51 protein-coding genes and 7 pseudogenes (2 of these 58 cut by a window edge) are annotated in these 55,892 nt (G+C 70.1%); 34 read left to right on the forward strand and 24 right to left on the reverse strand.

Features of this window, described 5'->3' with window-relative positions:
- From GWK25_RS00780 to GWK25_RS43120, 5 genes and pseudogenes are all read left to right on the forward strand, one after another.
- Positions 1-173, forward strand: the 3' portion of a protein-coding gene (locus GWK25_RS00780) for a DUF5994 family protein (protein WP_251828634.1). It extends 421 nt beyond the left edge of the window; only the last 173 of its 594 coding nucleotides appear in the window; its start codon lies beyond the left edge, outside the window; it ends in the stop codon at positions 171-173.
- A gap of 307 nt (positions 174-480) precedes the next feature.
- Positions 481-915: pseudogene (locus GWK25_RS00785) on the forward strand (DUF5994 family protein); the annotation flags it as partial.
- Positions 916-991: 76 nt separating this feature from the next.
- The gene (locus GWK25_RS00790; RefSeq protein ID WP_251828635.1) at positions 992-1,354 is read left to right on the forward strand and encodes a hypothetical protein; all 363 of its coding nucleotides are present in this window, start codon (positions 992-994) and stop codon (positions 1,352-1,354) included.
- 130 nt (positions 1,355-1,484) lie between these two features.
- Entirely contained in the window at positions 1,485-1,889 is a 405-nt protein-coding gene (locus GWK25_RS00795; RefSeq protein WP_215447881.1) for a DUF5994 family protein, read from the forward strand.
- Between the two features lie 9 nt (positions 1,890-1,898).
- Positions 1,899-2,186 carry a DUF5994 family protein gene (locus tag GWK25_RS43120; RefSeq protein WP_308404465.1) on the forward strand — a complete coding sequence of 96 codons (288 nt, stop codon included), beginning with the start codon at positions 1,899-1,901 and terminating at the stop codon, positions 2,184-2,186.
- Between the two features lie 570 nt (positions 2,187-2,756).
- On the opposite strand, the gene GWK25_RS00800 is transcribed toward GWK25_RS43120, so the two are convergent.
- Positions 2,757-4,034, reverse strand: coding sequence for a M23 family metallopeptidase (locus tag GWK25_RS00800; RefSeq protein ID WP_251828636.1), 1,278 nt, complete (start codon positions 4,032-4,034; stop codon positions 2,757-2,759).
- 517 nt (positions 4,035-4,551) lie between these two features.
- Here GWK25_RS00800 and GWK25_RS00805 point away from each other — a divergent pair.
- Positions 4,552-5,256, forward strand: a pseudogene (locus GWK25_RS00805) (tyrosine-type recombinase/integrase); the annotation flags it as partial.
- 400 nt (positions 5,257-5,656) lie between these two features.
- Here GWK25_RS00805 and GWK25_RS00810 read toward each other — a convergent pair.
- Entirely contained in the window at positions 5,657-6,079 is a 423-nt protein-coding gene (locus GWK25_RS00810) for a PIN domain nuclease (RefSeq protein ID WP_215447883.1), read from the reverse strand.
- A complete protein-coding gene (locus GWK25_RS00815; protein ID WP_215447885.1) occupies positions 6,076-6,291 on the reverse strand; it encodes a type II toxin-antitoxin system VapB family antitoxin in 216 nt (71 codons plus the stop codon). The genes GWK25_RS00810 and GWK25_RS00815 overlap by 4 nt, the downstream gene beginning before the upstream one ends.
- Before the next feature lie 156 nt (positions 6,292-6,447).
- Here GWK25_RS00815 and GWK25_RS00820 point away from each other — a divergent pair, with 156 nt between their 5' ends.
- Positions 6,448-6,756, forward strand: coding sequence for a hypothetical protein (locus tag GWK25_RS00820; RefSeq protein WP_215447887.1), 309 nt, complete (start codon positions 6,448-6,450; stop codon positions 6,754-6,756).
- 106 nt (positions 6,757-6,862) lie between these two features.
- On the opposite strand, the pseudogene GWK25_RS00825 reads toward GWK25_RS00820, so the two are convergent.
- Positions 6,863-7,135 (reverse strand): annotated as a pseudogene (locus GWK25_RS00825) (transposase family protein); the annotation flags it as partial.
- Between the two features lie 566 nt (positions 7,136-7,701).
- Positions 7,702-9,264: a serine hydrolase gene (locus GWK25_RS00830; protein WP_215447888.1), complete on the reverse strand. Its 1,563-nt coding sequence runs from the start codon at positions 9,262-9,264 to the stop codon at positions 7,702-7,704.
- Positions 9,265-9,372: 108 nt separating this feature from the next.
- Here GWK25_RS00830 and GWK25_RS00835 point away from each other — a divergent pair, with 108 nt between their 5' ends.
- The 3 genes and pseudogenes from GWK25_RS00835 to GWK25_RS00850 all read left to right on the forward strand — a co-directional run.
- Complete coding sequence (locus GWK25_RS00835) at positions 9,373-10,593, forward strand: sensor histidine kinase (RefSeq protein WP_215447889.1); 1,221 nt, start codon at positions 9,373-9,375, stop codon at positions 10,591-10,593.
- Complete coding sequence (locus tag GWK25_RS00840) at positions 10,584-11,231, forward strand: response regulator transcription factor (protein WP_215447890.1); 648 nt, start codon at positions 10,584-10,586, stop codon at positions 11,229-11,231. The genes GWK25_RS00835 and GWK25_RS00840 overlap by 10 nt, the downstream gene beginning before the upstream one ends.
- An 820-nt stretch (positions 11,232-12,051) precedes the next feature.
- Positions 12,052-12,351: pseudogene (locus GWK25_RS00850) on the forward strand (YdcF family protein); the annotation flags it as partial.
- An 806-nt stretch (positions 12,352-13,157) separates the two neighbouring features.
- Here the strand turns inward: GWK25_RS00850 and GWK25_RS00855 are convergent.
- A pseudogene (locus GWK25_RS00855) lies at positions 13,158-13,994 on the reverse strand (DUF418 domain-containing protein); the annotation flags it as partial.
- A 596-nt stretch (positions 13,995-14,590) separates the two neighbouring features.
- On the opposite strand from GWK25_RS00855, the gene GWK25_RS00860 reads away from it, so the two are divergent.
- From GWK25_RS00860 to GWK25_RS00900, 9 genes are all read left to right on the forward strand, one after another.
- Positions 14,591-15,568, forward strand: a complete 978-nt coding sequence (locus tag GWK25_RS00860) for an ABC transporter substrate-binding protein (RefSeq protein ID WP_215447891.1) — start codon at positions 14,591-14,593, stop codon at positions 15,566-15,568.
- A gap of 116 nt (positions 15,569-15,684) precedes the next feature.
- On the forward strand, positions 15,685-16,437 hold the full coding sequence (locus GWK25_RS00865) for an ABC transporter permease (protein ID WP_215457118.1): 753 nt from the start codon (positions 15,685-15,687) through the stop codon (positions 16,435-16,437).
- Between the two features lie 4 nt (positions 16,438-16,441).
- Positions 16,442-17,233 carry an ABC transporter permease gene (locus GWK25_RS00870; protein WP_215447892.1) on the forward strand — a complete coding sequence of 264 codons (792 nt, stop codon included), beginning with the start codon at positions 16,442-16,444 and terminating at the stop codon, positions 17,231-17,233.
- Between the two features lie 13 nt (positions 17,234-17,246).
- A complete protein-coding gene (locus GWK25_RS00875) occupies positions 17,247-18,080 on the forward strand; it encodes an ABC transporter ATP-binding protein (protein ID WP_215447893.1) in 834 nt (277 codons plus the stop codon).
- 142 nt (positions 18,081-18,222) lie between these two features.
- Positions 18,223-19,116 carry an alpha/beta hydrolase gene (locus GWK25_RS00880; RefSeq protein ID WP_215447894.1) on the forward strand — a complete coding sequence of 298 codons (894 nt, stop codon included), beginning with the start codon at positions 18,223-18,225 and terminating at the stop codon, positions 19,114-19,116.
- 201 nt (positions 19,117-19,317) lie between these two features.
- Positions 19,318-20,958, forward strand: coding sequence for an IclR family transcriptional regulator C-terminal domain-containing protein (locus GWK25_RS00885; RefSeq protein WP_215447896.1), 1,641 nt, complete (start codon positions 19,318-19,320; stop codon positions 20,956-20,958).
- A 473-nt stretch (positions 20,959-21,431) separates the two neighbouring features.
- Positions 21,432-22,364, forward strand: a complete 933-nt coding sequence (locus tag GWK25_RS00890) for an alpha/beta hydrolase (protein ID WP_308404142.1) — start codon at positions 21,432-21,434, stop codon at positions 22,362-22,364.
- A gap of 79 nt (positions 22,365-22,443) precedes the next feature.
- Positions 22,444-23,217, forward strand: a complete 774-nt coding sequence (locus GWK25_RS00895) for a helix-turn-helix transcriptional regulator (RefSeq protein WP_308404143.1) — start codon at positions 22,444-22,446, stop codon at positions 23,215-23,217.
- A gap of 101 nt (positions 23,218-23,318) precedes the next feature.
- A complete protein-coding gene (locus tag GWK25_RS00900) occupies positions 23,319-23,492 on the forward strand; it encodes a DUF397 domain-containing protein (RefSeq protein ID WP_181362152.1) in 174 nt (57 codons plus the stop codon).
- Between the two features lie 118 nt (positions 23,493-23,610).
- Here GWK25_RS00900 and GWK25_RS00905 read toward each other — a convergent pair whose 3' ends face one another.
- Positions 23,611-23,937 carry a hypothetical protein gene (locus GWK25_RS00905; protein ID WP_251828638.1) on the reverse strand — a complete coding sequence of 109 codons (327 nt, stop codon included), beginning with the start codon at positions 23,935-23,937 and terminating at the stop codon, positions 23,611-23,613.
- Between the two features lie 242 nt (positions 23,938-24,179).
- Here GWK25_RS00905 and GWK25_RS00910 point away from each other — a divergent pair, with 242 nt between their 5' ends.
- Positions 24,180-24,389 (forward strand): hypothetical protein, encoded by a 210-nt coding sequence (locus tag GWK25_RS00910; RefSeq protein WP_215447900.1) that lies wholly within the window; start codon positions 24,180-24,182, stop codon positions 24,387-24,389.
- A 1,400-nt stretch (positions 24,390-25,789) separates the two neighbouring features.
- Positions 25,790-26,230: pseudogene (locus tag GWK25_RS00915) on the forward strand (CBS domain-containing protein); the annotation flags it as partial.
- A gap of 95 nt (positions 26,231-26,325) precedes the next feature.
- On the opposite strand, the gene GWK25_RS00920 reads toward GWK25_RS00915, so the two are convergent.
- Positions 26,326-26,529: a hypothetical protein gene (locus GWK25_RS00920; RefSeq protein ID WP_215447904.1), complete on the reverse strand. Its 204-nt coding sequence runs from the start codon at positions 26,527-26,529 to the stop codon at positions 26,326-26,328.
- Between the two features lie 23 nt (positions 26,530-26,552).
- Here GWK25_RS00920 and GWK25_RS00925 point away from each other — a divergent pair.
- A pseudogene (locus GWK25_RS00925) lies at positions 26,553-27,466 on the forward strand (AMP-binding protein); the annotation flags it as partial.
- Positions 27,467-27,557: 91 nt separating this feature from the next.
- The gene (locus tag GWK25_RS00930; RefSeq protein WP_215447906.1) at positions 27,558-28,781 is read left to right on the forward strand and encodes an alpha/beta fold hydrolase; all 1,224 of its coding nucleotides are present in this window, start codon (positions 27,558-27,560) and stop codon (positions 28,779-28,781) included.
- Between the two features lie 461 nt (positions 28,782-29,242).
- On the opposite strand, the gene GWK25_RS00935 is transcribed toward GWK25_RS00930, so the two are convergent.
- Positions 29,243-29,707, reverse strand: coding sequence for a hypothetical protein (locus GWK25_RS00935; protein WP_215447908.1), 465 nt, complete (start codon positions 29,705-29,707; stop codon positions 29,243-29,245).
- Positions 29,708-30,452: 745 nt separating this feature from the next.
- Positions 30,453-31,685 carry an alpha/beta fold hydrolase gene (locus tag GWK25_RS00940; RefSeq protein ID WP_215447910.1) on the reverse strand — a complete coding sequence of 411 codons (1,233 nt, stop codon included), beginning with the start codon at positions 31,683-31,685 and terminating at the stop codon, positions 30,453-30,455.
- Positions 31,686-31,906: 221 nt separating this feature from the next.
- On the opposite strand from GWK25_RS00940, the gene GWK25_RS00945 reads away from it, so the two are divergent.
- The gene (locus GWK25_RS00945; RefSeq protein WP_215447912.1) at positions 31,907-32,497 is read left to right on the forward strand and encodes a DM13 domain-containing protein; all 591 of its coding nucleotides are present in this window, start codon (positions 31,907-31,909) and stop codon (positions 32,495-32,497) included.
- Between the two features lie 241 nt (positions 32,498-32,738).
- On the opposite strand, the gene GWK25_RS00950 is transcribed toward GWK25_RS00945, so the two are convergent.
- The gene (locus tag GWK25_RS00950) at positions 32,739-33,572 is read right to left on the reverse strand and encodes an SDR family NAD(P)-dependent oxidoreductase (protein WP_215447914.1); all 834 of its coding nucleotides are present in this window, start codon (positions 33,570-33,572) and stop codon (positions 32,739-32,741) included.
- A gap of 404 nt (positions 33,573-33,976) precedes the next feature.
- Here GWK25_RS00950 and GWK25_RS00955 point away from each other — a divergent pair, with 404 nt between their 5' ends.
- On the forward strand, positions 33,977-35,248 hold the full coding sequence (locus GWK25_RS00955) for a glycosyltransferase (RefSeq protein ID WP_308404145.1): 1,272 nt from the start codon (positions 33,977-33,979) through the stop codon (positions 35,246-35,248).
- A 31-nt stretch (positions 35,249-35,279) separates the two neighbouring features.
- Here GWK25_RS00955 and GWK25_RS00960 read toward each other — a convergent pair whose 3' ends face one another.
- The 6 genes from GWK25_RS00960 to GWK25_RS00985 form a co-directional block, all read right to left on the reverse strand.
- On the reverse strand, positions 35,280-36,161 hold the full coding sequence (locus GWK25_RS00960; RefSeq protein WP_215447918.1) for a DMT family transporter: 882 nt from the start codon (positions 36,159-36,161) through the stop codon (positions 35,280-35,282).
- 52 nt (positions 36,162-36,213) lie between these two features.
- On the reverse strand, positions 36,214-37,692 hold the full coding sequence (gene hpnR / locus GWK25_RS00965; protein WP_215447920.1) for a hopanoid C-3 methylase HpnR: 1,479 nt from the start codon (positions 37,690-37,692) through the stop codon (positions 36,214-36,216).
- Between the two features lie 402 nt (positions 37,693-38,094).
- Positions 38,095-38,535 carry a PRC-barrel domain-containing protein gene (locus GWK25_RS00970; protein WP_251828639.1) on the reverse strand — a complete coding sequence of 147 codons (441 nt, stop codon included), beginning with the start codon at positions 38,533-38,535 and terminating at the stop codon, positions 38,095-38,097.
- A 3-nt stretch (positions 38,536-38,538) separates the two neighbouring features.
- A complete protein-coding gene (locus GWK25_RS00975) occupies positions 38,539-39,108 on the reverse strand; it encodes a PRC-barrel domain-containing protein (RefSeq protein ID WP_215447922.1) in 570 nt (189 codons plus the stop codon).
- Positions 39,105-39,251, reverse strand: coding sequence for a hypothetical protein (locus GWK25_RS00980; protein ID WP_215447924.1), 147 nt, complete (start codon positions 39,249-39,251; stop codon positions 39,105-39,107). Before GWK25_RS00980 ends, GWK25_RS00975 begins: the two co-directional genes overlap by 4 nt.
- Before the next feature lie 122 nt (positions 39,252-39,373).
- Positions 39,374-39,940: a retropepsin-like aspartic protease gene (locus tag GWK25_RS00985; protein WP_215447926.1), complete on the reverse strand. Its 567-nt coding sequence runs from the start codon at positions 39,938-39,940 to the stop codon at positions 39,374-39,376.
- 113 nt (positions 39,941-40,053) lie between these two features.
- On the opposite strand from GWK25_RS00985, the gene GWK25_RS00990 reads away from it, so the two are divergent.
- From GWK25_RS00990 to GWK25_RS01005, 4 genes are all read left to right on the forward strand, one after another.
- The gene (locus GWK25_RS00990; protein WP_251828640.1) at positions 40,054-40,419 is read left to right on the forward strand and encodes a hypothetical protein; all 366 of its coding nucleotides are present in this window, start codon (positions 40,054-40,056) and stop codon (positions 40,417-40,419) included.
- A gap of 114 nt (positions 40,420-40,533) precedes the next feature.
- Positions 40,534-41,679, forward strand: coding sequence for a site-2 protease family protein (locus tag GWK25_RS00995; protein WP_215447928.1), 1,146 nt, complete (start codon positions 40,534-40,536; stop codon positions 41,677-41,679).
- 820 nt (positions 41,680-42,499) lie between these two features.
- Positions 42,500-43,459, forward strand: coding sequence for a DNA-directed RNA polymerase subunit alpha (locus tag GWK25_RS01000; protein ID WP_215447931.1), 960 nt, complete (start codon positions 42,500-42,502; stop codon positions 43,457-43,459).
- A 481-nt stretch (positions 43,460-43,940) separates the two neighbouring features.
- On the forward strand, positions 43,941-44,162 hold the full coding sequence (locus GWK25_RS01005) for a DUF2180 family protein (RefSeq protein ID WP_215447934.1): 222 nt from the start codon (positions 43,941-43,943) through the stop codon (positions 44,160-44,162).
- Positions 44,163-44,521: 359 nt separating this feature from the next.
- On the opposite strand, the gene GWK25_RS01010 is transcribed toward GWK25_RS01005, so the two are convergent.
- The gene (locus GWK25_RS01010) at positions 44,522-45,502 is read right to left on the reverse strand and encodes a TerC family protein (RefSeq protein ID WP_215447937.1); all 981 of its coding nucleotides are present in this window, start codon (positions 45,500-45,502) and stop codon (positions 44,522-44,524) included.
- Between the two features lie 186 nt (positions 45,503-45,688).
- Between GWK25_RS01010 and GWK25_RS43125 the strand changes: the two genes are divergently transcribed.
- On the forward strand, positions 45,689-46,435 hold the full coding sequence (locus GWK25_RS43125; RefSeq protein ID WP_251828641.1) for a DUF3040 domain-containing protein: 747 nt from the start codon (positions 45,689-45,691) through the stop codon (positions 46,433-46,435).
- Between the two features lie 73 nt (positions 46,436-46,508).
- On the opposite strand, the gene GWK25_RS01020 is transcribed toward GWK25_RS43125, so the two are convergent.
- From GWK25_RS01020 to GWK25_RS01040, 5 genes are all read right to left on the reverse strand, one after another.
- Positions 46,509-47,099, reverse strand: coding sequence for a copper resistance protein CopC (locus tag GWK25_RS01020; protein WP_215447940.1), 591 nt, complete (start codon positions 47,097-47,099; stop codon positions 46,509-46,511).
- On the reverse strand, positions 47,078-47,740 hold the full coding sequence (locus GWK25_RS01025) for a superoxide dismutase family protein (protein WP_215447943.1): 663 nt from the start codon (positions 47,738-47,740) through the stop codon (positions 47,078-47,080). The genes GWK25_RS01020 and GWK25_RS01025 overlap by 22 nt, the downstream gene beginning before the upstream one ends.
- Positions 47,741-47,850: 110 nt before the next feature.
- A complete protein-coding gene (locus GWK25_RS01030; protein ID WP_251828642.1) occupies positions 47,851-48,666 on the reverse strand; it encodes a hypothetical protein in 816 nt (271 codons plus the stop codon).
- 118 nt (positions 48,667-48,784) lie between these two features.
- A complete protein-coding gene (locus GWK25_RS01035) occupies positions 48,785-50,710 on the reverse strand; it encodes a copper resistance protein CopC (RefSeq protein ID WP_215447946.1) in 1,926 nt (641 codons plus the stop codon).
- The gene (locus GWK25_RS01040) at positions 50,707-51,234 is read right to left on the reverse strand and encodes a hypothetical protein (protein WP_215447948.1); all 528 of its coding nucleotides are present in this window, start codon (positions 51,232-51,234) and stop codon (positions 50,707-50,709) included. The genes GWK25_RS01035 and GWK25_RS01040 overlap by 4 nt, the downstream gene beginning before the upstream one ends.
- Positions 51,235-51,539: 305 nt before the next feature.
- Here GWK25_RS01040 and GWK25_RS01045 point away from each other — a divergent pair, with 305 nt between their 5' ends.
- On the forward strand, positions 51,540-52,757 hold the full coding sequence (locus GWK25_RS01045) for a lactonase family protein (protein WP_251828643.1): 1,218 nt from the start codon (positions 51,540-51,542) through the stop codon (positions 52,755-52,757).
- A 138-nt stretch (positions 52,758-52,895) separates the two neighbouring features.
- Here the strand turns inward: GWK25_RS01045 and GWK25_RS01050 are convergent, their stop codons facing one another.
- Entirely contained in the window at positions 52,896-53,399 is a 504-nt protein-coding gene (locus GWK25_RS01050) for a nitroreductase family deazaflavin-dependent oxidoreductase (protein ID WP_215447950.1), read from the reverse strand.
- A gap of 189 nt (positions 53,400-53,588) precedes the next feature.
- On the opposite strand from GWK25_RS01050, the gene GWK25_RS01055 reads away from it, so the two are divergent.
- The 3 genes from GWK25_RS01055 to GWK25_RS01065 all read left to right on the forward strand — a co-directional run.
- Complete coding sequence (locus GWK25_RS01055) at positions 53,589-54,680, forward strand: PP2C family protein-serine/threonine phosphatase (protein WP_215447951.1); 1,092 nt, start codon at positions 53,589-53,591, stop codon at positions 54,678-54,680.
- A gap of 80 nt (positions 54,681-54,760) precedes the next feature.
- The gene (locus GWK25_RS01060) at positions 54,761-55,297 is read left to right on the forward strand and encodes a MarR family winged helix-turn-helix transcriptional regulator (protein ID WP_215447952.1); all 537 of its coding nucleotides are present in this window, start codon (positions 54,761-54,763) and stop codon (positions 55,295-55,297) included.
- A 187-nt stretch (positions 55,298-55,484) separates the two neighbouring features.
- Positions 55,485-55,892, forward strand: partial view of a hypothetical protein gene (locus tag GWK25_RS01065; protein WP_308404147.1) — the 5' portion only. The gene runs 273 nt beyond the window's last position; only the first 408 of its 681 coding nucleotides appear in the window; its start codon is at positions 55,485-55,487; the stop codon falls past the right edge of the window.

Below are 55,892 nucleotides of genomic sequence, written 5' to 3' on the forward strand. Positions count from 1 at the left end.
CCGGCAGCGGGAGGCGGGCCGAGCAGATCCTCATCGACACGGGCACCGGACGAACGGACCCGAGCACTGCACAAGCCCACGGGGGCGCGGTGATGAGCCCCGGTGAACAGTCCCCGGATGAACGACCCGGCGATGAAGAGCCGGGCGGGCCCCACCAGTCGCCCGCAGGGTGATCTTCACCGTGTTCGTGGCCCCAGGGACAGTCATTCGGGGGGTTCCTGGCCCCAGGGACAGTCATTCGGGGGGTTCCTGGCCCCAGGGACGGTCATTCGGGGGGTTCGGGAATTCGGGAAGCGGCCTCCAGGACCGGGTCTCCCGTACGGGGCCGGGCTCCGTCCGAGCCGTGGTCCGTGCGGCCCGTCCGAGGAGTACGCTCGAAGGCACCGAGGATATTTCGCACACCGGCTTTCAGGCTCGTGTCGTTTTCGGCGATCGAATACACCGGGCCGGTCGTGGCCGGCCCGGGGCAGGGTCCGCGTCATGACCGTGACCATTTCCCACCCGCCGACAGCCGAAGCCGCTGACCGTTTCTCCTCGACGTCGCTCCGTCTGTCGTTGGCTCCCGTCGGTCCCGCACCGGCCTTGCTGGACGGGGCGTGGTGGCCCCGTTCCCGCGATCTCGGGGCGGAACTCCTCTCGCTGACGGCCGCATTGGACGCTGTGTGGGGGCGGATCACCCGGGTGACGGTGAACCCCGTCCACTGGCCGGTCGTCCCGCGCAAGGTGCGCGTGGCGGGGCACGTGGTGAAAGTGGGCTGGTTCCGGTCCGAGCAGGACCCGCACGAACTGCTGTTGCTCTCCTACCACGTGGGCCGTTGGAACCTCCTGGTGATCCCCCCCCCGCAGACGCCCGCCGCATCGGCCGCCCGGCTGATGGCCGCCGCGAGTGACCCCATGGGCATGTCGACCGCGAGCGTCACGGGCGCCATGACCGTGATGCCGCCGCCATGACCGCGGCGATGCCGCGCCGGCAGATGGGAAGGTGAGAACCGTGGAGACGTTCCTGACCGTGGTCGTGATCATCGCAGTGATCGCCTTCGGCGCGCTCCTCATCCATCAGCTCAACTCACAGCACGGCGACCGTATCGCCGCCTTCCCCTACGGCCGCTCCAGGAAGCCTGTCGCGGGGCCGTCACCGTCGGCTCCGCGGAAGGCCCGTGTCCGGGCGGGGACGACCGGCACGGGCCGTCAGCGTGACGCCGGACGTGGACGGCTCCGCCACCGCCTCCGGCGTCGGACCCATGAGGACGCTGTGAGCACCCGCCCTGACCCCCGGCACAGGGCGCACCCCCGCGGTGTCGCGGACCGGGACCCCGAAGCGCACGCCCAGGAAGGGGACGGTTCACGCGGCTAGGTGTACGAGGTGCGCTGGCCCACGCGGCTGGGTGTACGACGTGCGCTGGCCCACGCCGGAGCGTGTCGCGGCTTGGCGCGCCTGACGTCAACCACCCATCCGCGCACGGCAGTCGACAGGAGCACCGCCCATGACCACCGCACTGCAACCCCCACTTCCTCCTCAACCCGTCCTGCGCCTGCGCCTGGCACCCCACGGCGGCCTGCCCCGGGCCGTCGACGGAGCGTGGTGGCCGCGTTCCTACGACCTCCTGGTCGAACTCCCGCTTCTGCTCGCCGGGTTGCCACGGGAGTGGGGTCACGTCACCAGCGTCACCGTCAACGGGGCGGCCTGGCCCGTGACGGCCGGCCGGATGTTCGTGTCCAACCAGGTCGTACGACTGTGCAGGACCCTGGCCGCGTCCGCCCCGCCCACCGTCGTCCTGCTCGCCCCCGGCCGGGGGCGCTGGGACCTGCTGGTCGTGCCCCCGGACACGACCGAGGAGGCCGCCGAACCGCTCATGGCGGCCGCGGCGGGCACCCCTGCGGGAGGCTGACTCACCGCGCTGACCGAGCTGCTGGGCCCGGTCACACGGCTCGGCCTGGACGCGAGCGCCTCGGAGGAACCACCGACGCGGCCGGCTGTCGACGACCGCGCCGTCCGGATCGACTCCTTCCCGGGCGGTGCCCACACCGTCCTCGTCACCCGGGGCGGGGCGGAACGCCTTTCCCTCCTCGTGGTCCCGCCGCACGCGACGCCCGAGGCGGCACGCGCCGCGACGGCCGGATCGGTACGCGCGGACAACGTCACCCGGGCCGCACAGATCCTCACCGACACCGGCACCGGGACGTGAAAGCGGTCAGCCCCGGCGGTCTCGCACTCATCTGCTGGCGGTGACTGTGCGCTCTGGCGAGCGATGCCCTGGGCTAGCCAGCCGCCGCCAGTCGGTTGAGAACTTTGGAGCTCTGGTCGGACCCGTGGCAAGTACCCGCTGTTCCCCGTGGTTCCCGCAGGATCCGGCACGCGAATGGCACGACCCGTTCGCCCCTGAGAACCCTGGACGGAAGCTCGGTCTTCGAGATGTGCGCCTCAGCCGACGACAGTAAGCCACGACGGCGGGTGCGTCGGCGGATCAGGCGCGCGTGTGTCTCGCTGTACCCCACCCGCCTCGGCCGCGCTGTCCGAAGTGAGAGTCATACCGGTTGGCGGCGTGCGGTGCGTCGACAGGCCGGTGCCCCGGCCTCCGCGGTGGACTTGCGGAGGCCGGGGCACCGGTGGGTGGGATGCGGTGGTGGTGGGTGTCCCCATGAGGAACTGACCGCGTCCCGGACAAATGGGACAGGGAGGGCGGCAGCGCCTGGTCACACCCTCGACCGACGGGTGCTTCACGCTGCGCCCGGCCGTCGGCCCGACCGGCGTCCGGTCAGAACTCCAGCACCTCGCGGTCGAGCGGATACCGCGCACGGTGACGGCCGTCGTGCGGCGAGGGCGTGATCGGCAGGACGCCGGTCGGCTGCAGGCCCAGGTTGTCGTCCCAGATCCGGGGTTCGACCTGCCCGACGACGCGGAACTGCCGGAAGGTGAACGGCGGGCTGTCGGTCGGGAAGAACTCGGCTGTGGTCATCACTTGGAAGTGCAGGTGCGGCGTGGTCGAGTTGCCGCTGTTGCCGATCAGCCCGAGGACCTGGCCGGGTTCGACCCGGTCGCCCTCCCGGACCCTGAGCGAGCCGGGTGTCAGGTGGGCGTAGAGCAGATAGCGGCCCGGCGCGACTTCCACGGTGACGTGGTTGCCGACGGTGTCCTCGATCGGCGGAGTGGGCGGTGTGACGGGCGGCGTTTGGTCCGGGAGTCCGTCCTGGACCTCCACCACTCTGCCGCCGGCCGAGGCCACGACCGGCTGACGGTAGCTCAGGTAGCTGGTGAGCCGTGCGGGGTCGCCCTCCCAGGTCTGCCCCTGCTCGCCGACCCGGTACCAGTCGATCGCGAAGCGCTGCGGCACATAGAAGCGGCCGTTGATCGGGGCGAGGCCGCGCCGGTGGTGGGTGTTGCCGCAGCACGACTCGCTGGAGTACCAGGTGCCGGGACGGACCGGCGGGCTCAGGTTCAACGGCGGAGTGCGGGCGATCCGGGTGGCCTGCACCGTCTCCTCGAAGGCGGCGGAGGGGCCGGAGGGGGGCAGGACGGCACCCGAGAGCCGGTGCTCGAGGACCTTGGGCACCCGCTGACCACGCTCGAGGATCAGGTCGAGCCAGATGATCCACTGCTGGGAGCCCTGGATGACGGTCGGCGTCGGTCCCGGAGGCGCCGGGGTGTACCCGTCTGCACCCGGCAGCGGGTCACCCACCGGATTGGCGGCATCGGCCAGCGCCTGCCCGCTCAGGGAGCCGACGACCCGGTGCGTGTGGGCGTCGCGGACGTCGACACGGTCGAGCCGCAACGGCGTGCTGCTGGGCAGGGAACTCGTGGTGAGCAGTTCGTACGAGATGTGCGTCTTGCCGTCCGTGGCGACGAACGGCGTCGGTTTGGTCAGCACCGCCGCCGTCAACGGCGTGAACTCTGCGCCGGGCGCCGGAGTGGCCGCGCCGGTTCCGTGTCCTTGTCCCGCTGAGGCCACCAGCATGCCGGCCGCGAGCACGGCAGCGGCGAGCCCGCGAAGTAGCGGGCGGCGGCCAGTGCGGTTACGAGGGTCGCGCTCTGCCATTGCGCTCTTTCGTTCGTCGGATCCGGGGCCGTGAAGGACGCCGGCACGCCCCGCGCCGAGACGCAGGCCCATGTAATCCGTCGGCACACCGCTCCGGGCGGAGGGCGCCGGAGTCAGGTGCCGAACTGCACCCGTCCAGCCGCACCGACCACCGAGTTCTCGCCTCACGGCCGCTTCGCGACGCTGCACGTACGGTCAACGAGGTCCGGAAAATGTCGAACGGTGGGACCCTTCGACAACGTGCCCGGTGCAGCACTGGCGGAGGATACGAGATTCGACCTCGTGAGGGGTTGCCCCCCAACATGCTTTCCACCTGTGGTGGTGGGGTCTTGGGCGTCGTTCGGGGCCGTTCCCCTGGGTTCATGGGCGGATGACCACTGGCGTGGGGACGGCTCCGGGTCTCGCCTGAACGACCGTGAGCGGGGCTGAATGAGACGGAAACTGAGACGGCCGCGTTCCTCCGCAGCACCGGAGACGGCCCGTGGCCGGCTGCCGAAGTCACCGTCATTCGTGAAGCCGCTCCCCGTGCCGGATCAAGGGCGCGGGGAAGGAGAGAGCGGCGGAGCGCCGCATCGCCACCGTCGCCCAGGGCGACGCCCTCGCCGAAGCGGTAGGGATGCGGTGGCGACTCATGGTCCACTTCGGCGCGTACGGTCCGCTGCGGCCGGAGGGGCTGGCCGGCCTCCGCCGCCGGGACGTCGACCTCGACAACCTGCGCGTTCGCGTCCGCCTCGCCGAGCCGGAGCGGATGAACGGCCGACGCGTCCAGGGCGACACCACATCCGAGGCGGGCACCAGGACTGTGATTCTTCCCGCGTTCCTCCGCCGGGAGCTCCGCTGGCACCTGGATAGCTACGCCGAGCCAGGCCTGGACGGGCTGATCTTCGCCGGGGAGAAGGGTGCTCCCTTTCGGCGCAGTTCCTTCGGACGGAAGTGGCGGCGGGCGCGGGAGGCCGTAGGGATGCCCGAGGGCTTCCGGTTCTACGACCTCCGGCACACCGGGCACACGCTCTCCACGGGCTCCGGTGCCACGCTCAAAGACACCATGGTTCGCGCCGGGCAGTCCTCGGAGAAGGCCGCGCTGATCTACCAGCCCTCCGACGACGAGCGGCAGGAGGTGGTGGCCGCCGGGCTGGATGCGACCGTGCGGAAGGCGCGCGCTGCCACCCGGGACAGGGGGCTCGACGAGCCTTCTGGCACGAATCCGGCACGCGGCGAGTGATCACAGCGGACAGCAAAAAGGCCCGGGTCTCTGACCTGGGCCTTAGCCATGGAGCGGGTGACGAGAATCGAACTCGCGCTCTCAGCTTGGGAAGCGACGGCGCCTGGCCGGGCCGTATGGCTCTGACGTGGGCAGATGGCTCTTGCTCGGGCGGTCGTGCGCGTCGGATCGAACCGCCGTTGACCGTGGTTGTCCGCTCCTACGGGCACGCTATGGGCACGGAGCGCGAGGCCCGGTGGGGAGGAGTGCCTGCTTGGACGGACACGGTGTTGAGCTGGGGCTCGGTCGGACGTCCAGTCGGAAACGTCTTCGCGCGTGCACAGAGCTTGGAGGAAACTCGTTTTACGCTGCAAGGTCAATGGTCGCGGCTTCCCCGGAACGGCCGGTGCTCGCCCTTGGTTCATTTGCCAGCTTCGGGTCCGTACCACTGGAGCGCCTGGCCGGTGACGGCGGCGATACACTCGAAGTCCCGGTCGCGGTGCAGCAGAGTGAGCCCCTGCAACTCGGCCGTGGCGGCCACCACCAGGTCGACGGCCCCGGCGCTGCGGTGCTGTCCGCGCTGGGTGAGGACCTCTTGGACCCGCCAGGCGCGGTCGTAGGCGCGATCGTCGACCGGCACCCAGCCGAAGATCAGGCGCATGTCCTCGATGCCTTGTGCGCGGTCGGCGGCGGAACGTGCGCTGTAGAAGAATTCCAGCTCGGTGATGGGGCAGGTGGCGATGAGCCCGGCGGCTGTTGCCTGGTCCCAGCCGTACCGCTCGGCGTCGCCTCGCAGCATGCGGGCGAGTGCGCTGGTGTCGATCAGGTATTGCGCGGCGTTCACCGGCGGTAGTTCCCCTTGTCCTCGAAGAGGTCGAGGTCGAACGCGCCCTCGGCCGCCGAGGCCCGCAGGCGAGTGAGCGCCAGGGCCCGCCGACGGTTCTCCAGGACCTCGCGCAGTGCGGTGTTCACGGTCTCCTTCTTGGTGCTGGTGCCGAGGGCCTTGGCCACGTCCGCGACCAGCTGGTCGTCAAGGTCGATCACGGTTCGACTCATCGATGGCACCTCCATGGATATCAACAGTGCCATCTATTATATCTGGCCCATGAGCTCTTGTGAGCAGGTCCGGACGGTGGTCCGGGTGGGTAGGTACATCGTGAGGAGGTCGCCGTCGAAGACGGCTCTGCCGGAGACGTCGGCGACGGGACAGCCATGCTGACCCTCAACCCCTCCGACCGCTCCTACGCCGCCGAACTCTCCGCCGCGCACAGCCTGGTACGCGACCCCGCCTCCGCGGGCATGCGTGATGTGAAGGTCACCGAGGCCACAGGGCTGGGACAGGGAGCCTTCAGCGAGAGCGCCCAGGTGGTGCAGCCGAAGCAGAACGTCGCCTCCGTGGGTGTGGCGCGCGGCTTCCAGGACGTGGGTGCCCTCGCCGACACCAGCGGCAGGGCGCAGGGCGACGAACGTCTGGTGCCCCTGGCCCGGAGGATCACCCCCGGCTCCCCGGCTGACGGCTGACCCCGCCGTCGATCACTCCGGACCCGGCGTCCGAACAGGGCAAGGCCCTTTGAGCACCGACACGAGTCGTCGCACCGACCAGTCCCAGGTCACTCAATGAGGGTTTTCAGCGGTGCCGCTCCAGGGTGAGGACGGCCTTGGCGATTGACGTCATGCGGGTTGGGCTGCATCGGGCTCTGCGGAGGATTCGCCAGGATTTGAGGCGGGCGATTCCTCGTTCGACGGGTGCACGAGCGGCGGACAGCGCCCGGTTGACCGTCCGCTCGGTCGAGGTGAGTTCGCCTTGGGGCGGTCGGCGTTCGGGGGTGGTGACCCACTCGCCCGCGCCGATGTAGGCCATGTCGGCGAGGACCGGGACGCCTTGGCGCTCGCAGATCCTTTCGAGCAGCACTCCCGTCCTCGCGGGTGCCGTCCTCGCGGGTGCCGGTCTCGCGGTCGCGGCGGTCGGTGCCGCCGCGGTCTACCTCGCGCGCAGGCGCCGCACGAATGAGGAGAGCTGACGAGCAGTCAGTGGACCCCACTCAAGCAGAGCAGGCCGGCGCAGTGCCGCGGGGGCCTGCTCTGCTTGGCTACGGAGGGCCGGGGTGCACACCCCTCAGCTCCCCGGGGACTGTGCCCCCGCGAACTCACTTACGCGGAGCTTTGGTTGCTGACGGAGGTGGACCGCGTGAACAGACGTGCCGCTGAGGTGACGCGGTGCGCGCCTTCGCGACGTCTCTCGGCCGTCCGTGACTTCGCCGCCTCGGAAGCCGTCGAGTACCTCCTGGTCGAGGTGAGCCGCCAGCAGTTTGCTCTGTACGTCGGCGCCGTCATCAGACGTCCTTGATGACAGGTGACGACCTCGACGGTGAGGCCCTTCTCGGCGGCCGTCTCCGGGTTCGGCCTCGGTGTGCGCGCTGCTCCGAGCCGTGTGGCTGCCCGGTCTGCCTTCCCCTCCTGGCGCTGTCAGCCAGGCTGGGTGGTCTGGTACTCGTGCCCTGCACCGAGTGCTCCGTGCCGGGCGCGACGGCCACGGCGGTGCCGAAGCAGAGCAAGGGCCCGTGCGGTGACGACCGCGGTGGAGGCAAGGGCGCCGACGCCCGCACAGACGACGAGGGCGGGCCAGGCGTAGGCGGTCTGAGCAAGGGTTCCGGAGCGGTTCATCAGCAGGCCCAGGAGTGAGGCGAGTTGGGTCAGGAAGAGGACCGGAAGGGCATGGGGCAGCAGCCGCAGTGCCACTCTCCACCACCGTCGCCGTGCGGTGTGCCGTGCCCAGCGCCGAGCACGAAGCACGCCGCGGATGCCGAGGCCCGTCGCCAGCAGGGTGACGGCCGCCAGAACCCGGTCGGCCGTCATCGAGAAGGGCTTGGCCACCTCGGGGTTCCTGCCCCGGGCCAGCTCGACGAGACCCTGCGCGATCTGGGGGGCGTCGTCTCCGGAAAGCAGGCCGGTGTTGGTGACGACCGCGATGCCGACCTTGCTGTCAGGCAGCAGAATCGCGATCGAGTTGTGGGTCAGGAGCTGGCCCGTGTGCTGGATCTCCTCGGGCTTGTTGCCGCGTCCGTCGTCGTCTCGGATCGCCCGCCAGCCCATCGCGTAGTCGCTGTCCTTCGGCGCATTCGGCGGGGTGTGCGTGAGCTCGATGGTCTGCGCGGTGGCGATACGACGGCCATCGGCGGACACGCCCTGATTGTTCTGGGTGATCAGCCACTGGGAGAAGTCGTCGGCGGTGGTGACGACGCCGTGGCCGCCCGCGGTGAACCAGCGAGGGTGGGGACGGGAGAACGTCCTGCCGTAGGCGCGGACGTGGCCACGGGCCTGGTCGGGCATCTCTGTGGTGGTGTTGACGGAGGCGGTACGCGTCATGCGCAGCGGTTTGAAGAGTTTGGCGGACATGTAGTCGGCGAAGGGCCGACCGCTCACGACCTCGACCAGACGGGCCGCAACGAAGTAGTTGGGGTTGTGGTAGCCGTACTTGGTGCCCGGCGCGGAGGCGAGGTGCGCTTCGCGCATCGAGGCGATCGCCTTCTCAAGGGTGTGCGGTTGGGCACGGGTCAGGTCCGGGTAGGCGGAATCGGCCATGCCGGAGGTCTGGGTCAGCACCTGTCGGACGGTGATCTCCTCGGCGCGCCGGTCGGCCATGCCGAACTCCGGCAGGTAGCGGCGCACGGGCTGATCGAGGTCGACCTTGCCCGCCTCCACCAGTTGCATGACGGCGAGAGCGGTCATGGACTTCGACAGAGATGCCACGGGCAGGCGCGTTCGCGGTGTCATGGTCTGGCCGGACGCGGTGTGCCCGTACCCCGCGGTGTGCACGACCCGGTCGCCCTTGGTCACGGCGACCACGGCGCCCGGCAGGCGGGTCTGCTCCAGGTAGTCGTCCACGAAACGGTCGATCGAGGCCGGATCCAAGGTGGCGGTGGACTGCGCGACCGAGGAGCCCGGCACGGCGGCCACAGCGACACCGAGCGCGGATACGAGGACAGCGAGTCTGCGACGGGGGCCGGTGCGGAGGGTGATCAGCTTCATGGACCCAGTGCACCGGTCCGTCCCCCGCCGACGCACTGGCGTGCACGGGAGTCCCAAGGTAGTGCCGGCACTACCGCTTCAAGATCCTGGACTCGCTACGGTCGCAGGATGCGACATCGAACCGCCTGGCAGGCGCTCGGCCAGAACCCGCTGAAGGTACTCGGCTCCAGCTGGCCCTGGAGGTCCTTCGCCTACCTGCTGTCCGGCGTCGTCTTCGGTGCCGTCACCAGCACCGTTCTGGTGGTCGCGCTGGTCGCGGGGCTCGTCTCGCTGGTCGTACTGGTGGGGGCGGTGATCCTGCTCGGTGTCGCGTTGTCCGGCGTCGTCGTCACACGCTTCGAACGGTGGCGCCTGCGGCTGGTGGACCTGGACCCGGTGCCGGACCCGCACCGGTCGGCTGAGCGCGCGGGACTCGTCGGATGGCTGCGGACCCGGCTGCGGGAGCCGGCGACCTGGCGCGAGCTCGGCTTCACGGCGGTTTCCGTAACCGCTCTGTGGTGGATGGATCTCCTCGTTCTGGGCTTCGCCCTGGTCGTCCCCGTACTGGTGATGATGTCGCCACTGGATGATCCCGGCGCCTGGCCACTGGTGTTCGTCGGCCTCTGCCTGCTCTCCGCCGCGCCGTACACCATCACCGCATGGGCCGGCGCCAGGGCGGCGGTCACGCGTCTCATGCTGGCGCCGCGCGACAGCGAACTCGGCCGCCGGCTCACCGACGTGCGGGCCTCGAGAGCCCGGCTGGTCGATGCCTTCGACGCGGAACGCCGCCGTATCGAGCGGGACCTGCACGACGGGGCGCAGCAGCGGTTGGTCTCCCTGAACGTGATGCTCGGCCTGGCCCGCCTCGACGCCGAGCCGGACTCCGCACTGGCCGGGCAACTCGACAAGGCTCAGGAGCAAGTCGCGCTCGCCGTCGACGAGTTGCGTGAGCTCAGTCGTGGTGTGCACCCGAAGGCCCTCACCGATCACGGCCTGGCCGCGGCGGTCGAGAACCTCGCGGCCCGCTCGGTTCTGCCGGTAACGGTCGACATCAGCCTGCCCCGCCGTATGCCCGTCTCCGCGGAGACCACGGCGTACTTCGTGATCGCCGAAGCCCTGGCCAATGCCATCAAGCACAGTGAGGCGATGCGAGTGGAGGTACACGCCCGCCTGCACACCGACGTGCTCACGCTGTCCGTCGGCGACAACGGCATCGGCGGCGCCACCCCGGAGGGCGGTACCGGACTGACCGGCCTGGCCGACCGCGTCGCCGCCGCGGACGGCCGATTCCGGATCTCCAGCCCGCAGGGCGGGCCTACCCTGCTGCATGTGGAGCTGCCATGCCGCTGACCGTCGTAGTCGCCGAGGACTCCCCGCTGATGCGGGACGGCCTCGTCGGGGTGCTCACACGCTTCGGCCACCAGGTACTCGCCGCCGTGGCCGACGCGGACACCCTGATCACCGCCGTTCGGGACCACCGTCCCGACATCGTCGTCACCGACGTCCGCATGCCACCGGACAACACCGACGACGGCTTGCGCGCCGCCGTCGCCCTGCGGCAGGAGCGCCCCACGCTGCCGGTCCTGGTCCTCAGCCAGTACATCGAGCAGTCCTACGCGACCCACCTGCTCGACCTGGGCAGTGACACCGGGATCGGCTACCTCCTCAAGGACCGGGTCAGCGCCGTCAGCGAGTTCGTCGACGCTGTCGCACAGGTCGCCGCGGGCGCGACGGTCGTGGACCCCGAAGTGGTCCGCCAACTCCTCAACCGCCGCCACGACCCCCTGCAGCGTCTCACCCCACGGGAGCGAGAGGTGCTTGCGCTGATGGCCGAGGGCCGTACCAACAACGAGATCGCCCGCGAGCTGTACGTCACCGAAGCAGCGGTGAACAAGCACGTCAGCAACATCCTGCAGAAACTGGAACTCCACCTCGACGGCGAGGGACACCGCCGCGTCCTCGCCGTTCTCACCTACCTTCGTGCATGATCACGGGTCGAGCCGGGGTGCCTGGTTGCTGGAGCGGTTGTGCCTGCGGTCGCCTCTGGGCTCTGGGTTGCATCGGCGCCACTGCGCGCCACCCGGCGTCACACTGCCGCGGCACCGAGGACGGTCGACCAGGCAACGGAGTTCCGGGGTTCGAGCGAGCCGTCCCCCGACTTCGTGTTGATCGACGGGCACGTGGCTCCTCCAACCCCTTCGCTTGGAGGAGCCACCGCCCAGATCCGAGCCCGATGCGTCGGCTCACGCAACCTCGTGGCCCGGGTCCCGTGCGGCGGCCGAGGCGACACTTCCGGTGCGCCTTGTCCGGGATGGAGGCAAGGGTGCGGCACAGGCTGCCCGGCCACCAGAACCAGCGGCCTGGGCCCGAAGAGCAGGTTCTAGGCGCCGAGGGCTGCGAAGTATGACAGCACGACCATGACTGGCAGGAATGGGGAGATCAAGGCTCGTAGCAGGATGATCAGGACACGCAGGACGAGGGACACGCTCGGGACGGCCGTAGTCAGGTTGCGGTCGTCGGCCCGCTGAGTGTCGAGGGCCTGCCTGCGCGGTGGTGCCGCCGGCCAGGGCGTTCGCGCCGTCGACCTGATGGACGGCCGCACGCAGGTCCTCGATCGTGTCCTCCGCCGCCTGGCTGTCGGGTGCATCCTTCAACACCACAGCGAGGTTGGTGAGTTCAGACTTCCCGTTCGCCTCGACTCTGCCCAACCGCTGGCTGGGGCGTCACGCCCCCCACGGACTCGACGACAAGGGCCTGTAGCTGTACGGCCGTTCGCTCGTGCTCATCGGCGACCTGCCGCGGGATCAGGTCGAGTCGCTGCTGCTGATCTCCAAGCCGCACATGGAGCGCCGCTCGTACGCGACCTGCCGCAACCTGTGACCCGAGGCCGACGTCGCCTGCGCCTCCGAGCCGCTGAAACTGGACGACTACATCGACTCCATCGGAGACGAGAAGCTCGTCGTGGACATGCTCGTCGGTGACCTGCAGCGGGTGATCGAGTATCCAAAGCCGGGCCTCGCCCTCGAGCAGGATGTACCGGGGGACGTCCATGACGCGTATGAGCGCCTTCTGCGCGACGGATTCGACAGCCGCCTCATCAGCACCTGATGTGCGTCGTGTCGAAGCGCCGGGCAGGGTCAGTGCCGTCTCCTGATGGGTTCGTAGGGGCCACACCGCCTCGGGTCGGGCAGTGGCGCGGCCCGATTTCGCCCGAGTAGATCGCGTAGTGGTGAGCATCTGGCGCGGTAGTGGCACGCGGCGGTTCGCCACGGCTCACAACACCAAGCCCCAGGCCACTGACCTGGGGCTTCATCATCATGGAGCGGGTGACGAGAATCAAACTCGCGCTCTCAGCTTGGGAAGCGACGGCGCTTGGGTGGGCTCCAAGGTCCTGACCAGCACGGATACCTGGTTCTGGGAGCGGTCGTCTAGGTCGGATGGCGCCGCTGTTGACCGCTGTTCCCCGTCCTTATGGGCACGCGGAGGGCACGGAACCCTGCAAGAGGTAGGCAAACGCCGGCGGCGGAGCCACTCCGAGTGGCTCGCCTGGTACGGAGATCGACGGCTGAAGCGGCGTTGTGTCCGCGTACGAGTGATCGCGCCACGGTCACCGCAGAGGCGTGTGGGAGAGAGGCGGCGGATATGGCGGGCGGCGGTGGCGGGTCGTGGTGTGTCGTGGGAGACCTGACCGATGTGCCAGGCACTGGGTGGCGGCCGCGACAGGGTGGCGTCCGGTTGTGGGCCGACGAGCCGGGGGAGCGCGACAGCTCAGCGTGGTGGCCCTGCCAGGCGGGGCTGAGATCAGTCGGCCGGGACCACGGCCGAGGCCCGCAAGGGTGAGCCCCTCGCGGGCCTTGCGGGCGGCAGGCCGTCCAGGTCGGGACGGGCAGGAGGCGGGCCACCCCGACCGGTCCTCAGCGGATGTACTTGGCGGGTTTGGTGGCTGCGTTGAGGAGGTACTCCAGGGGGCCGCGGCGGAAGAAGCGGGACCAGATCGTGGCGAACACGATCGCTGTCAGGATGTACGTGAGCACGGGTACCCAGGACGTCGTGGTGCCGGCGCCGGAGGCGGGCCAGGCGGACTGGGCGAGGAAGTGGCCCACGTAGGCGGTCAGGGACATGGTGCCCACGGCGATGACCGGTTTGGCCAGGCGGCGCAGGAGCGGCAGGCGGTCGATCGCCGCCGTCGCGCCCACGATCACGAGGATCGCGACACCCACGCAGCCGATGGTGTCGAGGGTGGTGCCGGTGTGCGACATGGCACCCAGCAGGTCCGAGGCCGACGACACGAGCTGCCCCTCGGACCCGCTGCCCATGGACCCGCTGCCCATGGACCCTGCCCCGGCGCCGCTGCCCATGGACCCCGCTCCGGAGCCGCTGGGCGGCCCTCCGCGTCCCTCGAAGCTCAACACCGCGCTCGTGCCACCCAGCAGCGTGGCCAGGCCGTAGGCGCCCACGGTGAGGCTTGCACCGAGCGCCGCCAGGCGCCGCCGGACGGTGGCGGCGGTCAGGTCGAGGCGGGCCAGGGCCATGCCGGCGGTCACGAACGCCATCCATGTGATCGTCGGGTAGAGGCCAGTGAGCAGCAGATCGAGTACGCCCACGGTGCTGAGCTTCTCGAGCGGGTCGTAGGCGTTGATGGTCTGCTGGACGGAGTCGCTCAGCCACATCTTCAGGACGAACGCCAGCTGCGGCATGACGAGCGCGATGCCCGCCGCGATGATCGCCAGCGTCCTGGCGCTCAGTCGTAGATGCCGGCCCCGGATGTGACGGTGTGGCCCCGATTCCTCCAAGCCGGCCGATGCTTGCCGCGACGCGGAGGCAACGGGTCGCGGAACAAAGGACGCAGGCCACGGCCGCCGCCGCGGCGGCCCTTCGTGCCGCCCGTGCTCTCTGCTGCTCGGCGACCGACGACTCCTGGCATGCGGCGGCCGACCCCACGACGCGGTCCCGCTCGATCTCCGCACGGGCCTGCGCTCGGCCGCCACTCGCGCCGCTCGCACCTCCGTGGAAGTCGAAAGGTGAACGGTGCCGCTCGGTGGCACCTCGCGGCTGGACGAGACGTTCGGCACGGTCGCCACCGCTCGGGTCGGGCCGCTGACGGAACGGTCAACGGCACAGGCGTGTAACGGACCGGGCGATGATCTCGTCACATCAGCAACGCCCTTGCGGACGAGCGTACTTCGGCCGGTGGCGGGGCTCCGGCTTTCGCCGCGCGCCTGCCTGACCGGGCCCTACCGGTGTCACGCCACCTATTGACGCACCGCGAACCCGGCCATAGCCTCCCGCTACCGTTCGGGACACGGACAATATTTCGCACAGCGCACACACTCGTCAGGAGAGGCCCATGCGAAGAGGCATCATCGGGCTTGCCATAGCAGCGGTCACGTTCACGGCCGCGACCGGATGCGGATCCTCGTCTTCTGGGGCAGGCGGTTCCTCGCCCTCGGACGGGGGCAAGGCAACGCAGGTCAAGGTAGGGGTCATTCCCATCGTCGATGTGGCGCCGCTGTATCTGGGACAGAAGAAGGGCTTCTTCAGCAGTCGCGGCATCGAGCTGGAGCTGGTGACCGCCCAGGGTGGTGCCGCGATCATCCCCGGTGTAGTGAGCGGCGAGTTCCAGTTCGGGTTCAGCAATGTCACCTCGCTGATGATCGCGCAGTCCAAGGGTGTGCCGGTCAAGTCCGTGGTCAACGGTGTCGCCTCCACCGGCGTCACCGGGAAGGACGTCACGGGAGTCGCGGTCAAGAAGGACAGCAAGGTCAAGTCCGCGAAGGACCTCGCCGGGAAGACGGTGGCTGTCAACACCCTCAAGAACATCGGGGACACCACCGTCCAGGAGTCGGTGCGCAAGGACGGAGGAGACCCCTCGAAGGTCAAGTTCGTCGAGTTGCCGTTCGACCAGATGCCGGCCGCGCTGGACAGCGGACGGGTCGACGCCGCCTGGATGGCCGAGCCGGCGCTGACCATCGCCAAGGGGCAGGGCGCCCGTGTCGTGGCGTCCCCGTTCGCCGACACCGACCCGAAGCTCACCGTCGCGACGTACTTCGCCTCCACCAAGCTGGCGCAGGAGGACCCCGAGCTGGTGAAGAAGTTCACCGAGGCGATGACCGAGTCCCTGGAGTACGCCGCCGGGCACCCCGACGAAGCGCGCCAGATCCTCACCACCTACACCAAGATCAGCGGTGAGGTGCTGAAGAACCTGACGCTGCCGAGCTGGACCGCGGAGTACGACATGAACTCCCTGGAGAAGCTCGCCTCCCTCGGTGAGAAGGACGGCCTCTTCGACGGCAAGAAGCCCGACCTGGACGCCCTGTTCTCATGAGCGGTTCCCAGAGCACCCCTGCGCTGACGAAGAGCGGCGGCGCCGTCGGGACCGTCAGCGGTCCCGACGGGCCGGACACGCGACGTGCCCGGCGCTCTCCGGGGAAGGCCGCCACGATGTTGCGTGGGGCAGCGGGCCTGGTGGGCCTGGTGGTCCTGCTTCAAGCGCTGCCCCACACCGGTCTGGTCTCCGCCGACTACCTCCCACCCGCGTCGGAGATGGGCCGGGCCCTGTGGCAGGTGCTCGCCGAGGACGCGTTCTGGACCGCGCTCGGCGACACCCTGACCGGGTGGGGCATCGGACTGGCCGTCGCCGTCGTGGCGGGCGTGACGGCGGGCATCGTGATCGGATCGGTGCCCGTGCTGCGGGCGGCGACCGCCTCGACGATCGAGTTCCTGCGGCCCATCCCGTCGGTGGCGCTGATCCCGGTGGCCGTACTGCTCTACGGCACGGACCTGAGATCGAAACTGCTGCTGGTGGTGTACGCCTCCTTCTGGCAGGTTCTCGTCCAGGTGCTGGCCGGGATGCAGGACGTCGACCCGGTCGCCGACGACACCGCCCGCAGCTACCAGCTGGGCACGTGGGGACGCGTGCGCCACGTCATGTGGCCCACCGCGCTGCCGTATGTGATGACGGGCGTACGGCTGGCAGCCACCGTGGCGCTGGTCCTGGCGATCACCGCCGAGCTCGTCATCGGCTCGCCGGGTCTTGGCAACCAGATCGCCGTCGCCCAGACCTCCGGCGCGGTGGCCGACGTCTACGCCCTGGTCCTGGTCACCGGGCTGCTGGGCATCGCGATCAACCTGGTGGCCCGTGCCGTCGAGCGGCGGGCGCTGCACTGGCATCAGTCCATCCGCAGGGAAGGGTAGCCGGATGATCCGGACGACTGTCCTGGGCGTGGCCCGTCGGGCCTCGCTGGTCCTGGGCCTGCCTCTGGTCCTGTTCGTGCTGTGGTGGTTCCTCACCGCCGGCAGCACCGACTTCTACAGCCCTCCGCTCTCCACCGTCCTGGGGAGATTCGCCGACGTCTGGACGGGCGAGCGGCTGGCATCCGACGTGGTGCCCAGCGTGATGCGGCTGACCGCCGGCTATCTGCTGGCCGTCATCGTCGGAGTCGGGCTGGGGCTGGTGATCGGCATGAGCCGCCTCGTGCGCGACTTCCTTGAGCCGGTCATGGAGCTCTTCAGGGCCATACCGCCCCCGGTGCTGGTACCGATCATCATGCTCTTCGCGGGCATCGGCGACACCATGAAGGTGCTCGTCATCGTCAGCGGGTGCATGTGGCCGATCCTGCTCAACACGGTCGAGGGTGTCCGTGCCCTCGACGAGGTACTCAGCGACACCTGCCGCTCGTACGGCATCACCGGCACTCGACGCCTGTGGCACCTGGTGCTGCGCTCGGCGAGCCCGCAGATCGTCACCGGCATGCGTCAGTCCCTGTCGATCGGCATCATCCTCATGGTCATCAGCGAGATGTTCGCCGCCAGCAACGGACTCGGCTTCGCCGTCGTGCAGTTCCAGCGGTCCTTCGCCATCCCCGAGATGTGGAGCGGCGTCCTGCTGCTCGGCCTGCTCGGTTTCGTCCTGTCGCTGCTCTTCCGGTTCGCGGAGAACCGGGTCCTGGCCTGGTACCACGGCTTGCGCCGGGCACAGCGCAATCCCTGACAAGGAGACGTCGATGCTCGACGTACGCAATCTGCAGAAGATCTACACCGGACGCAACCGCAGCGTCGAGGCTCTGCGGAACCTGACCTTTCATATCGCTGCCGGAGAACTGGTGTGTCTGGTCGGACCGTCGGGGTGCGGCAAGACGACTCTGCTGAAGTGCATGGCAGGGCTGCTCGACCCCACCAGCGGCGAAGTCCGTCTGGCAGGTCGTCCCGTCGCGGGACCGCCACCCGACATGGCGGTCGTGTTCCAGGAGTACGGCCGGTCCCTGTTCGCCTGGATGAACGTGCGCGACAACGTGGCCCTGCCGCTTCGCCGCAAGAAGCTGGGCAAGGCCAGGGAGAAGGAACTGGTCGACCACGCGCTGGAGGTGGTCGGTCTCGCCGATGCCCACCACGCCTACCCCTGGCAACTCTCGGGAGGAATGCAGCAGCGCGTCGCGATCGCCCGCGCCGTCGCGTTCGAACCGAAGGTGCTGCTGATGGACGAGCCGTTCGCGGCCGTCGACGCACAGACGCGCGCCGAGCTGGAGGACCTCATCAGGCACCTGTGGCACAAGCTGGGCGTCACCGTCCTGTTCGTCACCCATGACATCGACGAAGCGGTCTACCTCGGCCAGCGGACCATCATCCTGTCCAAGTCGCCGACCGTCGTGCAGGAGGATCTGGCCATCGATCTCCCCGACGAGCGCGACCAGTTGCACACCCGCTCCAGCACGCGATTCGCCGAACTGCGCGCCCACGTCTACGAACAGATCCAACGCGCGAAGCACCTCAGCGGCGACACGGACACAGAGGCGACCGACCGCAGCGAGGACTTCGCCGCACAGGAGGCCGGGGCCTGACCCACCGCACGGCACGGGGCCGGCCCGTGACACTGCACGTACCTCTGGCGATGCGCCATTGGGTACGGCGGCGCGCGCGGTCGGCTCGGTGTTCCCCGCCCCTCCAACCTGTCATTCGAACCGTGGAAAAGTGGGCAACGCCATGGCGTTCAGTTCAAGAGTCCAGGCCAGAGGCATCCAACTGCTGCTCGGCCACATGATGTCCCGCGTGCACAAGGACCTGCGCTTCACCGACGTCCCGCAGCGCACCGGAACCCTCCGGGTGGAGACCGGTGCCGGACCGGTGACCTGCACCGTCTACCGCCCGCCGGCCACGACCGGATCCCCCGCTCCCGTGTACGTCAACTTCCACGGCGGTGGTTTCGTGGTCGGCCGCCCGGAGCAGGACGACCACATCTGCCGCTACATCGCCGCCACGGCCGGCTGTGTGGTGATCAACGTGGACTACGCCGTCGCCCCGCAGCGGCAGTTCCCCGTACCCGTGACCCAGGCGTACGACGTCACCGCGTGGGTCGCCGAGCACGGCCCCGAGGGCGGCTGGGACGGTTCACGCCTCGCCGTGGGCGGACACAGCGCCGGAGCCAACCTGACCGCAGCGGTCTGCCGCCTGGCCCGGGACCGCGGTACCTTCTCGCCGCGCCTCCAGATCATCGACTCCGCACCGCTCGACCAGCTCGCCGACCCGGCCACCAAGCAGTCCCTCATAGCCAAGCCGCTGCTCAGCCCTCAGCTCATGCGGATCTTCACCGCCGCCTACGTCCCGGATCCCGCCGACCGTGCGCATCCCCTCGTCTCTCCGGCACTCTCCGACGACCTCGCCGGACTCCCTCCCGCCCTGGTCATCACCGCGGAGAACGACCGCCTGCGCGGCGAGGGCGACGCCTATGCCAAGGCTCTGGAGGCCGCCGACGTCCCGGTCACCCATCGTGTCTTCGAGGGGGCCGACCACTACTTCACCCACACCGGCCCGGTACCGGCGGCGAAACAGGCCATCGATCTGATGGCCACCACCTTGCGCACCGCACTCGACGACTGACACCGGCGCTCCGGTCGGCGACGAATCCAGGGATGAGCGGTACGGGGGACGGCCTACCGCCCATCGACGGTCCCGGCAGGGCGGGGCAATCTCGTTGCACCCGCGTTCCGTCGCCCGTTCCTGGCGGAGCGACGCGGACTCCCAAGCTCTCTGGAGGACTGATCGGCTACTGTTGCCCGCACCGAAGCAAGGAGTGACGGCATGACGGCCGAGGTCGCGGCCAGCGAGGTGGACGGTGCCGCAACGGAGCAAGTGCCCACCGAGGCGGTCGGCCCTCTGATACGTGGGATCGCCGTCCTCAAGGCTCTTGCGGACGCCGGCGGGCAGGAGGACCTGCAAGAGCTCGCGAACCGCACAAGCCTCGCGCGGGCCACCCTCGACCGCATCACCGTCACCCTCAGCGCCATGGGCTACGTCCACATCGACGGGCGTAGGGCCATGCTGGCCCCGCCACTGATGGAGCTGGGCAACGCTTACCTGACTGCCGCCAGGATCCCCGAACTCCTGGGACCACGGGCCGACGCGCTGGCCGACGAGCTGGACGAGGGGGTCACCCTGACCGTGCCGGACCGGCACGGCGCCCACTTCGTCCACTCGGCGGTGCGCGACCGGCGGATGGGAGTCGTCTGCAGCATCGGCGACAGGCTGCCACTCGACGCCTCGGCGCCGGGCGCGCTGCTGGCCGCCGCCTGGAGCCCCGCCGAATGGGAACACCACCGGGCACACCACTCCTGCGTGCGCGGCGCGAAACTCATCGAGGCGTGTACGGACGATCTCCGCGAACGCGCCGCCGCCGCGAAAGCCAGCGGCTGGTCCCTCGACGACCAGTGGCTGGAAGCGGGCCTGATCGCCCTCGGCCACCCCGTCCATGCCCCGGACGGGGACCTGGTGTGCGTGGTGAACGTGGTCAGCCTCATCGGACGCTACCCGAGCGCGGAAGCGCTGGCACGGGCCGCGCTGCCCGCTCTGCGGAGCGCCGTGGCAGACATGGAACGACAACTGCGCACACCGCCGCCAAAACCACCGGCCGCGGCGGTCAGACCACCGCTCGATACCGAAGCCTCCAAGCCCGGGCGCGGAATCATCGAGTCCCTCGCCCGCGGCCTGAGCGTGCTGACGGCCTTCGGCCCGGGCCGCGACGCCCTCAGAATCGCCGAGACAGCCCGTCTCACCGGCTTGCCACGGGCGACCGTACGGCGCGCGCTGATCACGCTGGACCACCTCGGGTATGTCACCGGTCGGGACGGGCTGTACCGGCCCAACGCCGCGATCCTCTCGCTGGGCTACGCTCCGTTGTCGCGTCTGTCACCGGCGCAATTGGCCCAACCTCATCTCACGGCCCTGTCCCACCGGCTCTTCGACTCCGCGTCCATGACAGTGCTCTCCGGTTCGGAGATCCTCTACGTCGCCCGCGCTGCCCCCGCCCGCCTGATGACGGTCAACGCCACCGTGGGCACACGACTGCCCGCGTACGCCACCGCGATGGGCCGCGTACTGCTCGCAGGCCTGCCCAGGAACGAATACGCCGCGATCCTTGCCTCCTCGGCTCCGACGTCCCTCACCGCGCAGACGGTGACGGATGTCAATGAACTGATCCGGCTTGTCGCACAGGCCGACGACGACGGATACGCCCTGGTCGACGGGGAACTCGAAGTCGGTCTGCGCTCGATGGCCGTGCCGGTCCGCAGCCGGGACGGCAAGGTGCGCGCCGCGATCAACGTCGCGATGCACTCCAGTCGGCGTTCGGTCACCGAATGCCTTGAGGAGGTCCTGCCCGCGCTCCGCGCTGCGGCGGCGGGTATCGAACGAGACCTGGGGCCGGTTTCCTCGATCAAGACCTGACGGCGCCACGGCCGCGCGACGGCCGGGGTGTTCGGCGCAGGATCGCGTGAGCGCCGGGGCGCATCGCCGCCCGCGACGTGCGCCTGTCACGGGCCGGGCGAGGGCAGCCGAAGCCCTCGCCGTGGCGCTGTCGCCGGCCGCAGCCGGTGGGTCGTGAGCCCGTGCGTCTTCACCACCATTGACACCCGCTCGATGCCGGACCCACACTCATGCCAGCCGCTCAACGAATTAAATTTCGCCAGGCGAACGTGGCTTCATCTGCTCCAAGTAGTCCGGCCATCCCGGCTGTTCGGCATCAGAGCCGGCGGCCGCTTCCCACTCGAAGAGGAGTGAGCATGAGGATCCGGCATCGACGACCTACGCGGTTGCGTATGGGTCGCGTTCTCACGGCGCTGGCGGCATCTGCCATCGCCTTGGGAGTCGCCATGGCCCCCGGTCACGCGGCCCCCGCCCCCGGACCCGAGGACGTGAGAGTGACCAGGGACATCGCCTACGCGCCGGCCCAGCCGGCCGACAGCCAGGGCCACCTGTTGGACTTGTACATCCCCCGGTCGCAGCGGCCGGTTCCGTTGGTGATCTTCACGGGAGGCTCGGCGTGGCTGGCCGACAACGGCCGACAGGGCGCTGACCAGGTCGCCGCCCAGCTCAACCCGCATGGGTTCGCGGTGGCGGGTGTGTCGGTCCGTTCCAGCTCACAGGCCGAGTTCCCGGCCCAGCTCCACGACATCAAGGCCGCCATACGCTGGCTGCGGGCGCACGCCGAGGTCTACCACCTCGACCCTCGACGCTTCGCGATCATGGGTGACTCCTCGGGCGGCTGGACCTCGGCGATGGCCGCGGTCACCGGAGACATCCCCCGGCTGGAGGGAGACGTGGGTGTGCGCGGTCCGTCCAGCGCGGTGCAGGCGGCCGTGCCGTTCTACCCGCCGACTGATTTTTCCCAGATGGATGCGCACATGCTGGACAACTGCAAGGTGTTCAACCAGCTCCTGGGGACGACCGACTGCCACTCGGACGCACGCTCGCCCGAATCGCGGCTGCTCGGCTGTCCCATCAAGAACTGCCCGGACAAGGTCGCGGCCGCGAACCCTCTCACCTATGTCACCGACCGGCCCCTGCCCCCGACGCTGATCTTCCACGGCGGGCAGGACCCCTTGGTGCCCTACCACCAGGGCCGACTGCTGCGCGACGCTCTGGCCTCCGCCAACGCCGATGTGCGCATGATCTCCCTCCCGCACGCCGGTCACGGTCCGATTTCCAGCATGCTGGGCGACCCCGACACCCGCCGGGACGCCTACGAGGAATACGCACGGCACGGTCACACCACGCCGCCTCTTCCCGTGACACCGTCGTGGCAGACCATCGTCTCCTTCCTGAAGTCCGAGTTGCGGCCCGCGGCAAGATAGGCCCACCGCAAGGCGACCTCACGATGCATACCGCTCATTGAGCGGTATGCATCGTGAGGTGCTGGTCATTGACCGACCCGTGAGCACCCAAGTACAAGAGGCACTGCAAGCGCTCGGTGCCCGGCTGCGCGGCTTCCGCAAGGACGCCGGATTCGCCAGCGGCCGGGCATTCGCGCGCGCCACCTCGTGGCAGGAGTCGAAGGTCTCCCGCATCGAGAACGGCAAGCAGCGCCCCAGCGAGGACGACATCCGCGTCTGGTGCGAGACGACCGGCCAGGGCGACCAGCTCGGCGACCTGGTCGCGATCGTCCGCCACGTCGACGAGCTGTGGCTCGAACGGCGTCGGCAACTCCAGACCGGCGTCGAGAAACGACAGCGCCAAGCCATCCCGGTCTATGCCAAGACCAAGGTCTTCCGCATCTGGCACCCCACACTCGTCTGGGGAACCCTCCAGACCGCAGACTACGCCGCCGAGGTCTTCCAACAGGGCGTCAGCTACTACGAGATACCCAACGACACCGAAGCGGCCGTGGCGAAGCGACTCGAACGCCAGCAGTACCTGTACCAGGGCGAACGCATCTTCAACGTCCTCCTCGGCGAACAGGCCCTCTACACCAACTTCGGCGGCCCGGAGGTGATGAAGGGGCAGCTCGACCGTCTGCTGGCGGTGATGAGGCTGCCGCGCCTCAGCCTGGGCATCGTCCCCAAGTCCGCCCCCACCTTCATCTGGCCGGGCAACGCGTTCTCGATGTTCGACAGCCGACTCGTCCTCGTCGAGACCTACTCGGCGGAGTTCTCCGTCTCCCAGCCCCGCGAAATCGAGCTGTACACCAAGGCGTTCGCCCTCCTGTAGCAGTCAGCGGTCTACGGCACCGCCGTCCGAGACCTCATCTCCACGGCGATCCAGCACTACGACCAGATCCCGAACGACTAGGAGAGCGCCCCGTGCAGCCGATGACCCCGAACTGGCGAACCAGCTCCTACACAGAGACGCAGAACTGCGTTGAAGTGGCCGACAACGACCCTGAGCACGTGCTGGTTCGGGACACGAAGGTGCGCGGGCGGGGAATGCTGGCCGTCCAGCGAGGCAGCTGGGCGGCATTCGTCGAGTACGCCAAGGAAGCGTAGCGCTGTCTGCCTTCCTTACGTTGACCGCGAGATTCCCAGCTGTTCACTCAGGAAACGGGAGCGGCGTTCACTCGGTGGACGCTCGCTCTGTTCACTCAGGAAACGCCAGCTAGGACCCTCAGGATCCGGGTAGCAGGGCTGTGACCGTCGACTGGACGAGCTGGGCTGCGGCGAGGACGCCGGGGATTCCGCCGCAGCGTTCGACGAGGTTCTGGAGCATGTAGCGCAGAGTGCCGGGGTCCTGAGCGGGTTCGTCCAGCCGCGGGCCGATCATGTCGAGGTCGCGCAGGGCGCTGTCCACCTCGGGGTACTGGCCGCGTAGTTCTTCCAGGCGCCGTCGCAGGTCGTCGATGCTGTCGCGGGCCTTGTCGACGGCTTCGTTGGTGATGTTGTTGGTCTGGGTGGCGTTCTGGGAGAACGGCGCAGCTTGGGCGGGGCCGGTCATGTGGCCGGTGTTGATGATGCCGAAGTTGGGGCCGTAACCCGAAGCTCGCCGGGCTCCAGCCCGCAGATCCGCGCAGCCTGAAATAGCTGAGCCGCACCACGTTCAACGCCCTCGGCGACATCTACGTCGGACTCGACCGGCTCATACGCCGCAAGGCCCGCAAGCGCCCCGAGCTCGACCCGGGCAGCGGACCAGTCAGCCTCCGCGAGGTCTACAGCCTCCGCTGGCTGGAGGACATGCACATGCACGACGACGCCCGCTACTACGTGCAGATGATGCAACGCCGGGTCTTCGACTCCACCGAAATCTTCCTGCGCGACCACAACGTCGACATCGCCGCATACCGCCAACAGTCCACCGCCATCTACAACTTCGGCGTCATGAACGGCGGCACGATGACCGGCGCAGTCCAGGCCACGCCGTTCTCCGTCAACCCCTCCATGACGAACTGACCCAAGAGCCCGCCAGGAGCCCCCGCATGCCCATCCGTCGCCAGCCCGAACAGCGTCGCCCAAGGCTGAGCCGGAACCACGCCGCCGTGGTGTGAGCACGCACCTCGTCGGCCGATTGAAGTGGACAGCCATCCGTCGGCGCAGTGAGCAGGCGACGGCATCTCGACCCGTCTGACTTCGGTGGGCGCCCGTTCTATCCGGGAGGCAGCGGCGGCGAAATCGTCCCCGAAGCACTCTCGGTGATCGAGAACAACGCGTGCTGCCTGCCCGGCCAAGGCCCGCTTCTCGGAGTACGCCCTGGATATGTCCAGCTCGGTCGCGGAGATGGCGTCGAGGCTTCCCAGGTCTTCGGGGAACTCCGCCCCAAGCTGCAGGATGCTGATGTTCGGGTCGCCGGCGAAGACCATGGGAATCCGCACGGCGCGGGCCTTGTCGCTCAGGGCCAGTGCCTGGGTCCGGTGTGGCTGGCACATGGACTCGTGCTCATCGTCCTTCCATCCGTTCCAGATGCCGACACCGAGGCCGGCGAACACGGCCACGGTGACGAGGGCGACCACAGTAAGGATGGCCCGTCGCTCCCGTTCCGCCTGCTGTCTTGCTCTCTCGGCCCGAGCCCTCGCCTCCTCTGCGGCGGCTTTGCGTTCTGCTCCAGTGGCATGGTGTCGGCAGCCCTTCCCGATCTCCTGCGGGAGCTTGCATGGCGACCCCTTCTTCGTGGGGCGACCACAGCGCGCTGCCGCTCGGCGCCTTCGGGAACGGTCGTACCTGGTGGGCATGCCGGGCATTGTGAACCACCCGGCCACACCGGCGCCGCGCAACCGGCCCTTTGCGTAAGCGACTTGGTCGCCATTTGCTCGACCTGTGGCGCGGGTCATATGAAATGCGTCTCGCCATTTGAGACGAACGAGGGTCGGGTGGCGCAAAGTGATGCCCGCAGACCCTGGGGATGGCCGCTCGGTCCCGACTTAGGCACGCAGAGGGCACGCGACCCTCAAATTGGACTAGACAACAAACAAACCCCAGGCCACTGACCTGGGTTTCATCATGGAGCGGGTGACGAGAATCGAACTCGCGCTCTCAGCTTGGGAAGCGACGGCGCTTGGGGAGCCGAATGGCTTCTGACCTGGGCATACGTGCTCTGGCGTGGCGCCCGGGGGCGCAGGATCGCACCGTTGTTGACCGTGGTTTACCGGTCTTATGGGCACGCTATGGGCACGCCACCGACTCGGAGGCGTGGCGGGTCCCCTCTTGGTGCTGACGGTGGCCGAGCCGTGGAAGCGAGCCATTGCCGGAAGGGCTCCGTTGCGGGAGCACATGGACGACATCAGCGGCGGCCGAACAACTCAGGGCGGAGGTGGTCCGGAGCGGCTCCCGCGACGCGGGCCTGCTCGGGGTGGACACGGCTCGGCCTGATCAGCAAGGACGACTCCGAACTGATCACCAACACGCTCACCGAGCCCCAGACCCCGGTCGACGATCTCCAGATCCCGGCCGCCGAGATCACCTCGGTGCAGGCCGAGGCCGACCTCGACACCATCCTCGCCACCGCGACCGAGCACGACCGCAGCCGACTGCTGGTCCGCGACGGACCGCTGGTCGTCGGCTCCGTCCACGCCCGCGACGCACTGATCGCCCGCGGACGCGGCCGAACCGTCACCGCCAGGGAACTCGCCCGGCCGGTACCGGAACTGGCCGCCCGCGACACCGTCGGCCACGCCATCGAGCAACTGCGCCGACGCCGCGCCACCCTGGCCGTCGTCTGCGACGACAGCGGACGGCTCACCGGCATGGTCACGCTCGACGACCTACTGGCCCGGCTTCTGCACCCGCAGCAGGCGTGAGGCAACCCCCTTGCCCGCCCGTCCCTGTCCGGCAACCGCCGTGAGGACGGACGGGCAAGGGGGATCGGCTGGGTCCCGGACCATCCGGCGACTGATCAACGGGAAAACGCGGAACTGGAGTCCATCTTGCCGACACCGTAGCCGGGGGTGCCGTAGCACCAGGACAGCACGGCCAGGTGCGGTGGCACGGTCGTGATTCTGGTGATCCAGCGCGGCTGACGGGTGCTGTGGTCATCGCTGACGCGTAGCCGGTCCAGCCAGCTACAGATCCGCAGCATCGCCTCGGCGTTGCGGGGCAAGGTCGCCGCCCGCTCGCGCCGGGATCCTGCCCTTCTTCCACATCTTCGGGCTGACCGCGCTGGTCAACAACGCGCTGCGCCGTGGCGCGACCGTGTACGTGCACACCCGGTTCGATCTCCACGCGTTCCTGACCAGCCTGGAGCGCGACCGCATCACCCACGCCTACGTCGCCCCGCCGGTGATGCTCGCGCTGGCCAAACACCCCGCGGTCGACGGACTGGACCTGTCGCATCTGCGGCGCGTCATCTGTGCGGCGGCTCCGCTCGACGCCGGAGTGCAGGCGGCCGTGGCCGACCGGCTGGGGGTGGAGATCGGTCAGGCGTACGGCATGACCGAGCTGTCCTCCGCCTCGCACATCCATGCCGACGGCGGGACGAGCCGGTCGCGTGCGTGGGGCGTTTGCTTCCGTCGACGCAGGCACGCCTGGTCGATCCCGATACCGGGCAGGACATGGCGGAGGGCGAACCGGGCGAGGTGTGGATCCGTGGACCACAGGTCATGAAGGGCTACTTCGGGCGACCGGAGGATACCGACGCGACGGTCGACGCCGACGGCCGGCTGCACACCGGTGACATCGGCCGGGTCGACGAGGACGGGAACTGGTTCATCATCGACCGGGTCAAGGAACTCATCAAGTACAAGGGTCACCAGGTGGCACCGGCCGAGCTCGAAGCCATCCTGCTGCGGCACCCCGGCATCGCCGACGCCGCTGTGATCGGTGTCGGCGACGAGGAGGCGGGTGAGATACCCAAGGCGTTCGTGGTGCCCGTGACCGGGGTGCCGATATCCGCCGCCGAGGTGATGGCCCATGTCGAGGGCCAGGTCGCCCCGTACAAGAGGATCCGCCAGGTCGAGTTCATCGAGACGGTACCGAAGGCGGCCTCCGGGAAGATCCTCCGGCGTCGGCTGCGGGAGAGGGAGTCGGCGGGCTCCTGAGCGGTGTCCCTGCTCGCGGGCCCGGCGCTCGGGGCGGACCGGGGCGGGCACCCAACTCCCAGCAGATGCAAGGACGTTGTAAAGTTTTCGTGTGGACAGCGCGGTTTACCGATTCGGGCAGTACGTGCTGGACGCGGACCGCCGTCGGCTCAGTCATGACGGACAGTGGGTCGATGTCGAGCCCCGTGCCCTGGAGTTCCTGTGCTACCTGGTCGAGCACCGCGGCCGCGTCGTTCCCGAGCAAGAACTGCGTGACCTGATGGGACGCGGACGGGCGGTCAGCGAGGTCAGTGAGGCGGCCCTCGCCACGTTGCTGCGCATGGCCCGCCTCGCGATCGGTGACAGCGACACACGACAGCAGCTGATCCGCACCGTGCGCCCGCACGGCTATCGGTTCGTCGCGCAGACGACGGTCGGTTCCACGACTCCGGCCGCAACGTCCGGTTCCCCCGCCGTCCGGACGGCGGGGGAACCGGACCACGAGGTCATCCGGTTCTGCCGGTCCGTCGACGGCACCCGTATCGCCTACGCGGTCACCGGCGAGGGCCCGCCTCTGGTGAAGACCGCCAACTGGCTGACGCACCTCGACCTCGACCGGACCACCCCGATGTGGGCGCACTGGTTCGACGGTCTCACCCTCGGTCGGCGGCTCGTCCGCTACGACGAGCGGGGTTGTGGCCTCTCCTCATGGGACATGGGCAGCTTCACGCTCGACGACCTGGTCGCCGACCTCGATGCCGTGGCCGATGCCGTCGGCCTCGACCGCTTCCCTCTGCTCGGGGTGTCACAGGGGGCCGCGGTGGCGGTCGCCTACGCCGTGTTTCGCCCCGAGCGGGTCAGTCATCTGATCCTCACCTCCGCCTATGCCCGGGGGCAGCAGATCCGTGCGGACAACGCCGCCGAGCGCGACGCGGCCGAGGTCGACCTCAACATCGCCCGCGCCGGGTGGCGTTCGCAGGACAGCAGCTTCCTGCGCTACTTCGCCTCCCAGTTCCTCGCCGACGCCACTCCCGCGGAGTGGGACGCGTTCGCTGCCTACCAGCGGCAGACGACGTCGGTCGCCAACGGCCTGCGTTTCCTGGAGGAGTTCTCCCGCATCGACGTCTCGGACATCGCTGACGACGTGACCTGTCCCACGCTGATCATCCACTCCCGTGACGATGCGCGAGTCCCCGTCGCACAGGCCCTGGAACTCGCCACGCTCATACCCGACAGCCGGCTGGTCCTGCTCGACAGCCGCAACCACCTGTTCACCGCCGACGAACCGGCCTGGCCGACCTTTCTCACCCATCTCCACCACTTCCTCGCCGAGTAGCCCGGCAGACGGAACGCCCGCGACGACGGCCCCCCCCCGGTAAACGCACCGGTGCTGCCGCGGCCGGTCCGGCTTCGCCGCGGCAGCACGAGGAGGAGATGAGCGACGGCGGAGGGCCCACCGGCACAGCCTCGGCCGGTGGCCATGTCGCCCGTCAGGTGGCGATCACTGCTGGATCTCGGTGACGTCGGACTCGGTCAGGATCTCGGGGGCGATCTCCATGTCCTGATCTCCGCGTCTGAGAACGTGCGGCCCACGTAGCTGCCGGAGTTCAGCTTCAGGCGCGCGTCGTGTGCCGGTGCGCGGTGTAGGCGACTTCCAGGTCGCCGTCGCGCTGAGTGATCACTTGTCCGGGTCCCCCGTGGTGTTCCACTACGGCGTCCGTGAGGTCGGTGGACGACTTCACGGACGCCGGTGGTCCAGTCGGGCCGGCGTTGCCGGCCTATGCGAACGGTGTGGGACTAGCCGATGACGATGTCGCAGTCGGCCGTGCCGCGGGCGGCGATGGTGGCGAAGTCCGCCTGGACGAAGGGGTCGTACGCCTGCGCGGTCAGGGTGCGGGTCGACTTGCGGGGCACCCACTTGGTGCCGGTGGAGTGCCGGACGTCCGCCGCGTCCCACGACAGGTCACAGACCCAGTGGACGTTGCGGCCCGCAGGCCGCGGGTTGGTGGCCTTCGCGTCGATCCTCCAGTTGCCGTCCGCGTTGACGGTGAACGTGATGTTCCCCCGCACGTCGTGGCTGCTGTCGCTCGTCTTGAACTGGACGGACATGCCGTCCGCCGCGACGTGCTTGGTGGTGGCGTTGGCGTGTGCGGGAACCGTTCCCAGCAGCAGGGAGCCCAGCCCGGCACCCGTCGCGATCAGCAGCGCCAGCCCCCGGTGACTCCGGGCCTTGCCGGACGTCCTGGTGGTGTCGAGTCGCATCTTCTGTCCTTCTCTCTCGTGTGTGTCCCGCATCTGAAGTGAGTGCCGGGCTGGGGGAGATGTCCTCACGACCGCTCCTCGGCCCGGCACCGCTCAAGCATCCGGTCTGCCCGCAGGCCAGGGCTTGGCGGAGGTCTGAGGCTCGCCTGAGGGCTTGTCTGAGGAGGGACTGAGGGTGTTTCCCTGAGTCGGCGAGCCGGGTTGATGGGGCGCGCGTGAGTACCAGGGCCGACGGACTGGAAGGGAACGGGGTGTGCGAGGCCACGGGGATGTCCCCTCTGCCTGCCGCAGGCGGGGACATCGGGCACCAGCGAGTGGACGGCCGGCGAGCAGACGACCGGAGATCGCGACATCTGTCCACGGCGCGCGTTGATCACTCACCGTCACCGTCACCGTCACCGTCACCGTCGACCGGCCCGCACGGCGCCGGCGACGCGACCGGGTCGACGCTTGCCGCTGAGCCCTTCCGCGGGTGTGCGGCCTGTCGTGAAGCCCAGGATGAGCGACTCCCGGTGACTCAGGCACGGCGCGGGGAGACTCGGATGCCGTCGTCACCTGGACAGACCGCAGGCGCTGACGTCGGTGACCCGGCGCTCCGGGCCGTCGGACCGACTGCGTCGGTCCGAGTCTGTGAAGCGGCGGTCACGGACGCCCGGATCCCGTCCGCCGCCCGTCCGCCCGCGGAAGGGCGGTGGCGCGCCCGGCCCGGCGCCTACCCGGCTGCCGGATGCTCAGGCCCCGCGACTCACTCGGCGAGGAAGGCGTCGATGTGCGACAGGAACTCGTCCCAGGCCGGTTCGAACGCGGTGAGCAGGTGACTGCGGCTCTTGAGCAGAACCAGCCGGCTGTCGGGAATGAGAGCGGCCAGCTCATTGGCCTGGGAGGCCGGCACCCGCTCGTCGTCGCGGGAGTGGAGGATCAGCGTCGGACAGGCCACTTGGTGGGCGATGTCGGACACGTCGATCCTGGCGAACTCCTCAAGGAAACGGCCCCCGTTGGCGGGCGAGGTCGTCTGCCGCTGGAAGACGGTGAACGCGTCCCAGTCCTCCGGCGTGCCGTCGGGCAGGAACTGGGAAGCGAAGACCCGCAGGAACCTGGGGTCCTGGTGGATCCATCCGACCCGGGCCACATCCAGGTCGAGTGCCGCCTCGGCACTCTCGGTCTCGCTTCGGGCCCGGACCCGCCGGCCGCGGGCGTAGGCTCCGGCGAGGATCAGTCGGCTGACCCGCTCCGGATGCCGTACCGCATAAGCGACCGCCACCGCACCGCCCTGCGACACCCCGAGCAACGGGAACCTGTCGAGCCCCGCGGCCTCGACCACGGTCTCCAGGTCGTCGACCCAGTCCTCGAACGTGAAGCGGGGCACCACCCAGTCGGAGAGGCCACACCCGCGCTCGTCGTAGCGGATCAGCCGGTGGTTGCGGGCGAGCCCCTTCAACCAGTGCGACCACACCGGGGTCGTCCACTCCAGGTCGAGATGGGACAGCCAGTTGGCCGCCTTGAGCAGGGGTGGGCCCGAGCCGACGGCGGCGTAGGCGATGCGTGTGCCGTCACCGGCCCGGCAGAACCGGATGGTCTGAAGGTCGGCGCCGACCGGTCTGCCGGCCGGTGCCGATCGTTCATGGGCCACATCGTCGGAGCCCCGGAACGGGCCGCCCTCGTCGACCGTCGTCGCGGCCACGAACTGGTAGCCCCGCCGGTGCACGGTGCGGATCACCTGTTGTCGGCTGCCTGTGTCCTCCACGGCCAGCCGAGCGGTCCGTAGCGCCGTGGTGAGGGCGGCCTCGCTGACGAAGCGATCACCCCACACCTCGTCGAGCAGCTCGGTCTTCGGGACCACACGGTCCCGGTGGACGACGAGGTGGCACAGCAGATCCAGGGCCCGAGGCTCGACGTGGACCGCCGCACCGGCTCGGTGGAGCTGGTGCCGAGCCGTGTCCAGCTCGTACTCCCCGAAGCGATGCTTGTCCCCCTGCACCTTTGCAGCGTACAACTCCCCTGTGTCGGCGTACATATGAGCGAAATCCGGGTGTGTCGTCGTGGCGGCGGTGGCACCGTCGCGTCGGCCGGAGGCCGGATCGGGAGCACCCCGGCAGGCACGAGCCGTAAGCGTTCTGTCATCTGCTCAAGGGTCCGAGACGGTCGACCGTCGCGTTGAATGGCGTGGTGGGGCGAGGCACTCTCCGAGGGAGGCACGTGATGGGGCGCGTAAGGGCCGTGCTGGTCAGGCCGTGGGTGGTCGGGGTTTTGGTGGTGGCGGTCGCGGCCGTCGGCTTGGGGTCGTACTGGTTCCAGCCGTGGAAGCTGTGGCAGGACCAGACGGTGACGGAGGCTCTGCCGGGTGCCGTGGAGACCTCCGCGGTCTCTGAGCCCGAGCGGGCCGGTGCGACCTCGCCGACCGGTTCCCCTACGCCGTCGGCGCCGGCGCCCGCCGGGCCGGAGACGTTGGCCGATGGTGAGCTGATCAGCCATGAGCACACCACCTCCGGCGCGGTGAAACTCGTGCGGCTCGCCGACGGCTCCCACGTCGTGCGGCTGGAGAACCTGGACACCAGCAACGGGCCGGACCTCCGTGTGTGGCTGACCGACGCGCCGGTGAAGGAGGGCCGTGCGGGGTGGCATGTCTTCGACGACGGAAAGTACGTCAGCCTCGGCAGGCTCAAGGGCAACAAGGGCAGTCAGAACTACCCGCTGCCTGCGGATGTCGACCCGGCCGGGTTCAGCAGTGTCAGCATCTGGTGCGACCGTTTCGACGTCTCGTTCGGCGCCGCGGAGCTCACCCGGGTATGACGGGCACCGCAGAGGCGCTCTGGGCGCGGATCGCCGGGCACCGCGTCGGAGAGCGCCCACGGGCTGGTGCTGCCGCAGCCGTGGTGGCGTCGGAGGGCCGGCGGCCTGCCGCAGGAGGACCGGCTGATCCGCCACCTTCGGCGCCACCCCGAATGGCGACCTCGCGCATGGGTTGGCGGGAGTTCCGGCGGCCGCGCGCCGGACGCGGTCGGAGCGGCAGGGCGCGCGTGTACGGGTGTGCTCAGCCGAATCGTGCGGCGAGGCGCCGGTACAGCGCCGGTGCCGCGCCGCGTAGTCGGGCGGGAAGACGTACCCACCCGGGGACGTAGACCTCGTCCTTGCCCCGCGCCACCGCCCGCCACACCGCGTCCGCCACTCGTTCCGGCGGCACCGGCCTCGGTCTCGACCGCTGGTAGGGGGCGCCACGGTGGTCGAGGAACGGTGTGTCGACGACTCCCGGCACCACGAGGGTGACCCCGACGCCGGCGGCGCGCACCTCGTATCGCAGGGCGTCGGCGAACGCACCGAGCGCTGCTTTCGCCCCGGAGTAGACGGCCTCGCCCTTGACTCCGACGGCCCCCGCGACGGAGCCGATGAGCACCACGTGCCCGGAGCCGGCCTCCAGCATGTGCGGCAGCACCTGACGGACCAGACGCATGGTGGCCAGCACGTCCACGCCGATCACCTCGTCGATGGCCTCTTCGGGCATGGTGGCGAAGTCTCCGGCCCAGCCGATGCCCGCTCCCGCCACCAGAAGGTCCACCCGGCCGGCCTTCTCCAGGGACGACTCGACGAGCCGCCGGTCGGCGCCGGCCCTGGTGAGATCGGCGGGGAGGACCGCGGCGGGCAGGTGCGCTGCCACCTGGGTGAGCCTGGTCGGGTCACGTCCGTTGAGCAGCAGTCTCCAGCCTCCCGCGGCCAGTCGGCGCGCCACAGCCGCCCCGATGCCGGAAGAGGCTCCGGTGACCAGCGCCACGCCTGGGTGCGAGCCGTCCGTGGTGCGATGCACGACGAGGGGAGCGGGGAGAGCGGTGGGTGGGGGAGCGGACGGAGAAGAGGGAGTCACCTGGGGCATGTGCCAGACCTCGGCTCGTGGATCGGAGAGGGAGGGCGGGGGCGACGACCGTCTCGGCCGCGGAACCGGCCCGGCGTCGAGCCGCGCGCGGACCGATCATGGGCCCGACGGTACGTGGCTGCCGAAGGGCTCGCACGCGGTGGACCCGCTCGGGCGGTGCCGCACAGCGGCCTGCCCGGTTCTGGGATCGGCGCCGCCGGGCGGAATGAACGCGGCCGGGGCCTTTGGCGCACACAGGGCCGGCCACGGTGAAGACGCGGACCACGGGTCGGTTCCGCACGCAACCGAGTGGAACGACGACCCGGCGGACCCCGGCCGGGGCGGGTACCCGTATGACCATGCGCCCTTCCCCACCGTCCTCGGTCCCTGTGCCACCGGTGCCTCCTGGTGGTTCCCTCGTCTCCGTGGCCGTTCTGGTGGAACTCATGAGGTCGGAGACGGCGGGCGGCCACGTCAAGTGCTGGGAACGGTTCGCCGAGGCCGCGGCGCTGCGCGCCCGCGACGTCGACGAGATCGACCTGACCTTGTACGTGCTCGGGAAGCGGGAGTGCGTCGAGGAGTTCTCGCCATGGGTACGTGTGGTGGCCCTGCGGCCGGTGCTCAGCTCCGCGCGGATCACGCCTCTGGTCGGTGGGGTGGACGTCACAGATCTTTCCCCGTTCCATCCCCGGCTCGCCCGACTCCTGCGCCGGCACGACGTATGGCATCTCACGCACACCTTCGCCTTCGCCTCGACCGCGGCTCGACTGGCCGGCCGCACACGCCGGGAACGGCGGCCGGGCCTCGTGGCGTCCGTGCACACGGATGTTCCGGCGCTGTCCGCCGTCTACGCCCGTCAGGCCGCCCGAGGGCTGCTGGGGCAGTCCCGGTGGGTCGATCGCTTCGGCGCCGGACCGGAGCGAGTGGCCGAAACACTTGCTCGGCGGCGGCGGGACCGGCTGCTGCGGCTCAGCGATCGGGTGCTCGTCGCGGCACCGGACGGCCGGGAGGAGATCGACGAGGTGGTCGGTTCCGGCCGGGTGTCACTGCTGCGGCGCGGTGTCGACCACCGGCGCTTCCGTCCCGATCAAGGGGCCCGGCAGGCACTGGCCCGCTTGTACGATCTCCCGGACGACCGTCTGCTGGTGCTGTTCGTCGGCCGGGTGGACGCGTCCAAACGGGTTCTGCTGGTCGCCGAGGCCGTACGCCGTCTGGTGGCGGACGGGTGGCTCGTGCACCTGGTCGTCGTCGGTGCGGGCGCCGACGACGAGCGCGTCGCCGAACTGCTGGGCCCCCATGTCACCCGGCTCCCCCCGCTGGCCCAGCACCGGCTCGCCCGGGTGTACGCCGGCTGTGACGTCTTCGCGTTTCCCTCCCGCACCGAGACGGTCGGGAATGTCGTGGCCGAGGCCATGGCCTCCGGCCTTCCCGTCGTGCTGCCGACCGGCGCGGCCACGACCCAGTGGCTGGCCGACCCCGGTCGGGACGGCGTCGTGGTGCGCGACGACACTCCCGAGGGCTGGGGCCGGGCCCTTGCCGAACTGACAGGGCGCCCCGAGGCGCGGCTCGCGATGGCGCGGCGCGCGACTGAGACATCGCGCGAGTCGCACCCCACGTGGGCGCGGGTCCTTGAGGAGGACCTCGTGCCGGTCTGGCGGGACGTGGCCTGGTCCAGGACGCGTCCCGGACCTGGGTGAAGGACGCTCATCGGTGGGTGACAGCCACCGTTCAAGGGTGCTGTCGGGCCTGCTCCCGCCGGTGCAGGGCGGCGACCGTGGGCGAGGTGTCCAGGGACACGATGCCGTAGAGGGCCGTTCCCACGCCGAGCACCGTCAGCGCGGTCGCCCAGCCGTCGACCCGCAGCGTCTCACCGAACAACGTCGTGCCGACCACGACCGCCACGACCGGTTCCGTCACATCGATCACCGTCATCGTCGCGGCCAGCGGCCCTTCCTGGAAGGCTGTCTGGATCAGCAGCAACCCGCCCGCGCTGGCGGCGACCAGGGCGTACGTCTGCCAGCCCGAGACGACGGCGCCGAATCCGTGCGCCATCCGGGCGACGGTGGTGTCGAGGAGCACGGACTGGAAGCCCATCACCGTGCCGCCGGCCAGCGCCACCAGGGACGCGCGCCGGACCCCCGTGACCCACGTGCGCGCCGCCAGCGCCCCGGCGACGACGGCGGTGACTCCGCCGACGGCGGCGAGCCAGGGCACCATCCGGTCTGTCATCGGGTCTCCGCCGCCCGGCCGCGCCGTCGCGAGCGCCGCGGCCAGGCCGACGACCACCGCGCATGTGCCTCCCCACTCCCGCGGGCCCAGTCGCACATGGGACAGGTGCGCGGAGAGCGGGACCGCGAACACCAGCTCACAGACGATCAAGGGCTGCACCAGGCTGAGCGGGCCGAAGGCGAGGGCCAGGGCCTGGAACCCGTAGGCGACCACCGCCAGAGCGATACCGCACACCCACCGGGGTTGCCGTGCCAGTCCTCGCAACAGGCGCCAGGACAGGCCCGTTTCGGGCGGCATGGCGCTCGCCGCGCGCTGCTGGAGCACGCCGGCCAGGGCGAAGCACAGACCCGCGGCCACCGAGGCGAGGACGGCGACGGTCATCGGGGACGGCGAACGTCACGTCGTACCGGCTCTCGAAGAGCGAGGGCGTGCCTCACCCGCGTGGCCGAGTGGCCCGACCATGGATGTACAGCTGACGCCGGTCACCGACGTCCAGGTGCCGGGGGACGGGGAGCTCGTAACGGACCGGGCGGCGGTGGTCGGCGAGTTGCCGCTCCGGGTTGTAGACGGTGTTGAACTTCCACAGCATGCGGGCGAAGTTGGTCTGCCCGCGCAGGAGGTTGCCGACGATGACGCGGCCCGCCGCCAGCGCGGTCCGCAGTCCGAGGTGCTTGCGGTTGATCACCGCCTGGGTGCGTACCAGTTCCCGGTAGAACTCCTCCAGCGGCAGGCGGGTCGGCACCACGGCGTGCTGGATGTCGAACAACCGGTAGTCGCGGGTGGTCAGGCGCCGGGCCTCGGTGTGCCAGATCTCCGTGCCCGGGTACGGCGTCATGACCGTGAGATGCACGATCTCGGGAACGGACAGGGCGAACTCCCGTACCAGCCGGAAGCGTTCCGCGTCCCAGTCGGGGTCGACGATCAGGTTGATGGCCACGTTGATGTCCAGTTTCCGCGCCGTCTCCAGCGCGCGGAAGTTGTCGTCGGGGCTGATCCGCTTGCGGAACCGGTCGAGCCCCTCGGCGTCGAGGGCCTCCATACCGAGGAACATGTAGCGCAGACCGAGTCGGGACCAGCGTTCGAACACCTCGGGGTGGCGCAGGAGGACGTCTCCGCGGGTCTCCAGGTAGTAGCGCTTGCGGATGCGGCGGCGCTCCACCTCCGCCGCGATGGCGTCCCCGTGTTCGGGTCGGATGAAGGCCACGTCGTCCACGACGAAGACGTTGGGCTCCCGGATGCTTCCCAACTCCTCGGCGGCCGCTTCGGGCGACGCCTTGCGGTAGCTGCGGCCGTAGAACGTCCACGCCGAGCAGAACGAGCAGTCCCACGGACAGCCCCGGGTGAACTCGATGGACGCGCACGGGTCGAGTTCGCCGATGAAGTACCGGCCGCGGTTGCGCATGAGGTCCCGTGCGGGACGGGGTGAGTCGATGCTGTGGAGCATCCGGGGAGGCGGGCCGTGGCCCGACGCCGTGACGACACCGGGAACACCGTCGACGCCTCCCTCGGCGACCGCCTGCAGCAGCGAGGTGACCGCGGGTTCGCCCTCGCCCCGCATGACCGCGTCCACCGTTCCCTCCGCTTGTTCCAGGACGTCCCCCGCGACGAAGGAGACACTGTGGCCGCCGAAGAAGACGAAGCAGCCGGGCCGGGCGGCCTTCACCCTGCGGGCGATCCCGATCGCCTCAGGGATGTTGGCCAGGTAGTTGAGGGAGATGCCGAGGGCCTCGGGGCGGAAGGAGACGATCTCTCGCTGGAGATCCGTGTGGTTGAGGACCTGGAGATCCACGACACGGACCTGGTGCCCCGCGTCACGGGCGGCACCGGCCACTCGTTCGAGGCCGAGCGGCTCCAGACGGAGAAAGATCTCCGAGTACATGAGAGCGCTGGGATGGACGAGCAGCAGGCGCATGAGTCACCTCAGGGGCGGGAGACGGCCTTTGCGAGGTATCACGGCGGTGAGCGCGTGAAACGCCGTGGTGCCCCGGCCATCCGTTCGGGGCCGTGTTCTGCCGTCGCCCGGCGGTACGGACGTTCTGACGGGGGGCGTCATGAATTCGTCGTCTGGTTCTGCGCAGGGCCGAACGATGGGTGCTCCCCGGTGCCCGGCGGGTCGTCCTCGTCGGGATGCCGCTCAGCATGCGTGCCGTGTTGACCAGACCGACGAGGCTGAACGCCTGGGGTCACCGGTGTTGTCCACACCCACGATCACGGGCTTAGCGTCGGCCCTGTCGGCTTCCACCGGGACCTGCTCCGCTCCCGGAACGGACTACTGGCGGGTGGAGGAGGAGCCGAAGCGGCTGGTTCGTGCACCTCACCTCGGCGCGGAGACGACCACGGCGTAGCCACCGATGCCCAGCAGTTCGTCGCCCGGGATCCGCTCCTCCCCCGTCACGAGGTGGCTGACGCGTCCGGAACGCTCGTCGAACTCGACGTCGATCACGGTGCCCTTCTCCAGTCCCGTCTCGGTCAGGACGGGCTTTCCGACGGGATCGTGCACGGGAGCGGCCTGATCACCGGGATCCATGTCCTTCTCGTCTCGTAGCCGGTCCGCGTTCTCGATGGCGATCTCGTCCTGGCCGAACGACCGGACGCCCTCCCACGGGAGGGTGTGGTGTCCGCGGCCCCGGGTCTTCAGCCGCAGACCGGCGATACGGGCCGGCGAGGGAGCGACGGCGCACGAGGCGACCGTGCCGACAGTCTCGGCCGTCATGAGGTTCATGACGGCCCTGTTCCGGGCGTTGCTGAACAACATCGCTCAGTCCTCACGGGAGTCGCGCTCGGGCAGGTCGCGCAGCTTCTCCACGGCTTCGGCGAACCCTCCCAGGTTCGCCGCACTGTGCTGCGCGGTGATATCGGCGACGAGTACGCGTTCGCCGGAGACGGTGACCGCACCGGCGACCGGCAGCAGAACACGTCGGTGCTCCGCCGTCTCGACCTCGTAGCCCGCCACCACGGGCGCCCTGCCGGTGGCGACGACGGCGTCGGTCACGGTGCCCAGCTGTGTGCCCGAGCGGGTCGTGACCGCGAGGCCCAGTACGTTGACTCCCGCGCGCTCCTCCTTGCCCGGACGGGCGGCGGTGTCGTCCTCCTCCAACGCGCGCTCGTCGCGGACCGTGACCGCGTGCGGCCCCAGAGCGTGGACGTCCTCCCACCGCAGCGCCTGGTGGAGCGGCCGTGAGAGCAGTCCGCGGCCGACCAGGGTGAAGCATCGGATGCTGCCCGTCGAGGAGTCGAAGACGATGTCCTTGACCTGTCCGACGGCGTCCCCCGACAAGGTCACCACTGGCTTGCTGATGATCTCGCGGGCCCGCATGTAGACGGTCATGGCTTCTGCTCCTCTCCGCCCGGTGGCCGACGCCCCTGCGCGATCACGCCGCCGGACCGACTTCGCACCCGGAGCGCCACACCGAGCGCGGCGACCACGGCGAGAATCGCGAGACCGATGACGAGCCAGCTCCACCACTCCATCTCGATGTCCCTTCGCCCGTGGGTTCACCGACATTCCCGTCTGCTTCCAGGTTCTCTCCCCATGCGTCCGGGTGCCGCTCGGACGGGGCCCCGGCGCCGCTGCCGCCGGGCATGACGCCTCGTCATGCGTCGGGGAGCTGGAGGACCTCGTTGGCGTAGTCGACGGTGATCGAGCCGAAATCGCTGAGCACGTCCGAACCGAGCAGGCCCTGGATACCGCCGCCACCCCTGGGCGGGCCCAGGTCGATGACGGTGACCTCACCCGGATCGAGGCGTACGTCACCGACCTCCCACCGGTCCACCTCCGCGACGGGAACCTGGCCGGTGCCCAGGATTCCGCTCACCGAACGGCGCTCGCCGGTGCGCTCCAGGTCGATCCGGTCCGCGACTTCGTCGTCCACCACGCTTGTGGAGGCACCGGTGTCCAGGGCGAACATGAAGGGCCCCCGGCCCTCGATGCTCACCGGCACGAAGGCCAGCGTCCGGTCATCCTGCTCCACGATCCTCAGCGGTACCTCGCGCGTCGCCTCCGGGGAGGAGCTGTCTCCCTCCGCGCCGTCGCGGCCGTCGACGCTGACGCAGCCGGTCAACAGCAGTGCGGTCAGCGACGCGGTCAGCAGTGCCGCGAAGCCCCTTCGGTCCCCGCGTCGGTGCCTGATCCCGGACGATGTGTCGTCCTGGCTGGTCATATGGGCGGGGTGCCCGGCCGAGGGGTGCTCAAAACGGGATTATTCAGATCGTATCCGTCGTCTGGATGGGGGTACTCCGCCTTAAGAGGTCATCACTTGAGTGAACGGAGCGAATGAAGGAGGAGGAGGTGAGAGCGGTGCTGGTGCTGGGGTTGCTGCTGGTGCTGGCCAGTGGGGCGTTCGCGGTCATCGCCGTCGCGGAGAACTTCTCGGGCGGGCCCGAGTACGCGGTGGAGATCTTCGGCAATCGGATCGCGACACTCGGCGCGCCCGGGCTCTTTCTGTCCGGCGTCGCGCTGGCGTTGATCTTCTGCCTGGGTCTGGCTCTGCTCGCGGCCGGGCGCAAGCGGCATCGTCGGGAGCGTGTGCTGCTAGGTTCCGCGCCCGCGGCGCGGACGACGGCGCAGGAAGCAGGGGAGGCGGAGGGACGGCGCCCACGGTCGGGCCATCGCCGGCGCCGACACCTGTTCGGACACTGACACCACTGAACTCGGGGCACGCGCGTGGCTGTCCCTACCGACGTGCGGACCGGTCCTGGACGTCCGCCGGCGCCGTGCCTGGATGAACAGGGGCGAACCAGGGAGGTGGCCGCTGTGCGGTCGACGTTCTGGCTGGGGCGTGTGGCCGGGATCCGGGTGGGCGTGCACTGGAGCGTACTGGTCGTCTTCGCCCTGATCCTGGTGGGACTGGCGGGAGGCGGTCTCCGCGAGGCCGAGCCGGACCGCCCCGCGTGGCAGTACTGGCTCGCTTCGGCGGTGACCGCGGTGCTCTTCCTGTTGTCGTTGCTCGCGCATGAGATCAGCCACGCGCTGGTCGCCCGCCGCAACGGTGTGTCGGTGGAGGACATCACGCTGTGGCTGCTCGGCGGACTCGCGCGGCTCAGGAGCGAGGCGGCCACCCCCGGAGCGGAATTGCGCATCGCCGGCGTGGGACCGCTGGTCAGTCTGCTGCTGGGCGGGCTCTTCGCCTTGGCGGCCGGGCTGCTGGCCTGGATCTCCGGCACCGGACTCGCGGTGGCGGCACTGGTCTGGCTGGCGGTGATCAATCTCCTGCTCGCCGTCTTCAACGCCCTGCCCGCCGCGCCCCTGGACGGCGGCCGTCTGCTCCGCGCGTTCGTGTGGTGGAAGACCGGCAGCCCGCTCCGCGCCACCGCGGTGGCCACGGGCGCGGGACGCGTCCTCGGGTGGTCCCTGGTGGGTGTCGGCCTGTACCTCGTCCTGGTGGGGGCCGTGTTCAGCGGCATCTGGATGGTGATCATCGGCTGGTTCGTCATCGCGGTGGCTACGGCCGAGGGCGGACAGGCGAGACTGCGTGAGCTTCTGGGCGGAATCCCGGTGAGCGACGCGATGACACCCGACCCGGTGACCGTCCTGGCGCGCACCAGGATCGGCGACTTCCTCGACGACCCACGCTTCCGCTACCGCCACTCGGCGTTTCCCGTCATCGACGACAGGAACGCCGCGGTCGGCCTGGTCACCCTGAAGAGCGCCGACGCCGTTCCGGCACCGGAACGACCGTCCACCACTGTCGCCGACGTCATGACCTCGGTGGACGACTTGCCCACACCCCGCCCCGACGACTCGCTGGCCCGGCTCGTCCCCGAGTTGCAGGCCGGATCCGCGCATCGTGCCCTCGTGCTGGAAGGACACCGGCTGGTCGGCATCGTCACGTCCTCCGACATCAGCCGGGTGACCGCCTGGCTGAGCTCCTCGTCCGCCTGGCGTCGGCGGACCCTGTGACGGCCTCGCCCGTCGAGGTCCCTGGTACCCGGCACCGTGCTCCATGACGGACCCGCCGTGGAGCAGTGGCGAGCCGTCCAGGCAGGAGCCGGTACAGCCCTGCTCGTCCCTGACGGGGGCAACGCGTTCCCTGAGGCCGCACTTTTCCTCAGACAGTGACTGCGTGCTCAGCCCGGACGCCGCTCCTAGACGGGCGAAACCCTGCCTGCCGCGGCTCTGGCGACGCGGCACCGGCCCGTTGCAGCCCGTCCGGGCAAGCACTCCCACGGTGCCGACCAGCGGGAAACGGACGCCGACGGCGCCGATCACTGCCCTCCACGTCGCGCGCCTTCCGGAACGGCTCGTCGGACGGGCTGCCGCCTTGCCCGTGCGCCGCGGCCCGACCGGACCCGCACCGCAGCGTCCGCAGGGGCTTCCGCCGCACGTGCGCACCCAAGGCTCGCTTGACGCTGGCATGCTATTTTGCAGCATGCAAATTTTGACGTGAGAGGGCAGTAGGGATGCCGGGAGCAAAAGGGGGCCGACCATCGACACGCTTCGCCAGTCCCTGAATGGGTGGCGGGTTCGAGCATCGACTCGAACCCGCCGTCAGTCCCTTCCTCTGGAAATGCCTGTTTCCGGCTGCCTCCCCGAGGGAGCCGGGCCGACTGCCGGCCGTCCACTCGCCGACACCGGCGGCGGGATCTTCGCTTCTCTCGGCGTGAGTGTCCGGACGGTGCCCACATCGGACCTCGATCCTCAGGAAGACCCAGAGATGTTCGACGCTCTGACGTCCCATGACGCCCGCTGACGGGCGCCGAAGAGCCGGAGGCCGTACCTCATGCTGATTGCCCAGCGTCCCTCGTTGACCGAAGAGGTCGTTGACGAGTTCCGCTCCCGGTTCGTGATCGAGCCGCTGGAACCGGGCTTCGGTCGCGCCCTCGGCAATTCCTTCCGCCGTACCCTCCTGTCGTCCGTCCCGGGTGCGGCGGTCACGTCCATCCGCATCGACGGCGTTCTGCATGAGTTCACCACCGTGCCGGGCGTCAGGGAGGACGTCACGGACCTGATCCTCAACATCAAGCAGCTGGTCTTCTCCTCGGAGGACGACGAGCCGGTCGTGATGTACCTGCGCAAGCAGGGCCCGGGTCTCGTGACCGCCGCCGACATCGCCCTGAGGGGCAGCGTCGAGGTGCACAACCCCGACCTGGTCCTCGCGACGCTCAACGGCAAGGGCAAGCTGGAGATGGAACTGACGGTCGAGCGCGGTCGCGGTTATGTCTCCGCTGTGCAGAACAAGCAGGTGGGCCAGGAGATCGGCCGTATCCCGGTCGACTCGATCTACTCGCCGGTCCTGAAGGTCACCTACAGGGTCGAGGCGACCCGCGTCGGGCAGCGCACCGACTTCGACAAGCTGATCGTCGACGTCGAGACCAAGCAGGCGATGCGTCCGCGTGACGCCATGGCGTCCGCCGGTAAGACCTTGGTGGAGCTGTTCGGCCTCGCCCACGAGCTGAACGTCGACGCCGAGGGCATCGACATGGGCCCGTCCCCCGCGGACGCCGCCCTGGCCGTAGACCTGGCGCTGCCGATCGAGGAACTGGAGCTCACGGTCCGCTCCTACAACTGCCTCAAGCGCGAGGGCATCCACCTCGTGGAAGAGCTCGTCGCCCTGTCCGAGGCCGACCTCCACGACATCCGCAACTTCGGTGCGAAGTCGATCGACGAGGTCAGGGCGAAGGTGGCCGGCCTGGGCCTGGCCCTCAAAGGAAGCCCCGAAGCCGAACCTCACGCCATCTGAGGAACGCCGGAACGCTCAACGGCGCCGCCTGCAGCTGCTGCGGCAGTGGCGGCCCGGCAGGCGCTCGCGTGGCCAGTGCTGGAACGCCACAGCGGTCACCGTCGGCCAGACCGCGCCCAAGCAGTCGGCTCGTGCCGCCCGGCTGGATCGAAGAGACGGCACGACGGGCGCCGGACGGCCGCTCGGTGACGGTGCCAGGAAACCCACGGGGCCCCACAGCGCGCCGGAATCCCGCACCGCTCTGGTTCTCCGGGCGGCGCCCCCTGACGTCCGGGAACAGGTGCACCGGCCGCGGGGTGCGCGTGACGTGAGCGTCACGACCCGGCGACGGCGTGAGAGCGGTCGGCGGCTGATGAAGGATCCGTGAGCGCGGTAGGAGAAGGCCGCTCGACCGTGCCAGGGCGCCGAACGCGGGTTCACCAACAGTCCGGTGGGGGACCCGTTCCGTCGACGGGAGGGACGGCACAACCAGGGAGTGATCATGCAGTGCTACGACTGCCTCGCTGACGATCAGGCGACGACCGCGGTGGCGGTGTGCGCTTCCTGTGGTGCCGCACTGTGCAGGGAGCATGTGCGCGCGGAGCACAGGGAGATCCGGCAGCTGGTCGGTATGGGCAAGGCCACCCACGAGCCTTCGGCGCGAAGGCTCGTGTGCGGTATCTGCCACGAGGCGGAGAGCCCGCCCTCCGCGCCGGAGAACTGAGACCCGGTCGCGTATCACGGCGCGAACCGTCCGCGTACCACTGCGGCGGCGACTCGGCGCGTTCTGCCGCGCCGATCAGCATGCCTGTGGGCGAACCCTGGCCCCAGGAGCCGCTCAGGGGGCGGTCGTGTCGGGGGCTCGGTGCTCTGTTCCGGCCGGCGAGGGTACGTACCGCTCGCAGAGCGGGTTGCGACAGGGGTCCTCCGACCATACGGGGACGTAGACGCCCATGGTCTTGTGTCGCTTCACCTCGGAGTGCACGGGGTGCTCGCACACGGGGCAGATCCGCTTCGGCGGTCCGGGTGCCGGCGTGGCTTCGCGCTGCCTTTCGCTTCCCATAGTCATATTTTATGGCACATTTAGTCCTCTTTGGGGTTTTCTTGGGTCTCCGGCTTCGCGGGAGGTGTCGACGGAGGCCGCAGCACACTGAGCACCACGGAAGCGGCCAGCACGGTGGCGATCACGGCCAGACTGAGCAGCGAGGGGACCTCGGGGACGGCGGTGCTGATCGTCTCGTGGGACGCCTGGAGGACCAGCTTGACGCCGATGAACGCGAGGATGAGCGCGAGGCCCTTGCTGAGGTAGTGGAAGCGGTCGAGCAGGCCGGAGAGCATGAAGTAGAGGGCGCGCAGACCGAGGATGGCGAAGGCGTTGCTGGTGTAGACGATGAAGACGTCGCTGCTGACGGCCAGCACGGCGGGGACGCTGTCGACGGCGAAGACGAGGTCGGCCGCCTCGATCGCGGCGACGACGGCGAGCAGCGGGGTGGCGACGCGTCGGCCCGCCTCCCTGACGAAGAACCGGTTGCCCGCGTAGTCGTCCTGGACGGGGACGACCTTGCGCAGGAGGCGGACGGCGAGGCTACGGCCGGGGTCGAAGCTGTCCTCCTCCTCTCTGAGGATCTTGTACGTGCTGTAGAAGAGGATGGCGGCGAACACGAACAGGACGACGGTGAAGCGGCTGACCACGGCGACACCGGCCGCGAGGAAGATCCCCCGGAAGACCAGCGCGCCGAGAACTCCGAGGAACAGCACTCGGTGCTGGTAGGCGCGCGGCACTTTGAAGTAGCCGAAGATCAGCGCGAAGACGAAGAGGTTGTCGACCGACAGGCTCTTCTCCAGCAGCCACGCCGTCGTGTACTCGACACCGGCGGTCGTGCCGACCACGAGGAAGACGACGGCGCCGAACAGGACCGCCAGGCCCACCCAGACCCCGCTCCACGCGGTGGCCTCACGGAAGCCGATGACGTGCGCCTCCCGGTGCGCCAGCAGGTCGACCGCCAACGACACCAGCACGGTGACGGCGAACGCGATCCACAGCCAGAACGGCACGTCGTGCACGGATCCGCCCCTCTGCGCGATCGACCGGAAGATCGCTTTCAAGTCTGGAACACATGAAGGTGTTTGTCGCTCCGGCCTGGTCCGCACGGCTGTCTCAGCGTGCCGTCGTAGGTAGACCGCTCCGTCGACGCGGCGGACCGCCTCGAAGGCCACCCCGCCGCCCTCCACCTGCGGATCCTGTCCACCATGACCGAGATGTCCGCCGAACGGAACTCCACCCTCATCTTCCCGCTGCCGACGGAGACCCTCCGCCTCGTGCACATGCTCCGGCAGCCCCAGGCCCCGCTCGATGCGGGGCGCCCGGACATGATGGAAGAGGACTCGGAGGTGGTCGGCATGAACCCGAGAAGAGATGAGGCCCACATCCTCGCGCAGCTCGAACGGCACCTTGCCCAGGACGATCCGGCCCTGGCCGCGACCATGGACGCGCTCAACGACCAGTTCGTCGAGACACCCGAGGAAACGGACCGAGCCGAAAGGGCCGATGGCGAGGAGAAACATCACCACCCCGCAGAGCACTCCATCGGCAGGGAGGACGAAGAGGAGACAGGAGAACAGGAGGAGGGGAAGAGGCGCCGGGACTGGCGGGTGACGGCCGCCACCGTGTTCGCCGTCATCGCGCTCGTGGGCCTCTTCATCTCCGCGCTGCTCAAGTACGATCCCGACAACCCGGGCCGGGAGAACCCCCCTCGCGGCCCTGGTACGAGCGTGACCGAGCAGAACGAGCGCCGCGCCCCGCCGAGGACGTCGCGTCGCCAACGCCTCCGGGGTCCCGGCGACATCGGCACACCGACCGCGCGGCAGCACCTGAGCCTCCCAGCCTGCCGCGACGGCAACCGCCGCATCGGCCAGGGCCGTCTCGGAGCGCTCCTTCATAGCAGACGCCGCGCGCGGAGTCCGAGCCGCTCGCGCAGCGACGGCCACGGCAGATGAACGAACGCCTGGGCTCGGTCGGTTCTCGGCCCGGCCGGGCTCAGGCGCTGCGTCGCGTTTCGTCAGTGGTCGTTCACGTTCCACGCAGTGTGCGCACGGTGAGGAAGCCCGCGCCCACGATCACGACGACCGCCCCCGCGAGGAGGGCCAGGGCCGAGGTGCGGCCGAGCCCGAGGAACGCGTCGTCCTCGACCGTGTCCGAACCCGTGCCCGTGTCCGAACCCGTGTCGGGTGGCTGAAGGCTCAGCTTTTGGCAGGCGGCTGCGGACTTGGCGGTCGCGGCGCCCTTCGCGACCTCGAACTGGAAGGCGCTGCTCTGGGTGTCTCCGTCGGCGGAGGTGATGGTGTACGTGAGGGTGTTGACGCCGGTGGGCAGGCCCGTGACCGCGGCGCAGGTGACGGAGTCGTCGGCCACGACCGGCTTGCCGACGGGCACGGTGGCGCCGTCGGGGCCGACCAGCCCGATCTTCGGTGTGGTGCCGGACTTCAGCCGGCCGAAGGTCAGCGAGACGACCTCGGCACCAGGGCCGACCGTGTCCCCCGGTCCCGGTGACGCGTCCTCCAGTGCGGTGTGGGCGCGGGCGGGCGTGCCGCCGAGGAACAGCAGCACGCCCACGCAGCCCGACAGGACCGTCGTCGCCCTCAGAACTCGAAGTCCGCGCATGCGATCCGGTTGTCCTGTGCCTCGGAGGGGTGGACGACGATCGCCTTGGCGTCCTCGCCTGTCTTCCTGTCGTTGTTCACCGTCGTCATTCCCATGCCCGACTTGTCGGCGGTGAACATCAGATGCACCTCGTTCGGTGGCGTCGTCGCACCGCCCTTCTCGAACTGGAAGTGGTCCCCGCCGTTCTTCGCCGAGCACGACTGGGCGTGCAGGTGCGACATGTAGGTGGCCCCCGGCTTCAGACCGCTCAGGGACACCGTGACCGTGGTGCCCTTCGGGCCCTGCGCCAGCCACGCGGAGCCCTTGACGTCGTCCATGCCCGGCGGGCGGGTGTCGAGCAGCTCGAAGGTGCCCTTCACCACGTCGGCGTCGGGGATCTTGTCGGCGGGGGTGGCCGACGGGTCACCCATCGCCATGTCCTTCATGTCCTTCATGCCGTCCATGCCGGACATCTCGTCCGTGCTCTTGGACGGCGACGCGGACGCCGCCGTGCCGGCTGCGGCGTTCGATGTCTTCTCGGAGGATTCGCCGCCGCAACCCGACAGCAGGGCGGCTGTGCAGGTGACGGTGAGGCAGGTGACGGCGAGAAGGGTGCGTGGGCGGCGGCGTGTGGCGGCTGGGGGTGTTGTGCGGTGGCTCATGGGGTGAACTCCCGGTTGTGGAGCGTGGACGGGACGGGCCGACGCGCGTAGGGGCACGCAGACCGCTCGCCTGTCTCCGACCACGACCGAATGTCACCGGATCGGGCGTTTCAGGGCCCTGCGGCGAGTGGTGGGGCGGGAGACGGGCGGCTCAATGGCATGCGTTCCCGCGGTGGTCCCCTGCGGACGACGGCGTGTCTCAGCGCGGCGGTGACGGGCCGACGGCTCTCCTCGTCGCCGACGAGGGCCCCGCGAGACGGAACCTCGTGCCGGGCCGCCGTACGGAAGAGCACCCGATAGACCCGGCGCAGCGGCGCGACCACGACGGCGGCCAGAGCCCTGGCGATCCGATGGACGGCGGCCTCACCCCGCCACAGCCATACTCCGCACGCGACGGCGGCCACCAGATGCGCCAGCAGCATCCCGAGGGAGCCGCCATGCGTCGCGGCGGACCACAGTGACTCGTCCGCGGGCGTCCCCATCGCCTCGGAATGCGCTCCGGCGTGGTGCATGGCCATGCCGGAGTGGGAGATGTCCACTCCGTGGCTCGTGCCGGAGCGGACGCCCGCCGCTGCCGGTCCCCCCACTGCCGCGTTCGACGTCGGTGTGAGCTCGGGGGACAGGCTGAACAGCAGGTGCAGCAGGCCCTGCGCCACGACCGTGGCGCCCACGACCGTGGCGGCACCGCGTTCCCGGCCGGTAAGCCACCACGCGCCCGAGGCGGTTGTGGTGAACGCGGCACCCATCGCCCACCAAGGCAGAGTGTCGCCGGAGATCAGCGCATGCCCGAGTGCGGTGGCCACGACGCACACGGCCGCGAACACGGCTGCCTCTACCGGGCGCAGGACGCCGACGCTTCCTTCGCCGCCGCGCGTCACACGGCACTCCCGACCCGCTCCACCGCCGAGGTGGTGCATCCGGGGCATCGGGCAACTCCTTGGTGCTGGCTGGCTTCCCGTCTCTTACGGGCCGCCGGACGCGAGCGTTCAGATGGGGGTGCGCTTCGGGTACCGCGCTCCGGTCCGGTGGCCCCCCCGCCCGGTCTCACGGGGCGATGGTCACCTTCTTCTCGACGGTGACCTGGTCGATGTCGGAGACACGGACGGTGGCCCGCATCGTCCAGGTCCCGGGGAACGGGAGCGCGAGGGTGTCGCTGCCCCAATAGCCGCTCTGGTCGACGAGTTCGGCGTCGAGCGGGCCGACGTGCCGCGCGGACTGGGTGAAGGTCAGGCGCAGTTCGGGGATGGCGATGAGACCGCCGTCGGCACCGAAGACCACGGCCTCGACGACGTTCCGGCCGACCCGGCCCGGCTCCAGGGTGATCTGCACCCTGCCGCGTCCGGCGGGAGCCCCGGTGTCGAACGGGACCACGCTCAGGTTCACCACTGGCTGCTCGGAGGCAGCGGCGGCCTCGGTGGCGGCCCGCCCCGGCCGGCTGCCCGTCAGCACGGTCGTGAGAGCGAGGACGACGACGCCGATCACCACCTCCGCGAGCACGGACCTGCGCAGGCCGCGCCGCCGAGACTCAGGGTCGGTGCCGGTCTCGGTTCCGGTGGCGTCGTCCGGTCCGGGACCGACGCCGGGTCCGGGGTCCGCCCCGATCGCCGGCACCGACAGCGGGGCCCGGTCGTCGCCGCCCACCGCGGCCGGCACCGGTTCCCGCCGGGGCAGCCGCGTCAGCCGCTCGGTCCAGCTCCGGGAGTACGACGCCGCCAGCACCATGAGGATCACCGCCCCGGTCTTCAGGGCGAGCGTCCTGCCGTAGGGCGTGGTGAACGCCTCCCACGAGCCGAGCCCGCGCCAGGACTGGTAGACGCCGGTGGCCGCCAGCACGGCCACCGCACCGAGAGCTAGCCGCGAGAACCGGCCTACGGCGGCGGACGGGAGCGAGTCGCCGGCGGGCGCGCGGTAGAGCGTGAGCAGCAGCGCGGCCAGCCCGCCGAGCCATACGCTCATGGCGAGCAGGTGCAGCACGGAGGAGGGCATCGCCACCGGCACCTGGATCCCCGTGGAGGCGTGCTCGGCCGCCGCCCAGGTCGCGGCCAGAGCGACGGCGAGGGCGGTGCCCACGACGGCCGTACGGCGGTCGGCCCGCCCCTCGGACCGGCCGCGTGTCAGGAGCAGGGCCACCAGGAGCAGCAGGGCCAGGCGGACCAGTAGCGCGATGCCCGGGCGGCTGCCCGCAGTGCTCCACAGCAGCCGGGGGTCGAACACAGCGGCCGGTCCGTCCCCGCTCGCGTACGGTCCGCGCACGAGCAGCAGCGCGGCCGTCGACAGCGCCAGCGCCCACCATCCGACCAGAAACGGCCCACGCACGACCCGCGCGGCCGTGGCTCCGGGCCGGCAGACGAGGACGAACACGGCGGTGCCGATCAACAGGGCCAGGCCCCCGTAGGCGACGTACCGGCCGATGCCGTACAGCACCTCGACGGACGGGTCGACAGCCGTCTCCGCGGAGGTCTCGGCGCGTGTCTGCGAGGGTGCGCCGACAGCGAAGGTGAAGGCACCGGAGATGGCGTGGCCGTCCTCGGAGAGCACCCTCCAGGAGACCGTGTACGTGCCCTCCTCCAGGCCGTCGGTCAGTGGCACACGCGCGGTGTTCGCTCCTCCGTCCGCGTGCTCGGGATCGCCCGCGGTCACCGGGCGGCTCTCGGGGTCGAGGACGCGGACGGAGTCCTCCCTGAGGGCGACGGATTCGTTGAAGGAGACCGTGACGTGTTCGGGCGCCGTCTTCAGCACCGAGCCCTCGCGTGGATCGCTGCCGGTCAGCACGGCGTGCGCCGAGGCGGGCGCAGCGCTGCCCAGCAGGACACCGGCGAGTACGGCGACCACCAGCAGCAGCGCCCTGCCCCCACGCCCGCCCTGCTGCGTCAGCCGTCGTTCCGGCAGTCGTCGTTCCACGTCACGCCTCCCGGACGGCTCGGTCCGCGGCGCGGGACCTTCCGCGCGTGCGGAGAGTCGAGGTGTCATCCGGGCGGCGTGATCGTGGCGTTGGGAGTCGCGGCAGTGGTGGGCCACCTGGTGGGGGCCTGCTCGGACTGCTGCGAGATGGAGTCGTCCTGCTCGTCGTACGAGCTGCCTGGGGCCGTCAGGAGGGCGAAGAGGCCGAGGACCAAGGTGATCGCGGAGGCCGTGCCGAGCACGCGACCCGCACGGTGGCGCCTCGCCCGGCCGTCCAGGTCGCGCCAGGGCGGGCCGGGCCACGGGTCTGCCGACTGCCAGAGTTCCCCCACTGCCTCGGCCTCGTACGGCGAGACCGATTCGCCGTGGACGGGGGGTGGTTCCGCCTTGGGCCCCGGCCACTCACGCGGATCGGGGAAGTGCCGGGGCGGCGCTGGGGCCGTACGCTCCCGGGCGGAGAGCTCCCTGGGCGCGGTCCGCCGTATCGCGGGTTCGCTGTCGGTGAGGAACCGCTGCCACACCTCGTCGGGAACGGGCGGCGTGCGGTCTTCCCCGTCCGGTGTCCCGCCGCCGTAAGGCGGTTGAGCGGCCACTGTTCCCCCTTCCCGTTCTTCGGCTGTGCCGACCCGACGGCGGATCCGCTGGCGGGGGCGTCCGGCTGCCGACGCGCTGACCCCCCACCGGGTTTCTGCCGTCGTCACTCCTGGTACCGGGTGGCAGCCGGCTGCCGGACGGCCCCCGCTCGATCATTGCACAGTACAAAATGAGATCGCCACCGGTGGTTCTTACAAGACCCTGACGTGGAAGCCGAACCCCTTCAGCCACCCCTGTCCCGTCGGTAACTCTGGCTGCGCCCGCCACCGTTCCGGGGTGGCGGATAGGCAGGAGGAGCACAGAGATGAGCAGGCACACCAGGCGCAGGTCCTCGTTACAGGTTCGACTGACGGTCGCCGGAGCCGGTGTCCTCGCCACCGTCGCGGCCGTGGCCACCGTGACCGTCGCGTCGGCGGGGGAGACCGGGCGCCGGTACACGGGTTCACCGGCGTCGACCGGGGCCGACCACGCGGTGTTCGTTCAGGGCAACGAACTCGCCGGCAACACCATCCACGCCTTCAAGCGCGGCGACGACGGCAAGCTGACCGCGGCCGGCCGTTACGCCACCGGCGGCGAGGGCGGCGACCAGGTCGACGCGCCCACCGACTCGCTCGCCTCCCAGGGCTCCCTCGTCTACGACGACGCCTCCGGGCTGCTGCTGGCGGTCAACGCGGGCAGCGGCACGGTGACCTCGTTCCGCGTCCATGGGCAGAAGCTGACGGACCGTCGCGTGGTGGACTCGGGCGGCGACTTCCCGGCCTCGATCGCGGTGCACGGATCCGTCGCCTACGTCATGAATGCCGGCGGCGAGGGCAGCGTCCAGGGCTTCCGGATCACCGCCGGGGGACTCAAGCCCCTGCGCGGCTCGCAGCGTTCCCTGGGGCTGGACAACGACACGGTGCCGTTGTTCAGCAGCTCGCCGGGGCAGGTCGCGTTCACTCCCGGCGGCCGTGAACTCGTCGTCACCACCAAGTCCGCGAACACCATCGAGGTGTTCCCGATGCGGCGCGACGGGCGCCCGGCCGGGCGGGCTGTCGTCAACCGGTCCGCCGGGGAGGTGCCGTTCGCAGTCACCTTCGACAGGGCCGGGCGGATGCTGGTGGCCGAGGCCGCGAAGTCGACGGTCAGCGCGTACAAGGTGCGCTCCGACGGCCGCCTCGAACTGGTGCAGAAGCCGCTGCCGAACGGCCAGGACACGCTGTGCTGGCTGGAGCGCGCGGGCGACTTCTTCTACGGAGGCAACACCGGCAACTCCACCGTCACCGGCTACCGCATGGACCGCCGGGGCCGTCTCGCCCTCACCAATGACGTCGGCATCGCCACGCCTCCCTCGGTCAAGTCCCAGGGGGTGATCGATCTGGCGGTGACCGAGGACGAGAGGTTCCTGTACGTCCAGAACGCCGTCTCCGGCACGGTCGACGGCTTCCGTATCGGCCGGAACGGCTCACTCACCAAGGTCACCACCGCCACCGGACTGCCCGCCTTCGCCGAGTCCGGCATGGAAGGCATCGCCGCGGTGTAGGGAAAGCGGCCACCGCGGTGGGCGGCGCCCCCGGAACGACTCCGGGGGCGCCGCCCGGCCGGACCGCGCGGTGGTCGACGGCCGGTCCGCCCCGCCGTCACCGGCGTGCGGTGGCTTCTCACCTCAGGGGACAGGAACTCAGCGGTAGCCGTCCGAGGCATCGAGGCGTACGAACGGGATGGTGCTGCCGGCCGTCAGGAAGGCGGTCTCGCTTCCGTCGGAGGGCAGGCCCATGAACGCGCACAGCCGGCGGGCCGTCCGCGGATGCCGGCGGGAGTAGTCCGCCATGATCTCCGCCCCGGCCTCCGGCGGGAGGAAGTGCGCGGTGACGGTGTGGTGGCGGTTGCCGAACTGGACGACGGTGTGCGGGTGTCGGCAGAGGTTCTGGTACCAGTCCGACGCGGGGCCGAACCCGGCCGCGACGGTCCAGCTGCCGCATTCGCTGTCGTACGCCACCACCTCCAGGACCGTGCGGCGGTCGAGCCCGCTGACCCGGCCGATGTGGTGCAGCAGGAGCAGCCGCTTACCGAAGAGGGGAGCGAGCCCCGCCGTGAAGAGAAGGATCGGCAGCCGCAGCGGCACCCGCCGCCATCCGGCGGGACGGCGAGGGCGGCGCGGGGCGGAGTCCTGGTGTGTCGTCATCGGCGTTCTCCGTCGGTCCCGGTCGGTCCCGGTCGGTCCCGGTCGGTCCGGTGTCGCCTCCGGGCCTCGATTGGGTAAAGGCTCGTGGTGAGGGCCGGTCCACGACCAGACTCTTGCATAGTCTAAAGGTGAGGGGAGGGCGCCGGGTCGAGCGGCTCTCCAGGGTTCGCCACACCGCTGGAGTACGCCATGACCGGGAAGAAACCGCCGCAGAGCGCCACGTTGCTGTCGTGGATGCCGGGCGGGGTCATGGCGGTGGTGACCGTCGTGGACGTCGTGGTCGGGCCGGGGGTCGGACTGTTGCCGTTGGTGTCGCTGGGGCCCGCTTTCGCCGGACTGGTCGGCGGCTGGCGCCGCACCGCGCTGACGGGTGTGGCGGCGCTCGTACTGTGCGTCGGGCTCGGAATCTACGACGGGCTGTTCGCGGAACGCCGGGGATTCGCCGCGCTGGGGTCGGTCGTGGGTGTCACCGGCGCGGGGATCGCGGCGGCCGTGACGCGCTCCCGGCGGGAGGCGGAGCTGGCCGGCGTGCGCTCGATCGCGGAGGTGGCGCAGCGCGTACTGCTGCGGCCGGTGCCGCTGACGGCCGGACCGCTGCAGGCGGCGGTGTCGTACACCTCGGCCGTGGCGGAGGCACGGATCGGGGGCGATCTGTACGAGGTGGTCGCCTCGCCGCACGGGATCCGGGTGATCGTGGGGGACGTGCAGGGCAAGGGGCTGGCCGCCGTGGAGACGGCCGCGGTGGTACTCGGCGCGTTCCGTGAGGCGGCGCACGACGAGCCGGACCTGGTGGGGCTGGGGGAACGGCTGGAGCGGAGCGTGGAACGCGAGTTGGAGGGTGAGAAGTTCGTCACCGCGATCCTCGCCGAGATCGGCTCCGACCACGAGGCGGTCCTTCTCAACTACGGCCATCCGGCCCCGATGCTGGTACGGGACGACGGCACCGCGGACTTCCCCGAGCCGCCCGCTCACACGCTGCCGCTGGGGCTGGGCGCGCACGGCGACGCCGGGCCGCGGCCGTACCGGGTGGGGTTCGCCCCAGGCGAGCAGTTATTGCTGTACACCGACGGTGTCACCGAGGCGCGGGACGAGGACGGGCACTTCTATCCACTCGCCGAACGGGCAGCTCTGCTCAAGGACCCCGACGCGCATGCCGCGCTCGACGCGCTTCGCCGCGATGTGCGGGGCCACGCCGAGGGACCGCCCCACGACGACGCCGCCATGCTGCTGCTCCGCTACCGCGGACACGGGAACGGCCGGGGGACCCGGGTACCGAGATGAACCATGGAAGGGTCATGGGAGTGGAAAATCTGTTCCTATGAGCTGAGCGTACGGCGCCCGCGGCGAGGTACAAAGGTCGCATGGTGCAACGTGAGGCCCCGGCCGGGGACATGGACGATGTCGACGTGGTGACCCGTGCGGTGCTCACCGCGTCGAGACTCTTGGTCGCCGTCTCCGCCCGGTCGCTCGCCGAGGTGGAGGAGCGGGTGACGCTGCCCCAGTTCCGCATGCTCGTGGTGCTCTCCACGCACGGGGCCACCAAGCTGGTCACCCTCGCCGACCTCCTCCAGGTCGCGCCGTCCACCGCCATGCGCATGGTCGACCGGCTCATCGCCGCCGGGCTCGCCGACCGGCAGACCAATCCCAGCAACCGCCGTGAGACCGTGCTCCAGCTCACGGAGGAGGGGCGACGCACCGTCGAGGACGTCACCGGCCGCCGTAGGACGGAGATCGCCGGGATCGTCGAGCGCCTGTCACCGGACCAGCGGTCCGCCCCCGTGGACGCGCTCACCGCCTTCAACGAGGCCGGCGGCGAACCGCTCGCCCCGGCCGCGGGGGGCGACACGGAGCTGTATCCCCTGGGCTGGGTGGACTCCGTCGTGCCCAGGGGAGCCTGACCGCACCCGCGGCCACGGCCCCAGCTCCTTCGGTCGGTTCCGGCCTTTGGCCGGCCTGATCGTACTGTTCCTCCCTCTTGGCTCTTTTGCATAATGCAAGGGGGCTGTGGGGATGTCGTGACGTCCTGGATCATCACACGGGTGGCGCGGCTCCGAACATCGGGAGACGACCGGGGAGGAGCGGCGGGTGCGTCGACCCCCTCGACCGCGGCCGGACAGCCGTACGGGCCTGGCGGCCCATGTGACGGCCTTTGTGTGGGGACCCGCGGAGTTCGTCGGTCCGCCGCCGCGTTGGCTGCTCGCCGAAGGGATCCTTGTCGGTGCCCTGGCGGTGAGCACCATCGTCGGAGTCGGGATCGCCGGGGTCTGGACCGGGCATCCGGCGCTGGCGGCCGGTGAGGGCGGACTGGTGATCGTAGGCGCGCTCGCCCTCTACCTCGTGATCACCGGCGCGGGCCGCGCGCTCGTCGGCATTGCAACCATGCTCGGGCTGTGCCTGGCGCTGCTCACGCCTCAGGTGGCCGGCTGGCTGGTGCTGACCCAGCGGGGTGAGGTGCGGCCCGCGGTGGTGACCCTGGTCGAGGGCGGGCCCGGA

The organism is Streptomyces sp. ATCC 21386, from assembly GCF_018728545.1.
Lineage (GTDB): Bacteria > Actinomycetota > Actinomycetes > Streptomycetales > Streptomycetaceae > Streptomyces.

What these genes read in the sequence shown, in the direction of transcription:
- GWK25_RS43125 (WP_251828641.1), top strand. Translation starts at nt 45,689, where the DNA reads ATGACCGAGATGTCCGCCGAACGGAACTCCACCCTCATCTTCCCGCTG.
- GWK25_RS01060 (WP_215447952.1), top strand. Translation starts at nt 54,761, where the DNA reads ATGGTGCAACGTGAGGCCCCGGCCGGGGACATGGACGATGTCGACGTG.
- GWK25_RS00975 (WP_215447922.1), bottom strand. Translation starts at nt 39,108, where the DNA reads ATGACCGTCTACATGCGGGCCCGCGAGATCATCAGCAAGCCAGTGGTG.
- GWK25_RS00960 (WP_215447918.1), bottom strand. Translation starts at nt 36,161, where the DNA reads ATGACCGTCGCCGTCCTCGCCTCGGTGGCCGCGGGTCTGTGCTTCGCC.
- GWK25_RS00900 (WP_181362152.1), top strand. Translation starts at nt 23,319, where the DNA reads ATGACCCCGAACTGGCGAACCAGCTCCTACACAGAGACGCAGAACTGC.
- GWK25_RS00860 (WP_215447891.1), top strand. Translation starts at nt 14,591, where the DNA reads ATGCGAAGAGGCATCATCGGGCTTGCCATAGCAGCGGTCACGTTCACG.
- GWK25_RS01025 (WP_215447943.1), bottom strand. Translation starts at nt 47,740, where the DNA reads ATGAGCCACCGCACAACACCCCCAGCCGCCACACGCCGCCGCCCACGC.
- GWK25_RS00875 (WP_215447893.1), top strand. Translation starts at nt 17,247, where the DNA reads ATGCTCGACGTACGCAATCTGCAGAAGATCTACACCGGACGCAACCGC.
- GWK25_RS00935 (WP_215447908.1), bottom strand. Translation starts at nt 29,707, where the DNA reads ATGCGACTCGACACCACCAGGACGTCCGGCAAGGCCCGGAGTCACCGG.
- hpnR (WP_215447920.1), bottom strand. Translation starts at nt 37,692, where the DNA reads ATGCGCCTGCTGCTCGTCCATCCCAGCGCTCTCATGTACTCGGAGATC.
- GWK25_RS01005 (WP_215447934.1), top strand. Translation starts at nt 43,941, where the DNA reads ATGCAGTGCTACGACTGCCTCGCTGACGATCAGGCGACGACCGCGGTG.
- GWK25_RS01055 (WP_215447951.1), top strand. Translation starts at nt 53,589, where the DNA reads ATGACCGGGAAGAAACCGCCGCAGAGCGCCACGTTGCTGTCGTGGATG.
- GWK25_RS00815 (WP_215447885.1), bottom strand. Translation starts at nt 6,291, where the DNA reads ATGAGTCGAACCGTGATCGACCTTGACGACCAGCTGGTCGCGGACGTG.
- GWK25_RS00985 (WP_215447926.1), bottom strand. Translation starts at nt 39,940, where the DNA reads ATGACCAGCCAGGACGACACATCGTCCGGGATCAGGCACCGACGCGGG.
- GWK25_RS00840 (WP_215447890.1), top strand. Translation starts at nt 10,584, where the DNA reads ATGCCGCTGACCGTCGTAGTCGCCGAGGACTCCCCGCTGATGCGGGAC.
- GWK25_RS00835 (WP_215447889.1), top strand. Translation starts at nt 9,373, where the DNA reads ATGCGACATCGAACCGCCTGGCAGGCGCTCGGCCAGAACCCGCTGAAG.
- GWK25_RS00880 (WP_215447894.1), top strand. Translation starts at nt 18,223, where the DNA reads ATGGCGTTCAGTTCAAGAGTCCAGGCCAGAGGCATCCAACTGCTGCTC.
- GWK25_RS00910 (WP_215447900.1), top strand. Translation starts at nt 24,180, where the DNA reads ATGCACGACGACGCCCGCTACTACGTGCAGATGATGCAACGCCGGGTC.
- GWK25_RS00950 (WP_215447914.1), bottom strand. Translation starts at nt 33,572, where the DNA reads ATGCCCCAGGTGACTCCCTCTTCTCCGTCCGCTCCCCCACCCACCGCT.
- GWK25_RS00970 (WP_251828639.1), bottom strand. Translation starts at nt 38,535, where the DNA reads ATGTTGTTCAGCAACGCCCGGAACAGGGCCGTCATGAACCTCATGACG.
- GWK25_RS00800 (WP_251828636.1), bottom strand. Translation starts at nt 4,034, where the DNA reads ATGGCAGAGCGCGACCCTCGTAACCGCACTGGCCGCCGCCCGCTACTT.
- GWK25_RS00820 (WP_215447887.1), top strand. Translation starts at nt 6,448, where the DNA reads ATGCTGACCCTCAACCCCTCCGACCGCTCCTACGCCGCCGAACTCTCC.
- GWK25_RS00795 (WP_215447881.1), top strand. Translation starts at nt 1,485, where the DNA reads ATGACCACCGCACTGCAACCCCCACTTCCTCCTCAACCCGTCCTGCGC.
- GWK25_RS00830 (WP_215447888.1), bottom strand. Translation starts at nt 9,264, where the DNA reads ATGAAGCTGATCACCCTCCGCACCGGCCCCCGTCGCAGACTCGCTGTC.
- GWK25_RS01045 (WP_251828643.1), top strand. Translation starts at nt 51,540, where the DNA reads ATGAGCAGGCACACCAGGCGCAGGTCCTCGTTACAGGTTCGACTGACG.
- GWK25_RS01000 (WP_215447931.1), top strand. Translation starts at nt 42,500, where the DNA reads ATGCTGATTGCCCAGCGTCCCTCGTTGACCGAAGAGGTCGTTGACGAG.
- GWK25_RS00885 (WP_215447896.1), top strand. Translation starts at nt 19,318, where the DNA reads ATGACGGCCGAGGTCGCGGCCAGCGAGGTGGACGGTGCCGCAACGGAG.
- GWK25_RS00905 (WP_251828638.1), bottom strand. Translation starts at nt 23,937, where the DNA reads ATGACCGGCCCCGCCCAAGCTGCGCCGTTCTCCCAGAACGCCACCCAG.
- GWK25_RS01035 (WP_215447946.1), bottom strand. Translation starts at nt 50,710, where the DNA reads ATGACACCTCGACTCTCCGCACGCGCGGAAGGTCCCGCGCCGCGGACC.
- GWK25_RS00865 (WP_215457118.1), top strand. Translation starts at nt 15,685, where the DNA reads ATGTTGCGTGGGGCAGCGGGCCTGGTGGGCCTGGTGGTCCTGCTTCAA.
- GWK25_RS00980 (WP_215447924.1), bottom strand. Translation starts at nt 39,251, where the DNA reads ATGGAGTGGTGGAGCTGGCTCGTCATCGGTCTCGCGATTCTCGCCGTG.
- GWK25_RS01050 (WP_215447950.1), bottom strand. Translation starts at nt 53,399, where the DNA reads ATGACGACACACCAGGACTCCGCCCCGCGCCGCCCTCGCCGTCCCGCC.
- GWK25_RS01030 (WP_251828642.1), bottom strand. Translation starts at nt 48,666, where the DNA reads ATGCCCCGGATGCACCACCTCGGCGGTGGAGCGGGTCGGGAGTGCCGT.
- GWK25_RS00945 (WP_215447912.1), top strand. Translation starts at nt 31,907, where the DNA reads ATGGGGCGCGTAAGGGCCGTGCTGGTCAGGCCGTGGGTGGTCGGGGTT.
- GWK25_RS00990 (WP_251828640.1), top strand. Translation starts at nt 40,054, where the DNA reads ATGAAGGAGGAGGAGGTGAGAGCGGTGCTGGTGCTGGGGTTGCTGCTG.
- GWK25_RS00870 (WP_215447892.1), top strand. Translation starts at nt 16,442, where the DNA reads ATGATCCGGACGACTGTCCTGGGCGTGGCCCGTCGGGCCTCGCTGGTC.
- GWK25_RS01020 (WP_215447940.1), bottom strand. Translation starts at nt 47,099, where the DNA reads ATGCGCGGACTTCGAGTTCTGAGGGCGACGACGGTCCTGTCGGGCTGC.